Origin of the sequence: Corynebacterium gottingense (genome assembly GCF_007559235.1) — a bacterium.
Lineage (GTDB): Bacteria > Actinomycetota > Actinomycetes > Mycobacteriales > Mycobacteriaceae > Corynebacterium > Corynebacterium gottingense.
Genome location: NZ_VMHH01000005.1, coordinates 1 through 57671 on the forward strand (window position 1 = coordinate 1; position 57671 = coordinate 57671).

Annotated in this window: 51 protein-coding genes and 1 pseudogene (1 of these 52 running past the window's edge); 19 read left to right on the top strand and 33 right to left on the bottom strand. The window is 64.8% G+C overall.

Annotated elements, in window-relative coordinates:
• The 3 genes from FPH17_RS06925 to FPH17_RS06935 all read right to left on the bottom strand — a co-directional run.
• On the bottom strand, window positions 1–2573 hold a 2573-nt coding region (locus FPH17_RS06925; RefSeq protein WP_425277696.1), incomplete at its 3' end, for a hypothetical protein.
• A gap of 654 nt (window positions 2574–3227) precedes the next feature.
• On the bottom strand, window positions 3228–4307 hold the full coding sequence (locus FPH17_RS06930; RefSeq protein ID WP_095275644.1) for an ATP-grasp domain-containing protein: 1080 nt from the start codon (window positions 4305–4307) through the stop codon (window positions 3228–3230).
• Window positions 4308–4372: 65 nt separating this feature from the next.
• Window positions 4373–5662: an adenylosuccinate synthase gene (locus FPH17_RS06935; RefSeq protein WP_095537527.1), complete on the bottom strand. Its 1290-nt coding sequence runs from the start codon at window positions 5660–5662 to the stop codon at window positions 4373–4375.
• Between the two features lie 51 nt (window positions 5663–5713).
• Between FPH17_RS06935 and FPH17_RS06940 the strand changes: the two genes are divergently transcribed.
• A complete protein-coding gene (locus tag FPH17_RS06940) occupies window positions 5714–6637 on the top strand; it encodes a hypothetical protein (RefSeq protein ID WP_154879392.1) in 924 nt (307 codons plus the stop codon).
• Window positions 6638–7018: 381 nt separating this feature from the next.
• On the top strand, window positions 7019–7897 hold the full coding sequence (locus FPH17_RS06945) for a PRC and DUF2382 domain-containing protein (RefSeq protein ID WP_154879394.1): 879 nt from the start codon (window positions 7019–7021) through the stop codon (window positions 7895–7897).
• Window positions 7898–7989: 92 nt separating this feature from the next.
• On the opposite strand, the gene FPH17_RS06950 is transcribed toward FPH17_RS06945, so the two are convergent.
• The 8 genes from FPH17_RS06950 to FPH17_RS06990 all read right to left on the bottom strand — a co-directional run bounded on the left by FPH17_RS06950 (window position 7990) and on the right by FPH17_RS06990 (window position 15473).
• The gene (locus FPH17_RS06950) at window positions 7990–9183 is read right to left on the bottom strand and encodes an FUSC family protein (RefSeq protein ID WP_154879396.1); all 1194 of its coding nucleotides are present in this window, start codon (window positions 9181–9183) and stop codon (window positions 7990–7992) included.
• A gap of 97 nt (window positions 9184–9280) precedes the next feature.
• Window positions 9281–10315 (bottom strand): class II fructose-bisphosphate aldolase, encoded by a 1035-nt coding sequence (gene fbaA, locus FPH17_RS06955; RefSeq protein ID WP_095275649.1) that lies wholly within the window; start codon window positions 10313–10315, stop codon window positions 9281–9283.
• Between the two features lie 53 nt (window positions 10316–10368).
• Window positions 10369–11559, bottom strand: coding sequence for a glycoside hydrolase family 76 protein (locus FPH17_RS06960; RefSeq protein WP_244288075.1), 1191 nt, complete (start codon window positions 11557–11559; stop codon window positions 10369–10371).
• Between the two features lie 104 nt (window positions 11560–11663).
• A complete protein-coding gene (locus FPH17_RS06965) occupies window positions 11664–12329 on the bottom strand; it encodes a TrmH family RNA methyltransferase (RefSeq protein WP_154879398.1) in 666 nt (221 codons plus the stop codon).
• On the bottom strand, window positions 12322–12855 hold the full coding sequence (pyrE, locus tag FPH17_RS06970) for an orotate phosphoribosyltransferase (RefSeq protein WP_095536078.1): 534 nt from the start codon (window positions 12853–12855) through the stop codon (window positions 12322–12324). Before pyrE ends, FPH17_RS06965 begins: the two co-directional genes overlap by 8 nt.
• Entirely contained in the window at window positions 12848–14110 is a 1263-nt protein-coding gene (locus tag FPH17_RS11915) for a TtfA family protein (protein WP_167496788.1), read from the bottom strand. Before FPH17_RS11915 ends, pyrE begins: the two co-directional genes overlap by 8 nt.
• A gap of 58 nt (window positions 14111–14168) precedes the next feature.
• Entirely contained in the window at window positions 14169–15011 is an 843-nt protein-coding gene (locus tag FPH17_RS06985; RefSeq protein WP_154879404.1) for a sulfurtransferase, read from the bottom strand.
• 48 nt (window positions 15012–15059) lie between these two features.
• On the bottom strand, window positions 15060–15473 hold the full coding sequence (locus tag FPH17_RS06990) for a DUF4265 domain-containing protein (protein ID WP_095546660.1): 414 nt from the start codon (window positions 15471–15473) through the stop codon (window positions 15060–15062).
• 148 nt (window positions 15474–15621) lie between these two features.
• Here FPH17_RS06990 and adhP point away from each other — a divergent pair, with 148 nt between their 5' ends.
• On the top strand, window positions 15622–16653 hold the full coding sequence (gene adhP, locus FPH17_RS06995; RefSeq protein ID WP_095546659.1) for an alcohol dehydrogenase AdhP: 1032 nt from the start codon (window positions 15622–15624) through the stop codon (window positions 16651–16653).
• Between the two features lie 70 nt (window positions 16654–16723).
• Window positions 16724–17545, top strand: coding sequence for a 3-methyl-2-oxobutanoate hydroxymethyltransferase (gene panB / locus FPH17_RS07000; RefSeq protein ID WP_154879406.1), 822 nt, complete (start codon window positions 16724–16726; stop codon window positions 17543–17545).
• Window positions 17546–17548: 3 nt separating this feature from the next.
• Here panB and panC read toward each other — a convergent pair whose 3' ends face one another.
• The 5 genes from panC to FPH17_RS07025 all read right to left on the bottom strand — a co-directional run bounded on the left by panC (window position 17549) and on the right by FPH17_RS07025 (window position 24271).
• Window positions 17549–18346, bottom strand: coding sequence for a pantoate--beta-alanine ligase (panC, locus tag FPH17_RS07005; protein WP_095546657.1), 798 nt, complete (start codon window positions 18344–18346; stop codon window positions 17549–17551).
• 28 nt (window positions 18347–18374) lie between these two features.
• A complete protein-coding gene (locus FPH17_RS07010; RefSeq protein ID WP_144717977.1) occupies window positions 18375–18869 on the bottom strand; it encodes a DUF4411 family protein in 495 nt (164 codons plus the stop codon).
• Window positions 18869–20011, bottom strand: a complete 1143-nt coding sequence (locus tag FPH17_RS07015) for an ImmA/IrrE family metallo-endopeptidase (RefSeq protein WP_244288076.1) — start codon at window positions 20009–20011, stop codon at window positions 18869–18871. The genes FPH17_RS07010 and FPH17_RS07015 overlap by 1 nt, the downstream gene beginning before the upstream one ends.
• Before the next feature lie 257 nt (window positions 20012–20268).
• The gene (clpB, locus tag FPH17_RS07020) at window positions 20269–22824 is read right to left on the bottom strand and encodes an ATP-dependent chaperone ClpB (RefSeq protein ID WP_154879410.1); all 2556 of its coding nucleotides are present in this window, start codon (window positions 22822–22824) and stop codon (window positions 20269–20271) included.
• A 121-nt stretch (window positions 22825–22945) separates the two neighbouring features.
• Entirely contained in the window at window positions 22946–24271 is a 1326-nt protein-coding gene (locus FPH17_RS07025; RefSeq protein ID WP_095536069.1) for a sodium/glutamate symporter, read from the bottom strand.
• 52 nt (window positions 24272–24323) lie between these two features.
• Here FPH17_RS07025 and FPH17_RS07030 point away from each other — a divergent pair, with 52 nt between their 5' ends.
• The gene (locus FPH17_RS07030; protein ID WP_154879412.1) at window positions 24324–25532 is read left to right on the top strand and encodes a ferredoxin reductase domain-containing protein; all 1209 of its coding nucleotides are present in this window, start codon (window positions 24324–24326) and stop codon (window positions 25530–25532) included.
• Here FPH17_RS07030 and FPH17_RS07035 read toward each other — a convergent pair.
• A complete protein-coding gene (locus FPH17_RS07035; RefSeq protein ID WP_167496789.1) occupies window positions 25529–26284 on the bottom strand; it encodes an HNH endonuclease signature motif containing protein in 756 nt (251 codons plus the stop codon). The two genes, FPH17_RS07030 and FPH17_RS07035, sit on opposite strands and share 4 nt — an antisense overlap.
• Before the next feature lie 49 nt (window positions 26285–26333).
• Between FPH17_RS07035 and FPH17_RS12145 the strand changes: the two genes are divergently transcribed.
• Entirely contained in the window at window positions 26334–26462 is a 129-nt protein-coding gene (locus FPH17_RS12145) for a hypothetical protein (protein WP_269150541.1), read from the top strand.
• Window positions 26463–26513: 51 nt separating this feature from the next.
• On the opposite strand, the pseudogene FPH17_RS12230 reads toward FPH17_RS12145, so the two are convergent.
• A pseudogene (locus FPH17_RS12230) lies at window positions 26514–26828 on the bottom strand (hypothetical protein); the annotation flags it as partial.
• A 273-nt stretch (window positions 26829–27101) separates the two neighbouring features.
• The gene (locus FPH17_RS07045; protein ID WP_154879418.1) at window positions 27102–27932 is read right to left on the bottom strand and encodes a carbon-nitrogen hydrolase family protein; all 831 of its coding nucleotides are present in this window, start codon (window positions 27930–27932) and stop codon (window positions 27102–27104) included.
• Window positions 27933–28253: 321 nt separating this feature from the next.
• Between FPH17_RS07045 and FPH17_RS07050 the strand changes: the two genes are divergently transcribed.
• The gene (locus tag FPH17_RS07050; protein WP_154879420.1) at window positions 28254–29417 is read left to right on the top strand and encodes an alpha/beta hydrolase; all 1164 of its coding nucleotides are present in this window, start codon (window positions 28254–28256) and stop codon (window positions 29415–29417) included.
• Window positions 29418–29465: 48 nt separating this feature from the next.
• On the top strand, window positions 29466–31235 hold the full coding sequence (locus FPH17_RS07055) for a pyruvate dehydrogenase (RefSeq protein ID WP_154879422.1): 1770 nt from the start codon (window positions 29466–29468) through the stop codon (window positions 31233–31235).
• A 62-nt stretch (window positions 31236–31297) separates the two neighbouring features.
• Here FPH17_RS07055 and FPH17_RS07060 read toward each other — a convergent pair whose 3' ends face one another.
• The 7 genes from FPH17_RS07060 to FPH17_RS07090 form a co-directional block, all read right to left on the bottom strand.
• Window positions 31298–31708 (bottom strand): heat shock protein transcriptional repressor HspR, encoded by a 411-nt coding sequence (locus FPH17_RS07060; RefSeq protein WP_095275666.1) that lies wholly within the window; start codon window positions 31706–31708, stop codon window positions 31298–31300.
• 15 nt (window positions 31709–31723) lie between these two features.
• Window positions 31724–32908 carry a molecular chaperone DnaJ gene (dnaJ, locus tag FPH17_RS07065; protein ID WP_154879424.1) on the bottom strand — a complete coding sequence of 395 codons (1185 nt, stop codon included), beginning with the start codon at window positions 32906–32908 and terminating at the stop codon, window positions 31724–31726.
• Window positions 32909–33045: 137 nt separating this feature from the next.
• Complete coding sequence (gene grpE / locus FPH17_RS07070) at window positions 33046–33702, bottom strand: nucleotide exchange factor GrpE (protein ID WP_154879426.1); 657 nt, start codon at window positions 33700–33702, stop codon at window positions 33046–33048.
• 18 nt (window positions 33703–33720) lie between these two features.
• A complete protein-coding gene (gene dnaK / locus FPH17_RS07075) occupies window positions 33721–35568 on the bottom strand; it encodes a molecular chaperone DnaK (protein ID WP_095536061.1) in 1848 nt (615 codons plus the stop codon).
• A 191-nt stretch (window positions 35569–35759) separates the two neighbouring features.
• Window positions 35760–36560, bottom strand: a complete 801-nt coding sequence (locus tag FPH17_RS07080) for a hypothetical protein (RefSeq protein WP_154879428.1) — start codon at window positions 36558–36560, stop codon at window positions 35760–35762.
• 87 nt (window positions 36561–36647) lie between these two features.
• A complete protein-coding gene (exaC, locus tag FPH17_RS07085; RefSeq protein WP_154879430.1) occupies window positions 36648–38168 on the bottom strand; it encodes an acetaldehyde dehydrogenase ExaC in 1521 nt (506 codons plus the stop codon).
• Window positions 38169–38270: 102 nt separating this feature from the next.
• Window positions 38271–39998 (bottom strand): DUF5635 domain-containing protein, encoded by a 1728-nt coding sequence (locus FPH17_RS07090; RefSeq protein ID WP_095546647.1) that lies wholly within the window; start codon window positions 39996–39998, stop codon window positions 38271–38273.
• Window positions 39999–40305: 307 nt separating this feature from the next.
• Between FPH17_RS07090 and FPH17_RS07095 the strand changes: the two genes are divergently transcribed.
• Complete coding sequence (locus FPH17_RS07095) at window positions 40306–41604, top strand: AI-2E family transporter (protein WP_154879584.1); 1299 nt, start codon at window positions 40306–40308, stop codon at window positions 41602–41604.
• Window positions 41605–41673: 69 nt separating this feature from the next.
• On the top strand, window positions 41674–42198 hold the full coding sequence (locus FPH17_RS07100; protein ID WP_154879432.1) for a DJ-1/PfpI/YhbO family deglycase/protease: 525 nt from the start codon (window positions 41674–41676) through the stop codon (window positions 42196–42198).
• A gap of 3 nt (window positions 42199–42201) precedes the next feature.
• Here the strand turns inward: FPH17_RS07100 and FPH17_RS07105 are convergent, their stop codons facing one another.
• The 7 genes from FPH17_RS07105 to FPH17_RS07135 are packed head-to-tail and all read right to left on the bottom strand — an operon-like array spanning window position 42202 to window position 48811.
• A complete protein-coding gene (locus tag FPH17_RS07105; protein WP_154879434.1) occupies window positions 42202–43143 on the bottom strand; it encodes a sulfite exporter TauE/SafE family protein in 942 nt (313 codons plus the stop codon).
• The gene (locus tag FPH17_RS07110; RefSeq protein WP_154879435.1) at window positions 43136–43825 is read right to left on the bottom strand and encodes a sirohydrochlorin chelatase; all 690 of its coding nucleotides are present in this window, start codon (window positions 43823–43825) and stop codon (window positions 43136–43138) included. Before FPH17_RS07110 ends, FPH17_RS07105 begins: the two co-directional genes overlap by 8 nt.
• 12 nt (window positions 43826–43837) lie before the next feature.
• On the bottom strand, window positions 43838–45127 hold the full coding sequence (locus tag FPH17_RS07115; RefSeq protein ID WP_154879437.1) for a sulfate adenylyltransferase subunit CysN: 1290 nt from the start codon (window positions 45125–45127) through the stop codon (window positions 43838–43840).
• Window positions 45127–46059, bottom strand: coding sequence for a sulfate adenylyltransferase subunit CysD (gene cysD / locus FPH17_RS07120; RefSeq protein WP_154879439.1), 933 nt, complete (start codon window positions 46057–46059; stop codon window positions 45127–45129). The genes FPH17_RS07115 and cysD overlap by 1 nt, the downstream gene beginning before the upstream one ends.
• A 9-nt stretch (window positions 46060–46068) precedes the next feature.
• Window positions 46069–46878 (bottom strand): phosphoadenylyl-sulfate reductase, encoded by an 810-nt coding sequence (locus FPH17_RS07125; RefSeq protein ID WP_154879441.1) that lies wholly within the window; start codon window positions 46876–46878, stop codon window positions 46069–46071.
• Complete coding sequence (locus tag FPH17_RS07130) at window positions 46875–47141, bottom strand: hypothetical protein (protein WP_154879442.1); 267 nt, start codon at window positions 47139–47141, stop codon at window positions 46875–46877. The genes FPH17_RS07125 and FPH17_RS07130 overlap by 4 nt, the downstream gene beginning before the upstream one ends.
• Window positions 47138–48811, bottom strand: coding sequence for a nitrite/sulfite reductase (locus FPH17_RS07135; RefSeq protein ID WP_154879444.1), 1674 nt, complete (start codon window positions 48809–48811; stop codon window positions 47138–47140). Before FPH17_RS07135 ends, FPH17_RS07130 begins: the two co-directional genes overlap by 4 nt.
• Window positions 48812–49094: 283 nt before the next feature.
• Between FPH17_RS07135 and FPH17_RS07140 the strand changes: the two genes are divergently transcribed.
• The 9 genes from FPH17_RS07140 to FPH17_RS07180 form a co-directional block, all read left to right on the top strand.
• Window positions 49095–50462 (top strand): FAD-dependent oxidoreductase, encoded by a 1368-nt coding sequence (locus tag FPH17_RS07140; protein ID WP_154879446.1) that lies wholly within the window; start codon window positions 49095–49097, stop codon window positions 50460–50462.
• A gap of 58 nt (window positions 50463–50520) precedes the next feature.
• Window positions 50521–50721, top strand: a complete 201-nt coding sequence (locus FPH17_RS07145) for a hypothetical protein (RefSeq protein WP_154879447.1) — start codon at window positions 50521–50523, stop codon at window positions 50719–50721.
• Window positions 50722–50744: 23 nt separating this feature from the next.
• Window positions 50745–51860 carry a sensor histidine kinase gene (locus FPH17_RS07150; RefSeq protein WP_167496790.1) on the top strand — a complete coding sequence of 372 codons (1116 nt, stop codon included), beginning with the start codon at window positions 50745–50747 and terminating at the stop codon, window positions 51858–51860.
• Window positions 51857–52519, top strand: coding sequence for a response regulator (locus FPH17_RS07155; RefSeq protein ID WP_154879451.1), 663 nt, complete (start codon window positions 51857–51859; stop codon window positions 52517–52519). The genes FPH17_RS07150 and FPH17_RS07155 overlap by 4 nt, the downstream gene beginning before the upstream one ends.
• Window positions 52520–52601: 82 nt before the next feature.
• Window positions 52602–53453, top strand: a complete 852-nt coding sequence (locus tag FPH17_RS07160; RefSeq protein ID WP_154879453.1) for an ATP-binding cassette domain-containing protein — start codon at window positions 52602–52604, stop codon at window positions 53451–53453.
• Window positions 53454–53471: 18 nt separating this feature from the next.
• Window positions 53472–54167: a hypothetical protein gene (locus FPH17_RS07165; protein ID WP_154879455.1), complete on the top strand. Its 696-nt coding sequence runs from the start codon at window positions 53472–53474 to the stop codon at window positions 54165–54167.
• Window positions 54168–54223: 56 nt separating this feature from the next.
• Window positions 54224–55402, top strand: coding sequence for a DUF418 domain-containing protein (locus tag FPH17_RS07170; RefSeq protein ID WP_167496791.1), 1179 nt, complete (start codon window positions 54224–54226; stop codon window positions 55400–55402).
• A 112-nt stretch (window positions 55403–55514) separates the two neighbouring features.
• Window positions 55515–57221, top strand: coding sequence for an ABC transporter ATP-binding protein (locus tag FPH17_RS07175; protein ID WP_154879459.1), 1707 nt, complete (start codon window positions 55515–55517; stop codon window positions 57219–57221).
• Window positions 57218–57671, top strand: partial view of an ABC transporter ATP-binding protein gene (locus FPH17_RS07180; RefSeq protein ID WP_154879461.1) — the 5' end (the start) only. It continues 1502 nt past the right edge of the window; the window shows 454 of its 1956 coding nt (coding positions 1–454); its start codon is at window positions 57218–57220; its stop codon lies off the right edge, out of view. Before FPH17_RS07175 ends, FPH17_RS07180 begins: the two co-directional genes overlap by 4 nt.

Here is a 57671-nt window from a genome sequence, read left to right on the forward strand (position 1 = left end):
TCGTCCTCGTCGGTCGCAGTCACCGTAGTGCCCTCAGGATTATTCACCTTGACACCAGTCGACTGCTCCTCATCAGTCGGCTTCACCTCAGACGGATTCTCGACACCCTCAACCGAAGTCGTCGGCGTCTCATCCTTCGGCTTGGTGATCTTCACATCAATCGGATCACCAACCGGCTTGCCGTCCTTGTCCTTGACAACAACCGTGCCATCCTGCGACGCAGTACCCTCCGGCACCGACACCTTGATCTCACCGGTGTCCGGATCAACCGTGACCGTCGCATCCTTAATCGGGTTACCGTCCTTATCCAGGACATCACCAGTCATGCCATCAGTCGGATCCTTAACCTTGTCATCCAAGGCCTTCTCCGAACCATCAGCCACAACCTCATCGGTCTCAGAACCGTCGGTAATCGACGGCGCAGGCGTCTCATCCTTCGGCTTGGTGATCTTCACATCAATCGGATCACCAACCGGCTTGCCGTCCTTGTCCTTGACAACAACCGTGCCATCCTGCGACGCAGTACCCTCCGGCACCGACACCTTGATCTCACCGGTGTCCGGATCAACCGTGACCGTCGCATCCTTAATCGGGTTACCGTCCTTATCCAGGACATCACCAGTCATGCCATCAGTCGGATCCTTAACCTTGTCATCCAAGGCCTTCTCCGAACCATCAGCCACAACCTCATCGGTCGCAGAACCGTCGGTAATCGACGGAGCAGGCGTCTCAGTCGGAGCATCGGTCGCTTTGAAAGCGCCACCCTTGGTGCGCTCACCATTTGGAGACTCTGCAACGAGGGTGTACTCCGTACCGTCCTCGAGCTTAAGCTTGCCGGATTTGAACTCGCCCTTTTCGATAGCGGCGGCGTCGTCAAGCGACGCAACGGCAATAGCGTCAGCATCCTCATAGTTCAGGTTGCCGTCTTCGTCTTCGCCCAGCTTGCCAGTCGGCACAGCCACAATCTTGACCGGTGCGGCGTCAGCATTCGTGACATCAAGCAGCGGGATGTCCTTGCCCTGAGTGTCCTTATCCTGCTCACGCTTAATGGTGCCCGACAAAGATTCGATCGACGGGAGGACCTGATCCGAAGCCGGCTTCGGAGCAGCAGGCTTGAAGGACTTCGCGTCTACCGGATCGGTGTCATCGGTAAGGACCTCGACATCGTCGCGAATACCATCGCCGTCAGTGTCTACAGCCGACGAGTCGGTACCAAGTTCACGTTCGTAGTCGTTAGTGAGCCCATCCCCATCGGAATCCGCAATGTTGAGGAAGTCGGACTTGAGCGTGCTCCTCAGCAGCGTCGGCTTAGCACCGCCATCTTGCTTTTCGTCGTTCGGCAGGGCCTTAGGCCACTTGTCCGTAAAGTCAACCGAGATCCAGGAGGTGGTGTCGATGCGCTTGCCGTACGGGGAATTGGCGAGGTTTTCAGCCCCCTCCTCAAGCTGGTACTCGATGGTAAAGCTGCCGGTGGCGTTAGCTGGGATTCCCACGATGCTGTCCATATTGACCCACACTTGGTCCTTGGTCTTTGGGTCAATGTCGGTCCCGTGTGGGACGTAGGACAGTTCGGGGCGAGTTGCGGTAGTAGCGAACCCTGTCTCCTTGTCGAAGTCCATCTTCCACTTCTTCGCACCCTTAACTGGATTGCCTTCCATATCAGACTTGTACACCGTGACGTCGGTGATGTGCTTCGCTACATCAGGGCTGATGTACTCGTTAAGAATCCAGTTCCAGTAGCTGTTGCCACCAAAGTTCCTAATTGCCATCGTGGCGGTGGTAGTGGATTTGATGGAGCCCTTCTCTTGGTCATACTTCAGCTGCTTGGAGATACCGTCTTGGTACACATTCTTGCCGGTGCCCTCGAAGGTGTTTGAAGGAACCCCGTCTACTTGTGCAAGCTGATTCTTGCCAACGATGTTGACATGCTGAACAGAGTTATTGAAGATTCGACCATCCTTGCGAACCCAGTAGTAGTCAACCTGCGAACCCTCTGCCGGAAGGCCAAGATCCTCAATCTTCTTGCCATTCTTCAAGAAGATCTGAATATAGGACGCATACGGGGCACCAGATGCGCCAGGAAAGTTCCTAGTATTTTCGAACTTCAGTCCCCATTCAGAACCCTTTGGGTCACGCTTGGTAAATGAACCCTGTGCGTCACCCTCAGTACCAACCAACTCGATGCGAGCGATCTGGGAGTAGAGGGCCTCATCACGGAATCGGATGTACTGGCCGTTCGCATCCGTATCCCCCTTCGGGGTCTTACCAGTATTCCAAATCGCCTTCCTTAGATGCGGAACCTTGAAGACGTACTGCGGGTTGTTTTGCTGTGCATCGGTAAACTCGGGCACAAGACCGGCATAGAGAAGGCCGTCCTCCTCACCGTTGTCATTGATTCGCCCGGAAGCCGCCGGAATGTAGTTACCGTCGGCGTCGGTAATTTCAGCCGCTTGCGCCATCTGAACGGTAGTCGGTGCAGCGACCGGCTGCGCAAATGGAGCGACAAGCGCAAGCGAAAGCGCTGCTGCCGCAATCGACGTCCCGCGGCGGCGGGCAACATTGTGCTTCTTCATGCTATGAAATCTCCCTTCCACGAAGATGTTCTGAACAACGAGAAAGCCAGAGAGCGCGTAGACCAAACGGCCGCGTCAGCTGACAGCGGAAAACGCCACGCAGACTTTCACACCTGTCAATCTAGTAAAAAACACCCGCGCTAGGTCTAAACGTGCCCCACCGGACGCCCGGACTCTAAGGTAAAACTATTTGCACGTTCATTTACCTATAAAGGGGCAACAACCGTCATTGAACTGCACCTTTAAGACGAGGAAGCGGATTTGACAATGGTCCACGAACAAGTTCCTCACGGCCATCACCAAAGTCGAGACCCCACAAAAATTCTCAGCAAGCCACTCAGCAAGCATTGCAACATTGTTCGACTGTGAAAACCCTATCGTTTACGAGAGGGAAAAATATAGTCCGCCTTGACATTCTCCACACCCCCAGCTCAACCTCCATCTTCGCCCACCACGACGGTCCGCCCCAGCCTTCATGGATACACAAATGTAGCGAACATATTTTTTCTGCACGAACGTTCAACTTGCGGAAACTGGTCGAACTTAAATGTTGCCAATAATTGTCGATTCAGCCGCTGGTGATACCCCCTAGGGGGGAGCAACGAGAGAATCGAGTGCCACTGCTTCTCGCGCAACACTCCGAAAAGGCGCGAGTTACCGCTCCGCTTCTAACTGCTTCGCCGCCTCTGCGGCGCGCGCTTGGGCCTCGTCGATTGTGTCCGCGGTGGCCAGCACCATCACGGTGTCTTCGTGAACCTCGACCGTCACCTCGTCGACGGCCATTGCTTGCGCGATCTGTGCGGTGGAGGGGTTCACGCCGTGGAGGAAGGCGGCGGCGCCGGGGGAGGTTAAGGTGGCGTCGATAGGCAATCCTGCGGTGGCGCGCGCGTGCAGATCGAACTGGTTGACGCGCTGGGTCACGCGCGTGAGCAGGCCGTCCGCGTCAGGGCGGGGCGTGGCCTGGGAGAAGTAGACCTCGTCGCCGTCGACAAAGAGCTCGATGGAGTACACGCCGCGCCCTGCGATCGCACCGCTGATACGCGCTGCAATCGAGCGGGCGTTGTCGGCCGCGGCCTGCGACAGCGCCGCTGGCTGCCAGGTTTCCACGAGCTTGCCGTCTTCGTGGCGGGTGCCAATCGGCTCGCAGAACCAGGTGGCCAACTCCCCCGTCGCCGGGTCGATGGAACGGGCGGTGAGAATGGTGACCTCGTAATCAAAGTCAATGTACTGCTCCACCGCCACCGGCTCGGAGGCGCCCTCGGAACCGCAGGCCGTCTGCGCCTTGGCAAACGCCCCGCGCAGCTCGGAGGCCTCGCGCACCACGGACTGGCCCTCGCCGGCGGTGGAACGGCCCGGCTTGACCACCAGCGGGTAGCCCACCTGCTCCGCGCACGCCTCGAGCTCTTCCACGGTGTCGACGAACTTGTACGCCATCGTCGGCAAGCCAAGCTCCTCGGCCGCGGTGCGGCGCACGCCCTCGCGGTTGCGGGTCATGCGGCAGGCCTCCACCGTCGGGAAAAGCTCGCAGCCCGAGGTATCCACCAGCTCACGCAGCTTGGTCAGGTCCGTGCCCTCCCCCGCCACGGTGATGCCCGGGGTCATCGCACCCGGCGCGCCCTGCTCAAACGTGCCCACCTGCACTTCGTAGCCTAAACGGCGGAAAGAGGTTGCAAGCTCCTCCTCTACCGCAGACGTGCCAAGGATGAGCACCTTCGAGCGCTTCGCCGTATTCATAGGCGCCTACTTTATGTCCCGGCACTGCCCTGGGCAAACAGGCGCGCTGGGGAAACGGTGACGAGTTACCGCTCCATGACGTCGTTACGCACGATCGTCTGGTCGCGGCCCGGACCAACACCGATGTAGCTCATCGGCGCGCCGGACAGCTCCTCGAGGCGCAGCACGTAATCCTTCGCCTTCTGCGGCAGCTCGTCGAACGTGGTGCAGCCGGTGATGTCCTCGTCCCAGGCGGGCATCGTTTCAAAGATCGGCTCCGCGTGGTGGAACTGGGACTGGGTCAGCGGCATCTCGTCGAAGCGCTCACCGTCAACGTCGTAGGCCACGCAGATCGGGATCTCGCCGATGCCGGTGAGCACGTCCAGCTTGGTGAGGAAGAAGTCCGTGAAGCCGTTGACGCGGGCGGCGTAGCGGGCCACCACCGAGTCGTACCAGCCGCAACGGCGCTTGCGCCCCGTGTTCACACCGACCTCACCGCCGACTTCCTGCAGGTAGTCGCCCCACTTGTCAAACAGCTCCGTGGGGAACGGGCCCGCACCCACACGGGTGGTGTACGCCTTCACAATGCCCAGCGACGCCGTGATCTTGGTCGGGCCGATGCCCGCACCCACACACGCGCCGCCGGCAGTGGGGTTGGAGGAGGTGACGAACGGGTAGGTGCCGTGGTCCACATCCAGCATGGTGGCCTGGCCGCCCTCCATGAGCACGTGCTTGCCCTCGTCCAGTGCCTTGTTCAGGGTGTACTCGGCGTCAATCACCATCGGCTTAAGGCGCTCGGCGTAGGACATGAAGTACTCAAAGATCTCGTCCGCCTCGATGGCCTTGCGGTTATACATCTTCACCAGCATCTGGTTTTTCACATCCAGCGCGGACTCGATCTTCTGGCGCAGGATCGACTCATCAAAGATGTCCTGCACGCGCAGGCCTACGCGCGCCACCTTGTCGGCGTAGGTGGGGCCGATGCCGCGGCCGGTGGTGCCGATGGCGCGCTTGCCTAAAAAGCGCTCCTGCACGCGGTCCAGCGTCTGGTGGTACGGCGCGACCATGTGGGCGTTTCCGGAGATTCGCAGGCGCGAGGCGTTGGCTCCGCGGGCCTCCAAGCCGTCGATCTCCTCAAACAGCGCCTGGAGGTTGACCACCACGCCGTTGCCCAGGATCGGGGTGGCGTTCTCGCTCAGCACGCCGGCCGGCAGCAGCTTCAACTCGTACTTCTCGCCGCCGACGACGACGGTGTGCCCGGCGTTGTTGCCGCCGTTTGGCTTGACCACGTAGTCAACCTTGCCGCCGAGAATGTCGGTGGCCTTCCCCTTGCCCTCGTCGCCCCACTGGGCGCCCACAATGACGATGGCGGACATGCTCACTCCTTATATCAGGCAGTAATCCGCGCTTATTGTAGCGTGAGCCCTATGCGTCTTATTCATTGCGCGTGCGCTACCAACCTCACTGTGCCGGGTGCTCAGCACCACCAACTCCCCGCCGTACCGACGCGCAAGGACCTGCGCTTCCTCGACGCTGCGGCGAAGCAGTGCCTGCCGGAGGACCCCACTCCGTCGCTCACGGAGATCCAGGCCTCCCCCAACGTCGCGCACCTTGGCCAGCCGGCGCCTGCGCCGCAGCAACCTGACGAGCGCCTGCGCATCGTCGTCTCCGGCACCGACAAGGCGCTCGCCGCCGTCCTCACCCGGATGATGCGTGGCGACTACCTGTGGGCGGAGGTCGCTTACCTCCCCGTCGATCCCTCCTCGCCCGCAGCGGTGTTGTGGGGATTGAGCGGGCTCGACCGCGACTCCCTCATCTCTCTTGCCACCTCTGGGCCCGTCGTGCCGTCGCCGTGCGTGCGCACCGACACCGGCGAGGTGGTCGCGGGGGCAGCCGCGATCTACCACGCCGACGGCGCAAGCGAGTACGTCGGCGAGATCGTCATCGACTCGGAGCGGCTCCTCTACCGCAGCGGCTCCGAGCCCTCGGCGCGCTTCCACGGACAATTTGGCGCGCGCCTGGTACCTACCCCCGGCGCCCCGGGAATTGCATCCTCCGCCCTGACAACTCCGCTGGTGCCCACCGGGCCTGTCTCCAGGCGCTCACCGGCGCAGCTGGAGCGGTTGCACCGCCTCCCCCTCCTCCGCGGACTCACCCGCAACGCGGGCGTTGCGCCCGGTCAGACGGATTCCTCGCGTGTACTCACCGGCCGCGCCCTGCAGTCCGGCGGCGATGCCATCACCGTCGAGCTCGACGGGGTAGTACGCCCCCGAACGGTGGAGCGGGTGACCTTTTATCGGCACCTCCGCGACATCCAGAGCGTCAAAATGGGGGCAGATTCTGGAATGTGATGCATCTCACATCGGCGATTTCTTTACGCCCATACCGAGGTGGCCGTTACCACTTTGAGACGTTCACCCAGCGCGCACACAGCATCCAAAGTCATCCAAACGTCACGTTCTTGCAGGTCACCGCTGGCAGCCCGGTGATTGTACCGACGGTCCGCGAATCCGTCATTAGTTCATTTGTTCGATATACCCTATTCGGGCCGCGCTGCGACGGCCGTTCAAGCGAAAATCTCAGATCCGCCCTACATTCGTTCTTGTTCGCAACGCAGCGAAGCTCGAGCCAGGTGCTCGCAGGCTTCGTCGCTAAGCGAGACAGTCCGCACGATGGGCTGAGTTAGATAGACCCCTGAACGAACTCGAATCACGAAGGAGCTTTTCAGCACCATGGCTAACACCAACCGCATCGAAGATCTGGCAAACGCCACCGCATACGACGTTGACGGCGACAAGATCGGCGGCGTCAAGGACGTCTACGTCAACGACACCTCCGGCCAGCCGGACTTCGTGTCCGTGAACCACGGCCTGTTCGGCGCCGGCACCTCCATCGTCCCGCTGCGCGGCCACACCCTGCGTGACGGCGAGCTGCACCTCGCATTCCCGAAGGGCCGCATCGAGGACGCTCCGGATCTGGACGAGAACGGCCACCTCACCACCGAGGACCAGGACGCGTTCTACCGCCACTACGGCCTGACCGACACCCAGGACGTCACCACCTACGACACCGGCCGCCACGCTGCTGCTGGCACCGGTGCCGCTGCTGGTGCTGCAGGCGTCGCAGGCGCCGGCGCTGCCGCTGGTGAGCGCGAGGTGACCACCGACGAGACCGCTCACGCAAACGCTGCTGCCGGCACCCGCGAGAACGTCGCTGCCACCGACAAGGATGCGATCATCCGCTCCGAGGAGCAGCTGAACGTGCAGAAGGACCGCGTTGAGTCCGGCCAGGTCCGCCTGCGCAAGTACGTCGTGAACGAGACCGAGACCGTCGAGGTCCCGGTTGAGCGTGAAGAGGTTCGCGTTGTCCGCGAGCCGATCACCGACGCTGACCGCGCCAACTTCGACGGCAAGATCGGCGAGCAGGAAGCTTCCGTCACCCTGCACGAGGAGCGCGTCAACGTCTCCAAGGAGTCCGTCCCGGTGGAGAAGGTTTCCCTGGAGAAGGACACCGTTCAGGACACCGAGCGCGTCTCCGAGGAGCTGCGCAAGGAGCGCTTCGACACCGACGGTGTCGAGGGCGTCGTCGACGGCAAGAACACCAAGAAGTAAGCCCCTCCGCCGGTAGGTAACCGGCACACCCTTTCACGAGAGCCCGGTGGGTACCACTCCCCACCGGGCTCTCGCACGTCTTCGGGTGGACGCTATTCGTCGTAAAGCTCAGGCGGATACTTGGGCGAGGAGGACGTCGGCGCGAGCACCGACGCCGCGGACTCGTGAGACATGCCGCTGACTTCGAGCAGATCGACGATGAGCGAGCGAGTCTGCGCCAGGATGGCGTACGCCGAGAGCACCGCATCCTCCGGCACCGCGTCCATCGACGCGCGCTGGCCCGCCACGCGCAGCTCGTTGACGATGCGGGGGATGGCAATCGCCTGCGCGCGGCGCGAGTCAACCCCGTACACCTCGGAGAACTCCAGGCAGATGTGCGAGAGCGTATCGAGGAGCTCCACCTGCTGCTCCGTCACCGCATCCCCGTCCTCGCACAGCACGTGCGCGCGGCGCGCCAGCACGCGAGTCGTGCGGACCGCGTTATCCACCGGCGGGATGACCAGCGAGAGCGAATTGATATAGCGGCGCACGCTCCACAGGAACGGGGAAATGCGGATCGATTCCTTGCCGGACTTCACCGCCGATGCCATCTGGTCAATGCCCGTCTGCGAGCTACGGATGGCCTCGAGGGCTTCGTCGATGATCTCGGGATCGCGCTCGCGCAGCCCATTCGCAACGTCGTTCAGCACCGAGCACAAAATGCCCATCACCTTCGAGATCTCCGACCTCGCGCTCTGCATCGGCGCCTGCGGAAGCAGCGCGAGCGTCACCATCGAGACCACGACGCCAACGATCGCGTCGAGCGTCCTATCAATACCGGTGACCTCCGCGCCCGGCGGCATGATCGTGGCGATAAGGACCGAACCGATCGCGACCTGGTTAATTGCCAGCTGCGACTTGGTAAAAAACGCCGCGATCGCGAGCGATCCGGAGACGATCAGCGCGATCTGCCAACCGCCCTCGCCCAGCCGGTAGAAGAGGAGGTCCCCCACCAGCACGCCAATCGTGCCGCCGATAGCCAGGTCCCACGCCTTGGAGAGGCGCTCTCCGCCCGTCATGCCGATCATGATGATCACGGAGATCGGGGCGAAGAACGGGCGCTGGTGGCCGAGCAGGTCCTTGGCAATCCAGTACGCGAGGCCCGACGCGATGCCGATCTGCAGGATGGGCAGTAGGCGCTTCCGCACGCGCAGCAGGCGCGACTGCACCGACTGATCGACCTGTTTCAGCCGTTCCTTCGTAGTCAGCCGGTGCTTCGTGCTTCCGGCGTCCTTCTGTTCCTCCATGGTGCCTACATTAGCCACCGGGCGGGCGCGCGCACGAGAAAACGCCGCCCCACCGCGACGAATCAGCGGGGGACGGCGCTACTGGCCTGCGAAAGCCTTACTTGGACACGGTGTGGCCCACGGAGCGCAGGTCCTGGCAAGCCTCGATGACGCGCTGGGTCATCGCAGCTTCTGCCTTCTTCATGTAGGAGCGCGGGTCGTAGACCTTCTTGTTGCCCACCTCGCCGTCGATCTTCAGGACGCCGTCGTAGTTCTCAAACATGTGCGACGCGACCGGGCGGGTGAACGCGTACTGGGTGTCGGTGTCAACGTTCATCTTCACAACGCCGTAGCCGAGCGCCTGCTCGATCTTCTCCTTCTCGGAGCCGGAGCCACCGTGGAAGACGAAGTCGAACGGCTTGGAGCCAGCGTCCTGGCCCAGCTTCTTCGCGGCAACCTTCTGGCCCTCGTCCAGGACCTCGGGGCGCAGCTCGACGTTGCCCGGCTTGTACACGCCGTGGACGTTGCCAAAGGTAGCGGCCAGCAGGTAGCGGCCCTTCTCGCCGGTGCCAAGGGCATCGATGGTCTTCTCAAAGTCCTCCGGGGAGGTGTAGAGGTTCGCGCCGTGCTTTGCCTGCACGCCGTCCTCCTCGCCGCCGACGACGCCGATCTCCACCTCGAGGATGATGTTGGCGTTGTGTGCCTTCTCCAGCAGCTCCTGCGCGATCTCCAGGTTCTCATCAATCGGGATGGCGGAGCCGTCCCACATGTGGGACTGGAACAGCGGCAGCTCGCCGCGGTCAACGCGCTCCTGCGAGATGGCAATCAGCGGACGCACGTACTCGTCCAGCACTTCCTTCTGGCAGTGGTCAGTGTGCAGCGCGATGTTCACGTCGTAGTGCTTCGCAATCTCGTATGCGAATGCTGCCAGCGCCTGCGCACCCGCGACCTTGTTCTTCACGCCCAGACCGGAGCCGAACTCAGCACCGCCGGTGGAGAACTGGATGATGCCGTCGGACTCAGCCTCGGCAAAACCCTTGATGGCTGCGTTGATGGTCTCGGAGGAGGTGCAGTTGATGGCCGGGAATGCGTACCCGCCCTTCTTGGCACCGTCCAGCATCTGGTTGTAGATCTCGGGGGTTGCGATTGGCATGGGGAATGTCCTCCCTTGTTGCTCTTGGTAGTACGTAGCCCAGTATGCACCTTTTACAGTCCGGTTGCACGAGAAATTCTCGCAGCCGCCTCGAGCAGCATCCATCCCGACAGTTGCACGGAGAGATCGCGTTCGTCGATACGCACTAAGCCCACGGCCTCGCTTATCGACGCCGGCCCAAACCCATAGTTATGCGGCAGCAGCGCATCCTCTGTCCACTCCGCAGCGAACACGGGCAGGCCATCGACTTCCAACCGGTGCTGCCACAGCGATTCCGCCGAAGCGCGGACCAGACGCGCGGCGATCTTCCTCGTCGCAATGTTCTCCCGGCTGTCCCGCGGCAGGCGCACCGCCACCTCCGCCAGGTAGCGGGCGAGAATCCCCTTGAACAGGCCGCCGTCGCCGTCGCCCGACTCGTACTTCGGGCTGATGATCACGCCCTGCGGGGTGGCCAGGTGCAGGGCGATGGCCTGCACGATCGCGCGGATGTGCGTGATGTAGAACACGGAGGCGTCGGCGCGCTCCGAGTTGGCAAAGGAGTCGATCGGTTCGTCGTGGTCCAGCCCCACATCGTCGCGAAGCGCAAGGGCGACCTCGAGGCTGGCACCGAGCACCGTGCCCTGGTTATAGGTGTAGATTTTCTCCACGACCTCGGGGCCGTGCATGCGCATACGGATCCCGTCTTCAAGCAGGCCGTTCTCGCGCACCAAGTTGTCAAAGATCCAGTCCAGGATCTCCCGCGACTTGTCCAGCCGGCCGGTGCGCGCGAACAGGATCGCTGCCGGGCCGTTGGACGGCACGTTGTAGAAGGTCTCGGCGCGGCGCCACGGCAGGACACCGGTGACGGGGTCGATGCCCTCGAGCAGGTCGAACTCGAGCTTGTCCAGCGCCTTCGACCGGTGAATGCCGTCGAGCTGGAGCGCGCGGTTCCAAGCGAGGGCCAGCCACGCCTTGTCGTCGTAGTACTTGTTGGCGGTGAGCCGCCACACCGAGCGCACGCCCATCGCGCGCAGCGTGTCCTGCAGGCGGTGGCGGCGCTCCAGCGACGGCTGGCGCAGCGCCGCATCAACCTGGCAGTCGATGTAGTGTGCCTGCCACCAGAAGTGCCAGTGCCAGTACAGGCGGTCCTTCACTCCCGGCGGCCAAGTCACGACGGCGAGGTTGGTGCCGGGCATGCCCCACAGCTTCTGCGAGTGGCGCCTGTGAATGGCCTGCTCCGCCAGGTCGGCCCGATGTGGCCACACTGACCCGGATTCTGACACCTACTGCTCCAATCACGCGCGACTAGCTCGTACTCCCTATATATTGCCAGAGCACCCAGAAGCGTTTCAGGAGAATCGGAGAATACCTACCACGCCTGGCTCAGGTCCGCGTGCTGGCGCACCCACGCGTGCATCGCGATGCCCGCGGCGACGCCCGCATTGATGGAGCGCGTCGAGCCAAACTGCGCAATCGAGCAGGTCATGCTGGCCGCGTGCGCCGTCTCCTCCGTAATGCCGGGGCCTTCCTGTCCGAAGACGAGGACGCAGCGCTCGGGCAGCTCCGCCGTTTCCAGCGGGACGCATCCGGGGGTGTTGTCGATCGCCACGACCGGGATGTCCTCCGCGCGCGCCCACACGGCAAAGTCCTCCACCGTCGCGTGGTGGTGGATGTGCTGGTAGCGGTCCGTCACCATCGCGCCGCGGCGGTTCCAGCGCTTGCGGCCAATGATGTGCACCTCCTTAGCCAGGAAGGCGTTCGCGGTGCGCACCACGGTGCCGATGTTCATGTCGTTCTCGAAGTTCTCGATCGCCACGTGAAACGGGTGCCGCTTGCGGTCGAGGTCCGCGACGATCGCCTCCATGGACCAGTAGCGGTAGGCGTCGACCACGTTGCGGCGGTCACCATTGGCCAGGAACTCTGGGTCCAGGCGGGCGTTCTCAGGCACGGGCCCCTCCCACGGCCCGACGCCGTGGCGGCCCTCATTCCACTCGGTGGGTCCCTTCGCGGGCTCCGTGTCCGCGGGATCAGGCAAGGCCGAGGTCCTCGAGGCCGAGGAGGAAGCGGTACTCCAGGCCGGCTTCCTTGAGCACGGCGTCCGCGCCCGTCGCGCGGTCCACCACGGTGGCGACAGCGACGACCTCGGCGCCCTCCTCGCGGCAGGCCTGCACCGCGGTGAGCGGGGAATTGCCAGTGGTGGTCGTGTCCTCGACCACAAGCACCTTCTTGCCCACGATGCTCGGGCCCTCAATGCGGCGCTGCATACCGTGCTTCTTCGCCTCCTTGCGCACCACGAAGGCGTCGATGTCGCGCCCGTCCGCGTGCATGATGGCGGTGGCGACCGGGTCCGCGCCCAGGGTGAGGCCACCGACGGCGTCGAACTCCAGGTCCTTGGTCAGCTCGCGCAGCTGCGCGCCGATGAGGCGGGACGCCTCGTGGTGCAGGGTCGCGCGGCGCAAGTCCACGTAGTAGTCGGCCTCCTTGCCGGAGGACAGCGTCACTTTGCCGTGGACGACGGCCAGTTCCTTGACCAGTTCTGCCAGCCTTGCTTTGTCACTCATCAGTGTTCCTTTCCATGTGCTGTTCAGGGTCTGTGTCCGGCCTGGTGCTCGGGCGCGAGTCGTCGAAGATGGACGGCGGCCGCTGCTCGCGACGCACCCGAGTCAGGTCCGCCGGCGCGTCGCCCTCGGCGGGGTGGCCGTCGGCGATGGGCGCGACCTCATCGCCGCCCAGGTCGCTGTAGTCAATGTGGCCGCGGCGTGCCCCGGTGATGCGGGTGGGCATCTCCAGCGGCTCGTCCGGCCGCTGCACGGTCTCCGTGCTCGGCGACGCCTCCTCCACCAGCGCCGGAGCGGGAGCCGGCATCTCGCGGGTGGGGTAGCCGAAGCTGAGGGGTTCGGCGGATTCGGGCGGGAGGGTGCGGGCGGCGTCGGCAAGCAGCGCGAGCGGAGCGAGCGTCTCGTCCCACTCGTGGGCCGCGGAGGCGCGATCCATCTCCGCGAGCACCCAATCCGACTCGAACCAGGCGGCGGTGACGCTCTGCGGCAGCTTGGACAGCGCCGTGCGCACGCGGACGTCCATGAACCGCTCGACCGGGCCCTCGTGGGTGCCCAGCACCGTAAAGCCCTCGGCGTGTGTCACTTCCACCAGGTCAGCGGAGGAATCCGCGTGGAAGCCTTCGCGGCGCATGTCCACTACGACGTCGCTGACGCGACCGGTGTCCATCGCGATAACGGTCACACCGCCCAGGTCCATGACGTGCACGGTGTGGCCGTAGATCGCACCTGAGGCGATGTCCTTGGGCACCGCACCTGCCGACGCCGCACCACGCTGCCACTCCCCCGCCAGCTCGTCAGAATGCTTGGCAAAGTCGAAGCCGTGCCCCTCGGCCCACGCGCGGCGCTCGCGCCTCGACGCCCCGGGGAACTGCAGGCCAGACTTCCGGTGCGCCCGGCGCGCGGGCTGCGGTGCGGGCTCGGGTTCAGGCGCTGGTGCTGGTTCGGGCTCAGGCGCGGGCTCCGGTTCCGGTGCCGGTGCGGGTTCTGGCTCTGGTGCTGGCTCGGGCTCCGGCGCGGGCTCGGGTTCCTCGCGCGATTCTTCCTCGTGGAGCGGAACCCAGCGCTCCGAGGCGGGCTCGGCCCGCTCCGCGGGCTCCGCTGGCTCAGCGGGTTCCGCCGGTTCGGGGCGTTCGTGCGCGGGAGCCGGGGCGGGTGCTGCGGCGCTTCCGCGATCGCTGGAATCGCGGGAGTCAGCGAACATGAGGTAGCCGCCGGCTGCGAGCGCGATCAACGCGAGAACAAAAAGTAAAGGTGCCATCGCGTCACGATATTACTGCGTCGGCCCAACATCCGGGCGGTTGAGGGGACGGCGCGGCCTACAGGTCCGTGGCCACCGGATTGGTCTTGTTAGCGCTCCACTGCGACCAGCCGCCGACGTAGTGGGTGACCACCGGCAGACCCACGTGCTCCATCACGGCGAGCAGGAGGGCCGAGTGGTTGCCGGAACCGGAGTAGGCGATGACCTGCGCAGGGTCCGTGTTCTGGGTCAGGCCCACCTGCGCGAAACGATCGCGGATCTGGTCCTCCGGCAGCAGCGTCTGCGACTCCTTGTCAAAGAGGTCGTAGACGGGCAGATTGATGGCACCCGGGATGTGGCCGGCGCGGAGGTCCAGGATCTCCCTGCGGCCGTCGAAGCGGTCGGCCCCGCGGGCGTCGATAAGCATGCCCTCGAAATCGCGGACTTCCTGCATGGACGCGGTGGGAAGGTTGCCCGGCTGGACTGCCTTACTGCGCTTGACCACGGGGCTGCCCGGGCCGGCGAGCGAGTCGAAGCCGTTGCGGTCCCAGGCAGCGAACCCACCGTCGACGATATGGACGTCCTCGACACCCATCCAGCGCAGGATCCACCAGGCGCGGGCTGCGTAGAGGCCAATGCCCTGGTCGTAGATGAAGACGGGGCGGCCGTCCTCGATGCCCCAGCTGTGGATCGCGTGCTCCGCCACTTCCGGCTTGGGCAGTGGGTTGCGGCCGACGCGGCTGCCCGGCATGCCCGCGAGCTGCGCAGCCGGGTCGCAAAACTGTGAGGTCGGGATGTGCTCGGAGAAGTACTTCGACAGCGCCTTCCCCTCCTGTGGTTCCCACAAGGACGCCAAGATGGTGTACTTCTTGCCGGTCTGGATTCGTTGCCGAAGGTCGTCGGCGGAGACAAATACGCTCATGGGCGCCAGTGTAGCGCCGGGACGCGAGGCACACAGCGCGTAAGCGCGTTAGGCCATGTAGCCCGGCGCTTGTTGGATCGCGCCCTCCGCCTCGAGCCCGTCGAGCCACTCGCGGATCCCCTCGCGCGGGCAGTCCGGGCCGATGCTCGCGGCGAGCATGCCGCCGGGGCCAAGTTCGACGCGGCACCCAAACGCGAGCAGCGTCTCCGCAATCTCGTGCGGCTGCTGGGTCTCGGGCAGGATGCGCATTGTCGACGCCCCACCGCGCACCAGCACGCGGTCCACGTGCCAATTGCCACCCACTCGAACGCACTCAACAATGTCGCCCACCGCCAGCGACGTATCCACAAACGGCACACTCGCCACAACGAAGTGGTTCCCGCCCAAACTGTGCGCGGCCAACTGCTCGTTTTCCACACCCGGCATGGCAACGCGGGCGAGGATCTTCGTTGGATACTGCATGTCTCGCAGCCTACCGTCCGCGTCAAATGCGTGAGTACGTTTTGGAACGAGCGGGCACCGGGGGGGCAAACCGTTACCCCCGACACATATTTATCCGTACAATGGTTCGCGTCACATCCATTCCCCAATCCTGAGGAGGCAGACCCTCATGACAACCGCCACTTCCATGCGCGCCGCCGTGGTCAAGGAATTTGGCCCCAAGTTGCACGTAGAAGACGTCGCCCTTCCCACCCCGGGCCCCTTCCAAGCACTGGTGAAACTGCACGCCTCTGGCATCTGCCACACCGACCTGCACGCAGCGGAAGGCGACTGGCCGGTGAAGCCCGCGCCGCCGTTCGTCCCCGGCCACGAAGGCGTCGGCGAGGTTGTCGAGCTCGGACCGGGCGAGCACCCCGTCCAAGTCGGTGACATGGTCGGCAACGCTTGGCTCTGGTCTTCGTGCGGGGAGTGCGAATTCTGCCGCACCGGACGTGAAACCTACTGCGCCAAAGCCGAATACGGCGGCTACACCGTCGACGGCTCCTTCGGCCAGTACATGCTGGTAGACACCCGCTACGCCCCGCGCATCCCCGACGGCGCAGACCCCGTCGAAGTCGCGCCGATCCTGTGCGCGGGTGTGACCGTCTACAAGGCGCTCAAGGTCACTGAGACCAAGCCCGGCCAGTTCGTGGTGATCTCCGGCATCGGCGGACTCGGCCACGTTGCAGTGCAGTACGCCGCCGCGATGGGCATGCGCGTGATCGCTGTCGACATTGCCGACGACAAACTGGAGCTAGCAAAGAAGCTGGGCGCAGAGTTTGCGGTCAACGCGAAGGAGCAAGACCCCGCCGAAGCGGTGCAGGCATACACCGAAGGTGGCTCGCACGGGATCGTGGTGACCGCCGTCCACCCGGCCGCCTTCGGTCAGGCCATCGGCATGTGCCGCTCCGGCGGCACCATCGTCTTCAACGGCCTGCCGCCGGGAGACTTCCCCGCCCCCATCTTCGACATCGTGCTGCGCGGCATCACGATCCGCGGCTCCCTGGTTGGCACCCGCCAGGATATGGCCGAGGCGCTGGACTTCTACGCGCGCGGCAAGGTGGCGCCGCATGTGACCGCCTGCGAGCTTGACGACGTCAACGATGTCTTCGAGCACATGCGCCAGGGCAAGATCGACGGGCGCATGGCGATTAAGTACTAGGTGCGCCGCTGGCTGAGGCCCTACGGGGCTTCAGCCAGTAACTAAGTGTCACTCACTTAGACTCGAGCCCGTGACTGGTTATCTTGCTCCCACGAAAAAGGTCTGGGTCGCCGACCTTGCGCAGAAGAAGGCGTCCGGCGAGAAGTGGGCGATGCCCACCGCCTACGACTACTCCACCGCCCGCGCGTTCGCCCAGGCCGGCATTGAGTGTTTCCTGGTCGGCGACTCAGCCGCGAACGTGGTGTACGGCTACGACACCACCAACCAGATCAGCGTTGACGAGATGGTCCACCTCGGCGCCGCAGTGGTGCGCGGGGCGGGCAACGCGCTCGTCGTGCTCGACCTGCCCTTCGGCACCTACGAGGCGAGCGACGAACAGTGCGTGCGCACCGCCACCGACATGGTGCGCCGCACCGGCGCGCACGTAGTCAAGCTCGAGGGTGGCGTGCGCATCGCCCCGCGCATCCGCGCGCTCAAAAACGCGGGCCTCGCGGTATGCGCACACGTCGGATTCACCCCGCAATCCGTCGACAGCCTCAGCGGCTTCAAGGTTCAGGGTCGCGATGCGGGGGCGGAGCTTTTGCTTGACGACGTCCGCGCAATCGTCGACGCAGGCGCCGACCTCGTCGTCTTCGAAATGGTTCCCGCCGCACTCGCTGCTCGCATCACGCGCGAGTGTCCGATCCCCACCGTCGGCATCGGGGCCGGCCCGGACACGGATGCGCAGGTTCTGGTCTGGCACGACATGGCCGATCTGCCCGCAGGCGATCACCGGGCCCGCTTCGTCCGTCGCTTCGGCACGATCGGCGCCGACCTCACGGACGCGGCCGCTGAGTACAAGCGCGCGGTACACACCGGCGAGTTCCCCGCCGAGGAGCACACCTTCGAGTAGCTGTTAGCCGATCTGGATCGGCGCGTTGTCGAGCAGGCGCGTCGAGCCGACCTTGGCCGCGATCAGCAGGCGGGCCTCGCCGGTAAATCCGGCCGGGAGCTCGGCGAGGTCTGGCGTGGTGGCGACGAGGTAGTCGAGGTGGAGGTCGGGCGTGGCGTCGAGAAGCGAGCGAGCGGCATCGACGCTGCCGGTGGCGATTGCCCTGGGGATGGTGAGGGCGACCTCGCGCTCGGCGGCGCTGAGGTAACGGTTGCGCGACGACAGGGCGAGACCATCGGCATCGCGCACAATCGGACATCCGTGGACGCGGACCGGGAGATGCAGATCATCCACCATCTGGCGGATCAGCGCGAGCTGCTGGTAATCCTTCTCGCCGAAGAACGCGTCGCTAGCTCCCGTGAGCGCGAACAGCTTCGCCACCACCGTGAGCACGCCCGCGAAGTGTGTCGGGCGGGTCGCGCCCTCCAGCACCTCGCCGAGGGGACCCGGCTGGATCGTCGTGCGCGGGCCGTGGGGGTACATCGTCTCAGCCGAAGGCGCGAACACCGCCTCGACGCCCTCCGCCTCCAGCTTGGCCACATCCTCGGCGAGCGTGCGCGGGTACGCGTCCAGGTCCTCGCCCGGCGCGAACTGCAGCGGGTTGACAAAGATGCTCACCACGACAGGGTTGCCCAGCGTTTTTGCTTGCCTGACCAGAGCGAGGTGGCCATCGTGGAGCGCACCCATCGTGGGGACCAGGGAAACGGGGCCGTGGCCGATGGCGTCGGTGAGGGACTCAGGGGTGTGAACGAGGTGTGTCATGGTACTGTTTATGGAACGTGCCAAGCAATTACGGGGATTTCTGCAGGTGCAAGGTGACGCCCGTCTCGCGCATCATCTCAAATGTGTCTGCTGTATCGACACCCATCGCCAAACAGGCATCCGGAATAAGAATCCTTTTCCGTGAGTGCGGTTGTGAGCGCTCATGGGTTACGACCGTATGTTGATGCTCACGAGCGTAAGCAACGAGAAGATAATCGGCGTGATTTCCTACAAAAGCGTTGATGGCTTCCTCCCGGTACGCTCCTGAAACAGCCCACTGAGAAAGCGGCTGGAAGTGCTTCGTCGTTGGCTGATCAATCGCCCTGAACAAACCAGGATTTGCACGCGTCCACTCAGCGAGCTCATCATTGCCCTGTAGGAGTTCATCCTGGACGGCTTCGATACTGCACACCAAATCTTGCCGATACGCGCCTTCGAGCCAATCCCAGAATCCCGGCGCGAGGTCGAAAGCGTAATACCGGTTCTTCGCCTCAATGAGGATGTTGGCGTCGATCAGGAACATCAGGCAACCCCCAATTCTTCCGCAAGATTCTCAAACGTTGCGTGTTTTTTCGTACCAAGTAACTGGTACGCTTCCCGGTACGCAGTGGAGCCTTCCAAAGCGCTCGCTATCACCGCTCGAGAGAAACTGCGACTGAGGCGCAGTGGCTGGGTGTAGTAATAGTTGCCGCCGCCATCGCTGCGTCGCGTATCAAAAAAAGACATGACACGCCGCTTCTCCACTTCATACGCCTTGGTGTATTCATTCCAAGGAAGAACCTTGGCATCATAAAGACGTTTAAGGATCACCAGCGTACTGCCGCGATAGGTCCTAGCAAGGCGTTCCAACTCCTCTACGTTCGCGACGCCCTGAAATTCCTCAACCAAAGCATGCATCGGCACAAGCACCTCTGCAGCGACTTGGTTGCACCAGAGCTCAGCCTTAGGACCATCCTTAGCTGTCATGGCGGCTTCCGAGAGTGCGCTGCCACCTAACCAAATGTGTGCCAGCTCGTGAATCAGCGTAAAGATTTGGGCTGCTTTGGTGTCCGCTCCGTTGACAAAGATCAGTGGGGCGAGGGAGTCCGCCAAAGCAAATCCTCGGAACTCACTAGGATCCAGTCTCCGGTGCGGATCGGAACCAACGACACCACTTACCATGACCAAGACGCCGACTCCCTCGATCCGGTCAATCAGCTGACGCAAAGCCTGTTCCCAATTGGGGAAGGTGGCGCGTGCATCAAGACCAAAATCTAACGCGTTCCGAATCTGGCTCGCGACTTTTTCAACTGGCGAATTCAACGTGGCAGCACCAACAAAGGAGACTTCGTCGAAATCGTTCATCAAGGCATGTTCGCGATACCAGTCTTGACGCTGCTGACACTGGTAGATCGTGTCAAGGAGATCTGCCGAGGGTTGCTGAACCCCAAAGTTGCCCAACGTCCTCATATCCGGGATTGGAATCGCCTCTACCGGCGGTTCCGGAAGAAAAAGCAAACCCAAAGGCGTATGCGTAGCGTTTGCAAACTTCTTTAATTGTTTGAGTGTGGGGCGTTCTTCTTGAGAGAGCCATAAGTCAAGCTTCGGAGCACGACGAACAGTAGTGTCCTCATCCCAACCACTCCGCCGAACAGCCCAACGAAGAACCTCTGGGGCAACATCCACCCTCACTACCATTCCACTCACCTCCACCGACTTTGTGGATCGACTACGTAGGCATCATCATACGTTTCTTTGACGTCCGCACAGGGGCCGCAGGCTCCTAAATGGAGCTAGCTCCATTTGGCCGACCAGCCAAACCGCGACCTGCGGTTTTACACTGGCGCAGCATGCAAATGGAGCTAGCTCCTTGTAGACGACAGACGGACTACCGCCCGCAACTACGGCCCGGAGGTCTGCTCGGCCCCGCCGCCAACACCGACTTACGCAGCGTCCACGGTGAGGTGCTCCCCGCCCTCGGCGACGTCCACGTTGACGGTGTCGCCGTCGCGGACGTAGCCGGCGAGCAGCGCCTTCGCCAGGCGGTCGCCGATGGCCTGCTGGATCAGGCGGCGCAGCGGGCGGGCACCGTAGGCCGGGTCGTAGCCGCGCTCGGCGAGCCATGCCTTCGCGGCGTCGGAGACGTTGAGCGTGAGGCGCCTGGAAGCGAGACGCTCCGCCAGCGAGCCGAGCTGGATGTCCACGATGCCGACGAGCTGCTCGGACGACAGGGCGTCGAAGACGACGACATCGTCAAGGCGGTTGATGAACTCGGGCTTGAAGTGGTGCTTCACCGCGTCCATGATCTGGTCGTGGCTGCCGCCCGCGCCCAGGTTGGAGGTGAGGATGACCACCGTGTTGCGGAAGTCCACCGTGCGCCCCTGGCCGTCGGTGAGGCGGCCCTCGTCGAGAACCTGCAGGAGGATGTCGAAGACGTCCTGGTGGGCCTTCTCCACCTCGTCGAAAAGCACGAGCGAGTACGGGCGGCGACGAACAGCCTCGGTGAGCTGGCCGCCGGCGTCGTAGCCGACGTACCCCGGAGGGGCGCCGACCAGGCGGGAGACGGAGTGCTTCTCGCCGTACTCGGACATGTCGATGCGGACCATCGCCGAGTCGTCGTCGAAGAGAAACTCAGCCAGCGCCTTCGCCAGCTCGGTCTTGCCCACGCCGGTGGGGCCGAGGAAGAGGAAGGAACCGATCGGGCGGTTCGGGTCAGCCACGCCTGCGCGCGAACGGCGCACCGCGTCGGACACCGCGTTGACCGCGTCCTTCTGGCCGACGACGCGGCCGGCAAGCAGCTCCTCCATGTGCAGGAGCTTCTCGGTCTCGCCCTGCATCATCTTGCCCGCCGGGATGCCGGTCCAGGAGGACACGACCTCCGCGATCACGTCCGGGGTGACCTCCTCGGTGAGCATCGTCTTCTGGGTCTCGCTGGCGCTCGCTTCCGCGTCCGCGAGCTGCTTCTCCAGCTCGGGGATGCGGCCGTAGCGTAGCTCGGAGACCTTGGCGTAGTCGCCGTCGCGCTCCGCAATCTCGGACTCGTTGCGCAGCCGCTCCAGCTCCTCCTTCGCGGACTGGACCGAGTCGATCTCCGCCTTCTCGTTGGACCAGCGAGTTTTCAGCTCGTTCAGCTTTTCACGCTGGTCAGCGAGCTCCTGGCGCAGGTCCACCAGGCGCTGCTGGGACGCCGCGTCGGACTCCTTCTGCAGCGCGATCTCCTCGATCTCCAGGCGGCGGACCACGCGCTCGAGCTCGTCGATCTCCTGCGGCGAGGAGTCGATCTCCATGCGCAGGCGCGAACCAGCCTCATCCACCAGGTCGATCGCCTTGTCCGGCAGGAAACGGTTGGTGATGTAGCGGTTGGACAGCTCGGCGGCCGAGACCAGCGCGGAGTCCTGGATGCGCACGCCGTGGTGCACCTCGTAACGCTCCTTCAGCCCACGCAGGATGCCAATCGTGTCCTCCACGGTCGGCTCGCCCACGTACACCTGCTGGAAGCGGCGCTCCAGGGCGGCGTCCTTCTCAATGTGCTGGCGGTACTCGTTCAGCGTGGTCGCGCCGACGAGTCGCAGCTCGCCGCGGGCCAGCATCGGCTTAATCATGTTGCCCGCGTCCATGGCGCCCTCGCCGCTCGCGCCGGCGCCGACGATGGTGTGCAGCTCGTCGATAAAGGTGATGATTTCACCGTCTGCCGACGTGATCTCGTCCAGCACGGCCTTCAGCCGCTCCTCGAACTCGCCGCGGTACTTCGCGCCCGCGACCATGGAGCCGAGGTCGAGGGAAATCAGCGTCTTGCCCTTCAGCGACTCCGGGACGTCGCCCGCGACGATGCGGCGGGCTAGGCCCTCCACGATCGCGGTCTTGCCCACGCCGGGTTCGCCAATCAGGACCGGGTTATTCTTCGTGCGGCGGCTCAGTACCTGGACCACGCGGCGGATCTCCGAATCGCGGCCGATCACCGGGTCAATCTTGCCCTCACGGGCGCGTGCGGTCAGGTCGGTGGAGTACTTTTCCAGCGCTTGGAACTGGTCCTCCGGCGTCTCGGTCGTGACCTTCTTGTTGCCGCGGACGGACTGGAACGCAGACTTAATCGCATCGTACGTGGCGCCGCGCTTGGTCAGCAGCTCCGCGGCCTCATCGGTGCCGCGGGCGATGCCGGCGAGGAGTACCTCGGTGGACACGTATTCGTCGCCAAGCTCCCCGGCGAGCTCTTGCGACGCATTAAGCGCGTTGAGCGCATCGCGGTTGAAGTTGGGGTTGGCCATGTTCTGGCCCTCCGCCTTGGGGTAACCGGCGACCAGCTCGCCCGCCTCGCGCGCGACCGTCGCGGGGTCAACGCCCGTGGCTTTGAGGACGGGGGCGGCGATGCCGTCTTCCTGCGTAAGAATTGCCTGCAGCAGGTGCGCCGGGCGAATATCTGGATTCCCTGCCGCGGAGGCCTTCTGCAGCGCCTGCTGGATGGCCTCCTGCGTCTTTGTTGTGGGGGTAAAGGATGCCATGGTCAACATCGTCCTTTCCGTGTGCGTTTATGTTCGTCGTGTTTTATCTCCCGTTTTACTCGGGTCACTTCCTATAACGCACCGGAAGTTGAGTCTGTTCCACTCAACCCTGTTTTGTTGTTTACTCCCGCTTTGCCGGGACCCACTTCGAAGCAAAGGACAGAATCACCACGCCCACGGCCACCGCGAAGGCGATCCAGCCTAAGCCCGTGACAAAGCCGGCGATCACCGCGATGGGCGCGAGGATGGTCATGCCGATCTCAAACGGGGCGAAGCCGACGTACGCCACGCCGTACTCGTTGAGCGTGCCGGACTTCAGCTTCGGGTCGACCATCTTGAGCAGTGCGATACCGGTGGCCACTGCCGCGGTCGCCCAACCCCAGCCGAACAGGCCACGCTCGAGCCAGTTGGTGCCAAAGAACAGCGGGCCCGCCCACAGCATCCACACCACGCAGAACACGGTGCCCAGGACGAACAGGAGCAGGAGCGCCTGCCAGTACCCGGCGAGCGCCGCGGGCACGATCGACGCGATACCGAAAGCAATCATGTAGTCGGTCGCTGCGCCGGAGATGGAGCTAATGGTGTCGCGGTCCAGGTAGTTCGGCCGCCCGACAGCCTTCAGCAGGCCGCGGCCAATCAGGCCCACCACGCACGCCATCGCGAACAGGGGGATGGACACGTTTTCCCACTGCGACTTCACCAGCTGGTTCAGCATGTACGCGATGAGCACGGTAAACACCACGAAACCACCGTGCAGCGCCAGCGGCTCGATGGAGGACGGGTTGGTAGTCGCCTTGCCGATGGAGGGGCGCTCAGATTCGTCGTCAATATAGCCAGTGCGCAGCTCGCGGGGCAGGTCGCCGCTCAGCTCAGCCGCCTTGCCCTTGCGGATGCCCCAGTTTGCCACGATCACGCCGCCAACGATGGCCACCAGTGTGCCCACGGTCGCGGACGTAAAGCCGATGGACGAGGCGTTTTCCACCCCGACCCCCTCCAGCGCGGAACCGACCGCCGCCGCGGTGCCGAACCCGCCGACGAAGCCGACCGGCAGCATCATACCGAACCAGGGCTCCGTGCCAAACAGCGGCGCAAACAGGTACAGGCCCAGCAGGATGAACAGACCCCACTGCCCCATGAACATCGAGGTCGTATACGCCCACATGTTGCGCGCACCCGCGGCCACGGAGCCGCCGAGCTCCATCGAGTACGCCATTGACGCGAACACCACGGCGATCAAAAGTGTCGTGTATGTGCCCACGCTGTCGGACCAGCTGATCACCCCGAGCACTTCCTGCCCGAGGACAAGACCGATCAGCCCCGCCGTGATCGGCGCAGGCAGCAGCAACGCCTGTAATACTTTCAGCCGGTTGCGGAGTACGTTGCCAATGATCAGAAGCACCGAGATCCAGCCAATATCAGTCAGCATTGTGTACGGCGTAAATTCCATTGCTGCCACCTACCTTTCCCATTGTTTTAGATGTCACATTACCCTGTAACGCATGAGCTCTTTCCGCACCGCCTCCCGCGAAGCAGCCCAAGTTTTGCTTAACGACGAATCGCTGTCCCGGTCCACACTCTGGACCTACTTCGTTGCTGAATTCCCTGAGGCAACCGGTCTTCTCCCGGCCGGCGTGACGGAAGCAACGCACTCCATGGTGTGCGTGCCGGGGAAGGCGCTGCTGCGCGTCGCCGACACCGCGCCGGACGACGAGTCGGTGGACCCCGCCGCGCTCAACCCAGCCGTCGAGGCGGGTCTGCGGGATTGGGCCTTGCACATGCGCAGGACCGGCTTTCCCTCCGCCGAGTACCCGCGCGCGGCAAAGCTGTACCAGGACCTGATCGCTTCCATGCTCGGCCACGAGCTCGACGAGCGAGTCGCCCGGACGCTGGAGGAGTTCGGTGAGGTCATGCGCAGCGCGGCCGAGCAGGCTGACCAGAAAGGTATTCCGGCGGCCTCCGCCGCCCAGGTCACCTCGGTCATCGAGGCCTCGTCCTTCGAGGGCGCCCCCGCCGCAGCGCGCACCCGCATCGTGCGCCTGGAAACCAGCACGCCCATTCCGTACGAGCCCGGGCAAGTGGTGCCGGTGCTGCAGGCAAACCGCCAGGGCGTGTGGCACGACCTGGCGCCGGCGTTGCCGTACAACGAGCTGGGCCAGCTGGAGTTCCACGTCCGCGAGGAGTTGGACGTGGAAGTGGGCGACTACGTCACGCTGGGCGCAGCTTACGGGACTGCTCCGCTGCGTGGCGTCGATAAGCGCCCTGACCACGGGCTCCTCATTGTCGCCGACGGCACGGGCCTGGCGGCGGCGAAGGCGATGGTATTCGACCTGATGGAGCGCGACGAGCGCCCCGAGGTTGAGCTGATGATCGGCGTGGAGCACGAGGACGAGTTCTATGACCTGCACACGTTTGCTTCGCTGACCTCGAGCTCCGAGGTGCACGATTGGCTCACCATCACCTGTGTTGCGGAGCAGGTGATGGCCCCGGAGGACCCGGAGTCGCCCGCGATTGTGGAGGGGCTGCGCCGCGTGTGGATCGGCGTCGAACGGCTCGCATCGGCGACGGGCACTTGGTGGGGCCGCGACGTCGTGGTCTGCGGCAGCGTCGCCCGTTGCACCCTGATCACGGACGCCATGAAGGAAGCTGGCGCGCCAGCACCGACCGTGGTTGCCATGGACGAGGAAGCCGATTGGTTTAACGAGCACTAGCCGAGCCTCTCGTATTCCTCAATCCACAGGTCCTCGTACTCCCTCATCGTCATCGCGTTGTCGTCGCGGTACGGCCGCTGGTACGAGGGCGAGATAAACCGCGTGCCGTCCGGGAAGACGAAGTGAATGTCGTCGGCGTCTTTGATAATCCGCGTGTGCCCTTCCGTCACCAGCGAATGACACGCAGAGCACAGCGGCAACAGGTTTTCCATCGTCGTTTCGCCGCCCAGCGCCCAGTCCTCCACGTGGTGAACCTCGATGAACCTGGTATGGGTGCACCCCGGCACCGCGCATTCGCTGCCCCACATTGTCATGAGCGCGTTGAGCTGCGCGTCGTTGGCAAGCCGCGCCGACTTCGACGTGTTGATGATCAGCCCCTGGTCATTCACCTCGTTCACCCGCACGATGGCGTTCGACACGGCGTGGGCAATGCTTATCGACGCCTCTCCCACCCCATTCGGCATATAGGCCCGCCCATCCGTCGTCGTCACGAGATTCACGTGCGCTCCCGGCGCGCGCAGTGGGTTCTTCGGCTTGCTGCGCACCACATTCACCATGCCCATAAACGCCGCGAGCATGGCTTTCCCCACCGGCAGTCCGAAGCCGGATTGGTTAGTCATCTCCTTCAGGGCCTCGTCGACGCCGTCCTGTTCCACCACCTCCGCGAGGTCGACGTCGTAGTAGGACAGTTCGCCGATCTTGAGGGCCGCGGCGACCTTCGCGCCTTCCAGCGGGCTGAGGTCCGCCCACAACCCGAATCTGCCGTTCTTCCGCTCCGCAATGCGGACATACGAGGAGGGTTTGCTCTCTCCCCCCCTCGCCCTCACGCTGGCGCCACGCGAGCTCGGCTTCAAGCTCGTGGTAGCCGAGCTTGATGGCCAACTCGACGAGCTCGGCCTCATCATTGTGCTTGAGATACGGCAGGAGTAGCCGCACTTTGGAGTAGTTCACGTCTCCCTCGTTGAACGCCTCCGCGAGGAGCGAGTAGCACATGAGATCACGCGCGATGGAGACGTATTCGTGCGCGGTGGATTTTGAAATACCTAGCCGCCGAATGAGCCACTGAGCCGTCGTTGTTGCGCCGAGGCGACGCGCGAGTCGCAGCTTGTCAAAGATGCCGATGTCGCGCAGTAGCGCCGCCTTCTGCCGAGTCATTCGCCCGAAGGTCGATGCAATCCGGTCTGCTAATTGCGTGATTGCGCAGGAGCCAGTAGGTGGATCCTGTTCGACAGCACCATCATCAGCGATAGCATTTTCGATATTTTCAGGGCTGGGATGCTTTGGTGATTCGGTCATGATGCGTGGCTCCGTTCATGGGTTGTCGGGGTGTTGGCAATGAAGATAGCACCCCCACCGAACATCGACCTGACCTGCCCTTTTATCAAGTTAAGTACGTTAACAACGTTGACGTTCGCTAGCGCGTTGAGTCGCGGTAACCAACGACTGAAGGAAGTCTGCATTGCGGACTTTTCTCAGCATTCCTCGTTCGAACAACATGGATTTCGCGCACACCCATTCCAACGTGACTGAACGGAGTCCGCATTGCGGACTTTTCTCAGACGGCGGGCTCTACGACATTCGCGTCGATGCCTCAATATCCACCACCGGAAGCGCGCGGCGGGTTGCGCCAACGGCATCGAGATCAATGTCCGCGACGAGAATTTCCGGTCCGTATCCCGCCTCCTCAACCACGACGCCATCCGGCGCGACGACCACCGAGTGCCCGATCCCGGTCGGCCCCGACTCCTGCCCAGCCTCTCGCTCGAAGTTGGGACGGGCCTGTCCCGCCGCGGCGAGGAATACGCCCGAATCAAGTGCGCGCGCACGGGTGAGCAAGCGCCACTGCTCAAGCTTACCGCCCCCATCCGCCCAGCTCGTTGGCACGACGATCACCTCGGCACCGCGGCGGGCCAGCTCGCGGAACTGCTCCGGGAAACGAATATCAAAGCAGATAGCTACCCCTACACGTACGCCATCGCAATCGAAAGTCACGAGCCGCTCCCCCGCTTTGACGGTGTCAGATTCGCGATAGTCGAACGCGTCGTAGGTATGAATCTTGTCGTAACCCAGGTGCACACCTGCACCCGTAATGAGCGCCGTGTTGTAAACCCGATTGATCGTCTTCCCGTTCACCTCGCGGGAATCCGCGGGCCGAAACATCCCCGCCACAATGGTTACCCCAGCGTCCGCCGCGAGCTGCCGGAGTGCGGTGGCGAACTCACCATCCAGCCCCTCAGCCTGCACATCCAAGCGCCCCTGCCCGAAGGCCTGGCTCGTCGCTTCCGGCAACACAATCAAGCTCGCCCCCTGCTCGGCCGCGTTTCGAATGAGCGGCGACACCTTAGCCAGGTTTTCGCGCACGTCAGGGCCGGTGGTGGTTTGAATGCAAGCAAGTTTCATGCACCCTATGCTAAACATTTTCAAATTTGTTTGCCGCACCCATTGATTCGTTTATTACGATGATATAGGGTTGCACCATGACCTTTTTACACCTTACGCAATCCACAGCTTCCACCGCCCGCGCTCACACCCCGCCGGACCTCACTCATTATGACCCACGCCTTTCCCCATCATCCACCGCAACCGCGTTATCCACAGTATATTCGCACCACACGTTAGCCATGCAGCACACCACCGGCGGGATCCACACACACCTCGACCAGGTTGCCCGCTTTGCCGACCGCGTCTGCGACCTCGACAGCACCATCGCGGGGAGGCTCGATGCGCACCGATAGCGCCGTCTACCAGCCCACACTCTTCCCCGACGAGTTGCGCCGGGCGGCGGATGAGGTGTGGGAGGGGCTGTGTGACGTCGAGAGGCAACTGCTCAATGCGCGCCAGGCCAGCGAAGCTTTGGTTCGATCCGGCTTCGAAGGCCCTGCGGCGAACGCATCGAATGCGACCCTCAACGCGTACGCGGCCGAGCTGGAAACGCAACGGGCGGACCTCGAGCGGGTTCGTGCAATTCTGCAGGTTGCCGCGTTGGCACACGCCTGCTTGGACGCGGTGGCGGAGGTGGCAATTCGGGCGGGGCACCACCACCTCATCCAGTGGCTCAACCGCCGCTCCCAGGCGCTCGACCGCGAAACCGCGGATGCGCTGCGCACGAACGTGCCGCTCCATACTATTGACGGACTTTTTGCCCACCCCGACGACTCACTCGAGCAGGTCCACGCGCGGCACGCCGCAACCGTCCCCGCCGCGACACTGCAGACCGTCGAAGCCAGCGGCGGCACCATCTTGGAAGCCGGTCCGGCGAGCACCACCGTGATGATTGGTAACACCGTCGCGCCCGAGCGGGTGATCACCATGGTCGCCGGCACGCACACCGGCAAGCCGGAGGACTTGGGCGGCGAGCTCGACAAGGCACAACGCATCGCCGCGCGCACCGGCGCGTCCGTCGTCGTCTGGCAGGGCTACGGCCCGCCCGCCAACATCCCCGACGCGGGCGCGCAGATCAACGCCGTGCGCGGCGCGGACAACCTCGCGCAGTTCCAAGCCGCCCTCGAATCTCGCTTCCCCAGCGCCCAAAAGACGATCGTCGCGCATAGCTACGGCACGCTCGTCCCCACACTTGCCGCCGCCGAGCATGGATTGCTTGTCGACGACCTGTGGCTCCTCGGCAGCGCCGGGGTCGCTGGCGACAGCGTGGACGACTTGGCACTCGCGGGGCCGGACTCCGCCGTGTTCGTTGTGGACTCGCCGGATGACATCATCCTCACCCTGCGTTCGGGTCCGGATGCTGTGCTGGGGGCCTCGCCGTCGTCGGCAAGCTATGGCGCCACCCCTATCGAGGGCGTGACCGGGAGCCATACGGACTATTTCACAGACCCGGCGTTCCTGTCTGCCTTAGCACAAGAAGGCGGACAATACGGGCGTTTTTAGGTATCATGTTTTGCGTTTAGTGATTCATCACCCAATAGGAGGGAATCCATGGCACAAAACTTTGCAGAAAACGTCGTAGCTAAGCTCGAAGAACTCGGCATCAAGCGCATCTACGGGCTGGTCGGCGACTCGCTAAATCCGCTGTCGGATGCAGTGCGCCAGAGCGACATCGAATGGGTCCACGTCCGCAACGAGGAGGCCGCCGCATTCGCCGCTGGCGCTGACTCGCTCGCCGCCGATGAGCTCGCCGTCTGCGGCGCATCCTGCGGCCCGGGCAACACCCACTTCGTGCAGGGCCTGTACGAGTCGCACCGCAACGGCTCCAAGGTCCTGGCAATCGCTTCCCACATCCCGACCATGGAGATCGGCTCCTCCTTCTTCCAGGAGACCCACCCCGAGCTGCTCTTCCAGGAGTGCTCCTCCTACTGCGAGGTCGTACACAACCCGGACCAGGGCATGCGCGTGTTCCACAACGCAGTACAGAACACCCTGGCCGGCAACGGCGTGTCCGTGATGGTCGTGCCCGGCGACGTCTTCGCCGCCGACGTCACCGACGGCCCGCACACCGCGGACTCCGTCTACGCCACCGGCGCCAAGAAGCGCGTGTTCCCGGATCCGCACGAGGCCGCTCGCCTCGTCGAGGCCATCAACAACGCCGAGAAGGTCACTATCTTCGCCGGCTGGGGCGCTCGTGACGCCCGCGACGAAGTCTTCGCGCTGGCGGAGAAGATCAAGGCGCCGATCGGCCACTCCTTCCGCGGCAAGATGTACTTCGAGCACGACAACCCGTACGACGTCGGCATGTCCGGTCTGCTCGGTTACGGCGCGTGCCTGGACGCCATGGACGAGTCCGACCTGTTCATCATGGTCGGCACCGACTTCCCGTACTCCGACTGGCTGCCGGACGAGAACGTCGCGCAGATTGACATCGACGGCAGCCACATCGGCCGCCGCACCAAGGTCGAATACCCGGTCGTCGGTGACGTGAAGAGCGTCATTGAAAACATTCTCCCGCACATCGAGGAGAACAAGGACCGCAAGTTCCTGGACAAGATGCTCAAGCGCCACTACCAGCTGCTCGAGAACGTGGTGAACAACTACACCAAGAAGGCAGCCGAGTCCACGAAGCCGATCCACCCGGAGCTGGCAGCCTCCGTGCTGGACGAGCTGGCTGATGACGACGCCTACTTCACCGTCGACACCGGCATGTGCAACGTCTGGTCCTCGCGCTACCTCACCCCGAACGGCAAGCGCGACGAGGCCGCGTCCTTCCTCCACGGCACCATGGCCAACGCACTGCCGATGGCCATCGGCGTGCAGGCAGCCTTCCCGGACCGCCAGGTCATCTCCTGGTCCGGCGACGGCGGCCTGGGCATGCTCATGGGCGAGCTGCTCACCATCAAGCTGCACCAGCTGCCGGTGAAGGTCATGTGCTTCAACAACTCCTCCCTCGGCATGGTCAAGCTCGAGATGATGGTTCAGGGCATGCCGTACTTCGGCACCGACCACGAGGAAGCCAACTACGCCGAAATTGCCAAGGGCGTTGGCATCAAGTCCTTCCGTGTGGAGGACCCGGACGACCTCAAGCCGGTGATCAAGGAGGCCCTGGAGTACGACGGCCCGGCCCTCGTTGACATTGTCACGGACCCGAACGCGCTCTCCCTGCCGCCGGGGATTACCTGGGACATGATGAAGGGCTTCACCAAGTCCGGCGCCCGCACCGCCTTCCTCGAGGGCGGCGTCGGCCGACTGTTTGACCTGGCCAAGTCCAACCTGCGCCACATCGGCGGCGCAGCGGCCATCGAGTTCGGCGGCTAGTCCGGACGCACGAAAGAAGGGGACGCAGTCAGATCGACTGCGTCCCCTTTTTGCTGTCGCGGTTAGGGTTGTGCGCGGCGGCGTCGAGAAGCTGCGGGCTCCCACGTCACCACCGCTGTCGAGCGCGGCACGTGCACGAGCTCACCGCCGCGGGCGGGGCGGGACTCGAGGCGCTTGCGCAGCTGGGTGTTCTCCTCGTGCTTCGCGGCCAGCTCTTCCTGCAACTCATCGATCTGCTCGGTGAGCTGGATAATCGTCTTGATGCCGGCCAGATTCACGCCGTCCTCCTGGGACAGCTGCTGGATCCGGCGCAGCAACGAGATGTCGCGGCGCGAGTAGCGGCGCCCGCCGCCGCGCGTGCGCATCGGGGTGACCAGGCCCATCCTGTCGTAGGTGCGCAGCGTCTGGGCGTGCATGCCGGTGAGCTCCGCGGCAACGGAGATCACGAAGTACTGCTCTGTTTCCTTCGACACGTGGCTCACCTCCTACTACGCGCCGGCCCACCCGGCGCGCGGGTCGAACCCAGCATCCCGCTCCGCCTGGTGGTAGGCGCGCAAGGCACTCGTCGCGGCCGCATCCAGGTCGTCGGGCACCTTCACCTCGACGGTGACCAGTAGGTCGCCGGCCTTGCCGGACTTCTTCGGCACGCCGCGGCCCTTCACGCGCAGGGTGCGCCCATTCGGGGTACCTGCGGGGATCTTCACGCGGACGCGCTTCTCCAGCGTCGGCACCGTCACGGTGCCGCCGAGGGCGAGCTCGCCGAAGGACACCGGAACCGTGACTTCAAGGTCGTCGCCGGAGCGGGTGAAGACGGCGTCGTCACGCACGTGCACGCTGACAAACAGGTCGCCCGCTGGCGTGCCGTTCGGCCCGGCCTCGCCCTGGCCGGCCAGGCGCACCTTCTGCCCGTCGACCACGCCGGCGGGGATCCGCACCGTGATCGTGCGGGCGCGACGCACGGTGCCAGTGCCGCGGCAGGTGGGGCAGGGATCCTCGATGATCTCGCCCGTGCCCTGGCACTCCGGGCACGGGCGGGCCATGCCGAACGCGCCGTTGTTCTCCCGGATGTAGCCCGAGCCGGAGCAGTGGCTGCACCGGTGGGTTTTGCCGTCCTTTGAGCCGGAGCCGTGGCAGGTGGTGCACGGCGCGTCGCCAGTCAACTCGACGGGGAAGGTGGTGCCCTTCGCCGCCTCGCGGAAGTCGAGCGTTATTTCCGTTTCGACGTCGGCCCCCCGCGACGGCCGAGCGTTCCTGCCAGCACCGCCGCCGCGGTTAAAGAGGCCACCGAAGAGATCACCAATGCCGCCGTCTCCAGCTTGTCCAGCACCGGCGTTTCCGAAGATGTCTGAGAATCCGGAGTAGTCCGAGAAGTCCGTCTGCGTCGTGCGAAACCCGCCGGGAAACCCGGTACCACCTCCCCCGAAGCGCCCAGCACCCATCATGGACTTGAACTGATCGTATTCCTTGCGTCGCGCCTCGTCACCGAGGACGTCGTACGCCTCCGCCACGCGCTTGAACTTCTCCTCCGCAGCTTTGTCGCCGGGGTGAGAATCCGGGTGGTTTTCGCGTGCGAGTTTGCGGTACGCCTTCTTAATGTCTGCAGCCGAGGCGCTTGAGGAGACCCCGAGGTCACCGTAGTAGTCCTTGCCTGCCCATTCCTGTTGCATTGCCATCTCGCACCCTCCTTTCACGCAATGTTAATGCGTTGCTCTCGAGTCATTCTGTTGTTCTACGAAAAGGGCCGGGGAAGAGTCCGCTTCGTTGTCGCTTCCTCGTTCCCCGGCCTCAAGCCGTTGGGCCGATCGTGGCCCTAGGCGTTATCTGCTGCGTTGTCTGCTGCGTCGCCCTCAGCGTTGTCCGCAGGGTCCGCGATGATCACCATCGCGTTGCGGATCAGGCGTTCGCCGACGCGGTAGCCCTTGCGCAGCACCGTCCCGACGACCTGCTCGCCGCCGGAGGACAAGTCCTGCACCGCCTCGTGGATCTCTGGGTTGAAGGGCTCGCCCTCCGCGCCGAAGGCCTCGACCTTTTGGTTGGCCAGCACGCCGCGGAACTTGTCGGCGAAGGACTTCAGCGGCCCTTCTTTCAGGTCGCCGTGCTGGTCGGCCAGGTCAAGGTCGTCCAGCAGCGGCAGCAGCTCGCTGGCAAACTTCGCCTTCGCGTGGTCCGCGATCTGGCCGCGCTCGCGATCGGTCCGGCGGCGGTAGTTCGCGTACTCGGCGCTCACTCGCTGCAGGTCCTCGGTGCGCTCGGCCAGTTGCTTTTCGACGGAGTCGCCCTCCTCGACAACCTCCTCGGCGGCTTCGCCGTCGAGGCTGGCCTCAATGTCGGCGAGTTCCTCGTCGACGCTCTGGGCGCCCGCGGCTTCTTCCGCGGCCGCTTCAGCCTCGTCGGGGGTGACGAACTGCTCGTCGGTGTTCTCCGGTGCGCCCGGATCTTCCGGCATCTGCGGGTTCGGGTTCGTCATAACCTGACCACTCCTGACTTACTTGTTGTCGGAGTCGTTGGACTCCTCAGCGTCGTCCTCAACAACCTCGGCGTCAACAACGTTGTCGTCGCCTGCGGCGGCGTCGGCCTGGGTTGCGCCCTCGTTGGCCTGTGCCTCGTAGAGGACCTTGCCCAGCTCCTGGGACTCGGTGTTCAGCTTCTCCACGGCGGACTTCACGGCCTCGAGGTCGTCGCCCTTGAGCGCCTCGTCCACGGCATCCGCAGCCTCGGTGACGCGGGTCTTCAGGTCCTCCGGCAGCTTGTCGGAGTTCTCATCCATAAACTTGCGCGTCTGGTAAGCGGCGGTCTCCGCGTTGTTGCGGGTCTCCTGCTCCTCGCGACGCTTCTTGTCCTCCTCCGCGTGCTGCTCGGCGTCCTTGACCATGCGGTCGATCTCCTCCTGGGACAGACCGGAGCCGTCCTGGATCTTGATCGTGTTCTCCTTGCCGGTGGCCTTGTCCTTCGCGGACACGGAGACGATGCCGTTTGCGTCGATGTCGAAGGTAACCTCGATCTGCGGCACACCGCGCGGCGCCGGAGCGATGCCTGCCAGCTCGAAGGAGCCGAGCAGCTTGTTCGCAGACGCCATCTCGCGCTCGCCCTGGAAGACCTGGATCTGCACGCTGGGCTGGTTGTCCTCAGCGGTGGTGAAGGTCTCGGAACGCTTCGTCGGGATGGTGGTGTTGCGCTCGATCAGCTTGGTCATCACGCCGCCCTTGGTCTCGATACCGAGGGAGAGCGGGGTGACGTCGAGAAGCAGCACGTCCTTGACGTCGCCACGGAGCACGCCAGCCTGCAGGGCTGCGCCGAGGGCCACAACCTCGTCCGGGTTCACGGACTTGTTCGGGTCCTTGCCGGTCAGCTCCTTGACCAGGTCGGTCACGGCCGGCATACGGGTGGAGCCACCGACCAGGACGACGTGGTTGATGTCGCCGACCGAGAGGCCAGCGTCCTTGATCACCTGGTTGAACGGGGACTTGGTGCGATCCAGCAGGTCAGAGGTGATCTTCTGGAACTCGGTGCGGGTCAGGGTCTCGTCCAGGAAGAGCGGGTTCTTCTCGGAGTCAACGGTGATGTACGGCAGGTTGATGGAGGCCTGCTGGGAGGAGGACAGCTCGATCTTTGCCTTCTCCGCAGCCTCGCGCAGACGCTGCATTGCCATCTTGTCCTTGGACAGGTCCACGCCCTGTGCGGACTTGAACTTGTCTACCAGCCACTCGACGATGCGGTTGTCCCAGTCATCGCCGCCCAGCTCGTTGTCGCCGGCGGTAGCGAGGACCTCAACGACGCCGTCGCCGATCTCCAGCAGGGAGACGTCGAAGGTGCCGCCGCCCAGGTCGAAGACCAGGATGGTCTGCTCGGAGTCGTTCTTCTCCAGGCCGTACGCCAGCGCAGCCGCAGTCGGCTCGTTGACAATACGCAGGACGTTCAGGCCCGCAATCTGGCCGGCCTCCTTGGTGGCCTGGCGCTGTGCGTCCTCGAAGTATGCCGGGACAGTAATAACCGCGTCAGTCACCTCGTCGCCCAGGTACGCCTCCGCGTCGCGCTTCAGCTTCATCAGCGTACGAGCGGAAATCTCCTGCGGGGTGTAGTCCTTATCATCAATGTTGATGGTCCAGTCATCGCCCATGTGGCGCTTGACGGAGCGGATCGTACGGTCAACGTTGGTCACCGCCTGGTTCTTTGCGGACTGACCAACCAGCACCTCGCCGTTCTTCGCAAACGCGACAACGGACGGGGTGGTGCGGGAACCCTCGGCGTTCGCGATAACGACCGGCTCGCCGCCCTCCAGGACGGAGACGACCGAGTTCGTGGTGCCAAGGTCAATACCTACTGCGCGTGCCATGTTGCATTCCTCCTGTAAACGTGGGGTTTATCAATAAGTTGATGTGCTGTGACTCAACTTCACGGCAACCACTGTAACAGATGATCTGCCGCCCTTGAGTCCGTCGCACTCAATCCTTACAACGGCACGCGGTATAAAGTTGTTCCCACCCGACTCAACTTTTTATATTGTAGCAGCTCAGGGGACGTTTCTCACGGCTGGAATTGCGCCAAGGCGTCGTCAACAAACGGTCGCGCCGCGTAGCCCAGGCCGACGAGCGCGAACAGGCCGAGCACGACGCCCGCGATGCCGAGCCCGGTGGTCTGGCTCGACGTCATGGAGCTTGCTGGCAGGACCGAGCTGCCGCGTGTCTTGCCGTCGGCGCAGTCCGAAAACGCCTGACTGTAGGACAGGATCGGCGCGGCGAACTCGGGCGCGTGAGTCTTGGCGGCGTCGATGATTCCGTCGCGGATGTCCACAAGGCTCGTGCCAAACAGGATGCCGCCGACGGTCCCGCCGACCACGGGACCGAAGTCCACGCCGTGGAGCGGCCCCTCCTCGCGCGCCTTGGCCGGAGTGATCGTGATCGTTTGGTCCGTAATCACGTCCTTCTTGGCGGCGTTGAGGAATCCGACCATGCGCCAGTACTTATCCTTTTGCGTCCCCAGCGCGAGCGCCGCCTGCGCGTCGGAGACCTTCTTGTCCGCGGGGACGGGCAGGTCGCTGGCGCTTGCCACGCCCTTCCGCGAGCCGTACTCCCAGACGATTTCGGCTTGCGCCCGGGCGTCGTCACCCTCAACACTGTCGCGGACCTGCTCGCCCAGCCGGGTGAACAGCGCGGAGTAGGCGCCGTTGACGCGCTCGGTGTCCGTGTCCGTAAAAGTGATGGCGCACTGGCCTTTGTCGGAATCGTAGGTGGTTTCGTAGGCGTTCGCGTGCGGGGCGACGAGCGCCGAGGCAGAAAGCGCAGCGGCGAGGGCGGCGCCGGCGCAGCGCCTGGTGGTGTAGTTCACGTAGAGTGCTCTTTTCTTGAATGCAGGTTGGCCCCGCGGTCCGCGCATGGGGAGCGGGACGGCGGGGCGTCGATAAGCGAGGGGCTCTTAGAACAGCCCAGTCTCGTTCTCGTCGTAGGAGACGAGCAAGTTCTTGGTCTGCTGGTAGTGGCCCAGCATCATGAGGTGGTTCTCGCGGCCGATGCCGGACTGCTTGTAGCCGCCGAACGCCGCGTGGGCCGGGTAGGAGTGGTACTGGTTCACCCACACGCGACCAGCCTGGATAGCGCGGCCGGCACGGTAGATCGTGTTCTGGCTGCGGGACCACACGCCGGCGCCAAGACCGTAGATCGTGTCGTTGGCAATGCGGATCGCCTCGTCGTAGTCCTTGAAGGTGGTCACGGACATCACCGGGCCGAAGATCTCGTCCTGGAAGATCTTCATGTCGTTGGTGCCCTTGAACACGGTCGGCTCAATGTAGAAGCCGTTCTCCAGCCCCTCGAGCTTGTTCACGTGGCCGCCGGTGAGCGTCTCCGCGCCCTCCTTCGGGCCGAGCTCAAGGTAGCTGGTGATCTTGTCCATCTGCTCCTGCGACGCCTGGGCACCCATCTGCACGTCCGTATCCAGCGGGTTGCCCACCTTGATCTGCTTCACGCGCTGCACGCCGAGCTCGAGGAACTCGTCCGCGATGGACTCGTGGATCAGAGCGCGCGACGGACAGGTGCAGACCTCGCCCTGGTTCAGGGCGAACATGGCGAAGCCCTCGATGGCCTTCTGCTTGAAGCTGTCGTCGCGCGCGAGCACGTCCTCAAAGAACAGGGACGGGGACTTGCCGCCCAGCTCCAGGGTGACCGGGATGATCTTGTCCGCGGCCGCCTTGTTGATGATCTTGCCCACCTGGGTCGAGCCGGTGAACGCGATCTTGGCAATGCGGTCGGAGCCGCTCAGCGCCGCACCTGCCTCGTCGCCGTAGCCGTTGACCACATTGACCACGCCAGCCGGGATGAGGTCACCGATCAGGTCCATCAGGTAGAGGATGGAGGCCGGGGTCTGCTCCGCCGGCTTCATCACCACTGCGTTACCCGCGGCCAGCGCCGGGGCGAGCTTCCACACCGCCATGAGCAGCGGGAAGTTCCACGGGATGATCTGGCCGACCACGCCGAGAGGCTCGTTGAAGTGGTAGGCGACCATGTTGTCGTCGATCTGGCTGAGGCGACCCTCCTGGGCGCGGATCGCGCCCGCGAAGTAGCGGAAGTGGTCAATCGCCAGCGGGATGTCGGCGGCGAGCGTTTCGCGCACGGCCTTGCCGTTATCCCAGGTCTCGGCCACCGCGATGCCCTCGAGATGCTCCTCCATGCGGTCCGCGATGCGGTGCAGCATGAGCGCACGCTCCGCTACCGAGGTCTTCCCGAACGCGGGTGCCGCCTTGTGCGCGGCGTCCAGCGCCAGGTTGATGTCCGCCTCCTTGCCACGCGCGACGCGGCAGAAGGTCTCGCCGGTGACCGGGGTGACGTTGTCAAAGTACTCGCCGTCCACCGGCGCGACCCAGTCGCCGCCAATGTAGTTGTCGTACTGCTCGCGGAACTTCACGCTGGAGCCGGCGGTGCCGGGGTTGGGGTAGACAGTCACGGTCTGTTTCCTTTCGCGGTTTAGGGATGGAATGTGACCCACCCTACACCACAGGACAGACGAGAGCTAGGGCATAGCGCCTATCGATGCCCCGCCAACCCCTCACACCTGCTCAAAACGGGATGCACGCCCCTGCCCCTTCGGGACTATGTCGCCCCTGTCCGCTATCCCATCCAAGAGGCGCTTCGACGTCCCCCGAGCGACGCCGGTAAGACGCATAAAATCACCAGTAGTGATCGCTTCGTGGACGCTCAGCCAACGCTCGACAGTGCACGTCGCCTCCAACGGGTCAGTGGTTCGGTACGGCAGCAACTCGCGCACCGGATCTTCGTTGCGATGCCGCTCAATTCGGTCCACCGTGGTCTCCCCGAGCACCCACACATCGTTGTACTTGGCAACGATCGGGGTGGCGTCGACAAGCGTCTGCTTCGCCACATCGAGCGCTGCCTGTGCAGACTCCACAGAAGCCTGGAGCTGCTCTGCGAGCTGAGACGGAGTGATAAACGGGTGATAAAGAAGGTGGTAAAGCAAAATGCTCAGGCGATAATCCTCCTTGCGCTCCGCAGGCCGCAAAGCGTTCATAACCTCCAGCACGGGTGTGGAAGGCATGCCGCCACGCAACGTGACTTCAACGGAAACACCACTTACCTCTTCAATCTGCGGCGGGTTGTGCCCGAGCGCGATCATCGCCCGGTACATACGGTCAATGCCGACCCCCTGCTTATCCACAAGCCCGGTCGCGCGGAACAAGTCCGCAAGCGCCGGGTACCTCGCTTCACGCTGCGTGAGAATGTTTGACGCATTTACATGTCCTACGAATCCGCCCGGACTGTGGACTTCCAGCATCGCGTCCGAATCAGTCCACCGCACCTCCGTCGGCCCGGACCTGTTCCAATCTCGGTGAATAACACCGTTGAGGACCGCTTCACGCACCGCACTGCGCGGTAACTGCCGGATCGGCACGTGGCTAAAACCGTGTTCCACCGTGACCTGAGAGTTGAGCACATCCAGTGCGGTTTCTACTTGATAGATTTGCTCCGCCAACGACTGTTCCGGCACCGGCGCCACTCGGTTGCGCACGCTTCCACTTGGGACATCGAACTGCGTGAGCTCTAGGCCAACGGTTCCCAGGCTAGTTACCAACATCGCTGCAGCAGCAGAAAGTCGACCATCACTGCGGAGCGCCCCAAGAGAGCGGAGGAGCTCCTCATCGGTCTGCTCCCATGGTTCTGCCTGTCGCCACTTTCGCAGGATCGAAAGCGCCTCTGGTCGTGCGTCGGCAGCAGTGCGCTCGGAAGCAATTGCCGTTAGGTCGAAAGACTGCATCGACGCACGATGCTGCCACCACTCCGAGCGATCAACCGGCTGACACGAATCACCTACACGCCAGCGCAAACGATCAGACGTATCCTCAACAGGTGCCGGAGCCTGGCTGACAAGGATAACCAACAACCGAAACCCCTCGACTTGACGCGCCGAAATATCCGGAGCCACCCCGACCCGTGAGTTAATCTCCTGCCTCAGCCAATCAATGCTCAGCTCTGTGCCGAGTAAGCGCCCTGTGCCGTCTTCCACACCTACGATCAGGGCACCACCGCCGGGAGAATTCGCCATGCACGCCACTTCATCGGCAAGCTTGGTGGCAGCATCCGGATTCTCAGGCCGCCCCGGCAACAGCTCGCGCCCCTGCCTACGTCCAGCTTCTTCCTTAAAATCGATCGCCTGGGTTTCTTTTGTCCCCCTGAGACAGCCATCTTCTACCGAATCGAGAATCTGGGCAACCTCACGCAGCAAGAATGCGCGGTGTTCCATTCCGCCGATCACTGCCATGTCCATCCTCCTCGTGTGCGAATCTCACAACAATCGCCAAAATAGCAAAAGATTGATAGATTAGACACCCCCTTAATCTGTCAATAGTTCGCCAAATGACAAAACACTGACAGATTAGGCACCCCCTTAATCTCACAATGAATCGTCATTCCAAGAGACTCCGGATGATTCTGCGTTCAACTCGACGCCGCGCCCACCCCGGCCGACTCATGCGTTTCCGCGTATATCTGGCAGAATCAACGGGGTGAACAAGAAGAATTCCCACGACTTCGTCGGCGCGCTCGATACAGAGGCCCACGACGTCGACATGAAGCCCACCCCGGCCGACGCCGCCCAGGAGCTCTCCAAGGAGCCCACCGACCGCGGCGAGGTCATCGCCGCAGATGGTCGCACCGCCGCCGCATGGGCGCTGCGCTTCATCATCATCGTCGCCGCCACCGCACTGGTGCTCTACCTGCTCAAGTTCGTGTGGATGGGCCTGCTGCCCATCTTCCTCGCCCTCATCGTGTCCACGGTCCTCTGGCCGCCGGTGCGCTGGCTGCGCTCCAAGAAGTTCCCCGCGGCCCTCGCCACCTTCACGGTGATCATCGGCTTCTTCGGCATCATCGGCGGCATCTTCGCTGCGATGGGCCCGACCGTGAAGAAGCAGGGCACGCAGCTCTACGACCAGGCCGGACAGGGCGTCTACCAGATCATCGCCTGGGTCAACGAGCGCGTCGACCCCTCCATCATTGACCCGAACAAGATCCGCGAGCAGATCTCGCAGGTGACCGACGCGCTGCGCGGGCAGGCGTCGAATATCGCTTCCGGCGTCTTCTCCGGCATCGGCGCGATCGCCTCGGTGGGCACCACCCTGGTGCTCACGCTGATCCTCACCTTCTTCTTCCTCAAAGACGGCGACGGCTTCCTACCGTGGCTGCGCAAGTACGTCGGCGTGAAGGCCGGCTGGCACCTCACCGAGGTCTGCATGCGCTCGTGGAACACGCTCTCCGGGTTCATCCGCACGCAGGCAATCGTCTCGGGCGTGGACGCCGTCTTCATCGGCATCGGCCTCCTCGTCCTGGGCGTGCCGCTGTGGCCGGTCCTCGCCGTGGTCACCTTCTTCGCCGGCTTCATCCCGATCGTCGGTGCGTTTACCGCTGGCGCCTTGGCCGTGATCATCGCGCTTGTGTCCAACGGGTTCATGAACGCCGTGTTCGTGCTCATCCTCATCATCGCCGTGCAGCAGATCGAGGGCAACGTCCTCCAGCCGATCCTGCAATCTCAGGCGATGGGCCTGCACGCCGCGATCGTACTGCTCGCTGTCGCACTCGGCGGCACCATCTTCGGCATCGTCGGCGCGTTCCTCGCCGTCCCCGTCGCGGCGGTCGTCGCCGTGTGGTTCCGCTACTGGGCCGAGATGGTCTCGCTGAGGACCGGCGAGATCACGGCGGACGACATTCAAATATCCACCGCGCAGAGCGAGAGCCTGGATTCTAGGGAGGCGTTCCTGGCCGTCCGCAAGCGCATGGCAAGCATGGCCAAGCTGCAGAAACCAGGCCAGAAGGCAACCTTGGGCTCGACGAAGGTGCCGCTTGACGACGCCGCACCCAAGGATTCCGACTAAAAGGTGGACAGATCACGCATCGGTGCTTACCCTGCGCGCCGTACTGATACCGACGAACGAAGGAGCATCGTGGCTGACCTGAACGGTAAGAAGATCGCAATCATCTCCACCAACGGTTTCGAGGATTCCGAGCTGACCTCCCCGAAGGAGGCCGTTGAGGCCGCGGGCGCTGCCACCGCCGTCATCGCTCCGGAGACCGGCGAGATCACCGGCAAGAACGGAACGGCCGTGAAGGTGGACCTCACCACCGCGGATGCCAACGCCGCTGATTACGACGCGCTCATCCTCCCCGGCGGTACCGGCAACGCCGACGCCATCCGCGTCGATGCCCCGGCCGTCGCACTGGTCAAGGAATTCAAGGCTGCGGACAAGGCCATCGGCGTCATCTGCCACGGTGGCTGGATCCTCACCGACGCCGACCTGCTCAAGGGCGTCAAGCTCACCTCGGTGGCGAACGTGAAGACCGACCTGGTCAACGCCGGCGCCAACTGGGTCGACGAGGAGGTCGTGGTCGACTCCGGCTTCATCTCGTCGCGCACCCCGGCCGACCTCGAGGCCTTCAACGCCGCGCTGGTTGAGGAGTTTGCCAAGTAAACCTTAGGCCGCGTGCACGGTAGCGGGCGCTGCCGGTTTCTCAACGGGAACCGGCGCGCCCGCTTCCGCTTTTTTCGCTTCTCGCGCCTTGCGCACGCCGCGCCAGGACAACGCCGCCCCCACCACAAGCACGGCGGCGCGTGCGGCCCACAGCCCCCAGTCGGGCGCGTAGAATGCGGCGAGCACCTTCGGCAAGTTCAACACCACGATGAGCGTGCCCACGACGCCGCCGAGCAGGATGGGGTTCAGCCGCGAGACAAGCCACGCCCCGATCGGGGCGGCGATCACGCCGCCGATCAGCAGCGCAACCACGGCAGCCAGGTTGGCCACCAGGTCGTGCCACATCCCGATAGCAAAGCCGGCGGTCGCGGCGGCGGTGACCAGGAACTCCGCGGTGTTCACGGTGCCCACGATGCGGCGCGGTTCGCTCCGGCCCGCGGCCAGCAGCGTGGAGGTGGTCACCGGGCCCCAGCCGCCGCCACCGGTCGCGTCCACGAACCCGCCGAACACGCCCAGCCCGCCGAGGAACGGCACCGAGTGCGGTTTCGCGGAAAGCTTTCGCTGCGTGATCCCGCGGGAGAAGCGGATCATCAGGTTCAGGCCGATGAGCGCCAGGATGAGCGACATCACCGGCTGCGCGGCGTTGGCGGACAGGTTGGAGAGCACGGTCGCGCCGATGAACGCGCCGACCGCGCCCGGCACGCCGATCGACGCCACGACCTTCCAGTCCACGTTGCCAAAGCGCCAGTGCGCCACGCCCGCCGCCAGGGTGGTCCCCAGCTCTGCGGTGTGCACCACCGCGGACGCGCCGGCGGGCCCGAGCCCGGCCAGCATGACCAGCATGGTGGTGGAGGTCGCGCCGAAGCCCATGCCCAGGCCGCCGTCTACAAGCTGCGCCGCCAGGCCGGCGACCGCGATGAGCAGCAGCGTGCTGAATTTATACATGGGGTTCTCCTTCCAGCGCCGCGCGGTAGCGGTCGGCCACAATGTCCGCAAGCGCCGTGGTTAGGGGCTGCGAGGCCGTGGCCTCGGGGAACGGGTGCAGGGCGGCCCGCGCCTGGTCCAGGAGCAGGCCGTCCGAGACGAAGAGCGGGAGTAGGTGGATGGGGGTCTGCGCCGCGCGCTCAGCCAGGATGTCCGGCCCGCCGCGCGTCGCGGCGATGAGGGCCGTTGGGCGCCCAGTTCGCTTTTCGACGCCACCGCGCACCCCCTCGTACCGCGCCGCCTGCTCCGCGTCGGACGTGCCGACTGGGTAGATGACGAGGTGGGCGTGGGGAGGGGCGTCGGCAAGCGCTTGCTCGGCGAGCACCCCGACGAGGTCCTCCCCCAACCCGATGCTGGAAGCGCGGGTGAGCGGAAGAGCCTCGGCGGCGGCCCGCATGTGCGCGGGGACGTCGTTGCGGGCGTGGAAGGCGTCGGTGAACAGGAGCGGGACCACGATGGCGCGGTCCTGACCAAGCGACGCGAGGTGCCGCGCGGCGCCCTCCAGGTCGGGCTCGTCGAACTCTAGGTGAGCGTCCGCACCGGTGACGCCGAGCCGGTCGGCGGCCGCCGTGGTCAGCGCGCGCACACCGTCGCGGGCCCGCGGGTGGCGAGAACCGTGCGAGAGCGTGAGCAGGGCGACCATGGCGACACCGATCTAGCGCAGGCGCGCGCCCACCAGGCCGGCGGCGAGCGTGTTGCCGGAGGACTGGTCGACGAGCAGGAAGTTGCCCACCGCGCCGCGGGCGGCGTAGTCCTCCACCGGGAGCTCGGCGGCGGTCTGGATGGTCACGTGCGCGATGTCGTTGAGGCGCACCGCGTCCGGGTTGAGGACATCCTTGTCCGCGGAGTCCAGGTCCAGCGCGCGGTCCACGCTGACCACGCGGGCGCGCTCGAGGGCCGTGCCGTAGCGCAGCTTCACGGCCTTGCCCGGGGTGACGTCCTTCTCCGAGAGGCCGACCACGGTGGCGGTGAACTCGCGCACCGGTTCCGGGCGCGTCCCGGCGGCGAGGAGGTCGCCGCGGACCAGGTCAATCTCGTCGGTAAGCCGCAGCGCGACGGACTCGCCCGCGCGGGCGGACTCCACCTCGCCGTCGGCGGTGTCGATGCCCGCGACGGTGGTGGTGCGGCCCTGCGGCGCGGTCACCGTGTCGCCGACGTGGATGGTGCCGGCGTTAATGCGGCCTGCGTACGCGCGGTAGTCGCTGGCGTGCTCGCGCAGCACGTACTGGATGTTGAAGCGGAAGTCCAGGTCAAGGGCGCGTCCGGAGTTCACCGGCACGTCCTCGAGCACCTCGAGGACCGTCGGGCCGGTGTACCAGTCCATGTTGGTGGAGCGCTCGGCCACGTTGTCGCCCTTGAGCGCGGAGATCGGCACCACAATGGGCTGCTCGATGCCCAGCTCGTGCGCCTTCGCTTCGAAGGTGTCCTTGATCTGGGTGAACGTGTCCTCGGAGTAGTCGACCAGGTCGATCTTGTTCACCGCGAGGATCACGGTGCGCACACCCAGGAGCTTGGCCACGGTGAGGTGGCGAATCGTCTGCTCGACGACGCCGTTGCGGGCGTCGACAAGCAGGACGACCACCTGGGAGGTGGACATGCCGGTCACCGTGTTGCGGGTGTACTGCACATGCCCCGGGGTGTCGGCGAGGATGAAGGTGCGCTTGTCGGTGGCGAAGTAGCGGTAGGCCACGTCGATGGTGATGCCCTGCTCACGCTCGGCGCGGAGGCCGTCCACGAGCAGGCTCAGGTCCAGGCCCTCGAAGCCGCGGTCCGCTGAGCTCTGCTCAACGGAGGCGAGCTGGTCGGCGAGCACGGACTTCGTGTCGTGCAGGAGGCGGCCGACGAAGGTGGACTTGCCGTCGTCGACGGAGCCGGCCGTGCACAGGCGGAGCGTCTGGCGCGAGGCCAGAAGGTCGGTGGCGGTGGTCGGGGTTGCGGCAGTCATCAGAAGTAACCTTCCTTCTTGCGGTCCTCCATGGCGGACTCGGACAGGCGGTCATCGGCACGCGTTGCGCCGCGCTCGGTGAGGGTGGAGTTGGCGATCTCGGCGAGGACCTCGTCGATCGTGGTTGCGTCGGAGTCAACGGCGCCGGTGCAGCTCATGTCGCCGACGGTGCGGTAGCGCACGCGGCGCGTCTCAAGCTCCTCGCCCTCGCGGGGCCCGCCCCACTCGCCGGCAGTGAGCCACATGCCGTCGCGGTTGAACACCTCGCGGTCGTGGGCGAAGTAGATCGGCGGCAGCTCGATGCCACGCGCGCCGATGTACTCCCACACGTCCGCCTCGGTCCAGTTGGAGATGGGGAACACGCGCACGTTTTCGCCGGGCAGGGTTGCGCCGTTGTACAGGTCCCACAGCTCGGGGCGCTGGCGGCGCGGGTCCCAGCCGCCGAAGGAGTCGCGCACGGAGAAGACGCGCTCCTTCGCGCGGGCGCGCTCCTCGTCGCGGCGCGCGCCGCCGAGCACGGCGTTGTAGCCCACCTCGGCGATCGTCTCTACCAGCGGCACGGTCTGCAGCGGGTTGCGCGTCCCGTCGGGGCGCTCCTGCAGGTCACCGCGGTCGATCCAGTCCTGCACCTTGGCCACGCGCAGGCGGAGCCCATGCTTTTCGACGACCCTGTCACGGAACTCCAGCACCTCCGGGAAGTTGTGTCCCGTGTCCACGTGCAGCAGCTCGATCGGCGCCGTCGCCGGCGCGAAGGCGCGCAGCGCCAGCTCCAGGACGACGCAGGAGTCCTTGCCGCCGGAGAACAGCAGGCCAACCTTGTCGAATTGGCCAGCGACCTCCCGCAGGATGTGGATCGACTCGTCTTCCAGCTCTTTCAGGTGCGGCGAGAGCGCACCGCTGCCGGCGCGCTCCCCGTTCGTTGCAACAGTCATGTGGTCCTTCTACTCCTTGTCCCAGGTTCCAGCGATCTCATCGGTGTGCAGGCCGCACTCGGTCTTCTGCGCAAACGCCCAGCGTCCCGAGCGGGGGTCCTCGCCCTCGGCCACCGGGAGCGTACAGGTCTCGCAGCCGATCGAGGGGTAGCCCTGAGTGGTCAGCGGGTGGACAATCAGGTCATTGTCCGCGATGTAGGCGTCGGTGTCCTCCAGCGTCCAGGTCACCAGCGGCGAAATCTTCAGCCGGCCCGTCTTGTCCAGGCTCAGCGCGGGCGCCTCGGCGCGGGTCGGGCCGTCGTCGCGGCGCACGCCGGTGATCCAGCCGACGTAGGGGCTCATGTGCACCGCCAGCGGCTCCACCTTGCGCATCCGGCAGCAGGCGGTGGGGTTCCGGCGGTACAGGTTCGGCCCGTACACCTCGTCCTGCTCGGCGCGGCTCAGCTGCGCGGTCGCACGGACCAGGCGGTTGTCCGGGTAGCGCTGCTCCACCTTGTCCGCCACCTCGAGGGTCTCCGCGAAGTGGTACTCGGTGTCCAGGAAGAGGAAGTCGGCGCCCGGCAGGAACTGCTTGGACAGCTCCGCCAGGACCGTGTTTTCCATGGACAGCGTGACCACGAGGGGGCCCGGCGCGTGCTCGTGGGCCCAGGTGAGGATGTCGGCCGCGGTGGCGTCGTAAAGCGATGCGGCGTACTTGTCCACGAGCTCGGCGTTGCGTGCGGCGGTGGCCTCGTCGAGCGGCGCGGTAGTGGTCGGGCCGTCGGGGCTGACCTCGGGGTCTTTGTACTGCGAGCTGTCGCCCTGCAAAAGGTTGATCATTTCTTGCCTCCAGAGTTGCGCGCCACCGCGGTGTGCCCGTGGCGAGCGAGTGAATCTTGCAGTGCCTGCGGGGTGGACGGCGCGGGCGCGGGGACGTGGTCCGGGTCGTCCTGCCCGTAGAACTTCACCTCGAAGATACGCAGGCAGGCATCGCACTTCCATGCGAACTCGGTCTCCTCATCCGGCCACAGCCCCTCGCCCGAGCAGTATGGGCAGAAGGTCGGGTGGTTGCGGTTCGGGTTCGGCTGGCGGCGAAAGCTCATCGCAGCTGCTCCTCGTCGGCCCGTAGCAGGTACTCGCGGAAGAGTTCGCCCTCTTCGCGGTTGTCCACGTAGTTCTGCACGACGCGGGTGACGTACTCGGTGAGCTCGGTCGAGGCGACCTTGTGGCCGCGCAGCTTGCGGCCGAAGTTGGCGCCCTCGCCGACGGTGCCGCCCAGGTGCACCTGGAAGCCCTCGACGCGCTCGCCGTCCGCGTTGGTCACCGTCTGGCCCTTCAGGCCGATGTCGGAGACGTGGTGGCGGGCGCAGGCGTTGGGGCAGCCGTTGAGCGAGATGGTGATCGGGCTATCCAGGTCGCCGAAGCGCTCCTCCAGCTCGTCTGCAAGCTCGATGGCGCGGGACTTGGTGGTCACGTGCGCGAGCTTGCAGTACTCCAGCCCGGTGCAGGAGAGCAGGCCGCGGCGGAACTCGCTGGGCTTGGAGTACAGGCCCAGGTTCTCCAGGTCCGCCTGCAGCGCCTCGACGCGCGCCGGGTCGATGTTGAGCACGAGCAGCTCCTTGAACGGGGTGAAGCGCATGGAGGTGGAGCCGTAGCGCTCGACCAGCTCGGCGACCTCGATGAGCTGCTCGCCGGACATGTGGCCCAGGGTGGGCTTGACGCCGACGTAGACGTTGCCGTCGCGCTGCTCGTGCACGCCGATGTGGTCGCGGTCGATGAGGTTGGTGGGCGCCTTCGGCCCGTCGGGAAGCGCGTAGCCCAGGTACTCGTTCTCCAGGACCTCGCGGAACTTGGACACGCCCCACTTGGCCACCAGGAACTTCAGGCGGGCGCGGTTGCGGAGGCGTCGGTAGCCGTAATCACGGAAGATTCGAACCACGCCGGCCCACACCTCGGGGACCTGCTCGAGGGCGACAAAGGCGCCGAGGGACTGCGCGAGCATCGGGTTGGTGGACAGGCCGCCGCCGACGTAGCACTCGAAGCCGGGGCCGAGCTCCGGGTGCTCGACGCCGATGAAGGCGAGGTCGTTGATCTCATGGACGACGTCCTGGCGCGCGTTGCCGGAGATGGCGGTCTTGAACTTGCGCGGGAGGTTCTGGAACTCCTCGTTGGTGACGATCTCCTGGATCTTGCGGATCGCCGGGGTGGCGTCGATGATCTCGTCCTTGGCAATGCCCGCGACCGGCGAGCCCAGGACCACGCGCGGCACGTCGCCGCAGGCGTCCCACGTGTTCAGTCCAACGGACTCGAGCTTCTCCCAGATAGTCGGCACATCCTCGATGCGCACCCAGTGCAGCTGGATGTTCTGCCGATCGGTGAGGTCCACGGTGGAGCGCGCGTAATCGCGCGAGATCTCGCCGACCACGCGGGCCTGCTCGGTGGAGCAGATGCCGCCGTCGAAGCGGATGCGCATCATGAAGTACTTGTCCTCCAGCACCGAGTTGTCCTCGCCGGTGTGCTCGCCGCCGAGGTTCTGCTTGCGCTGCGTGTACAGGCCGAGCCACTTGAAGCGCGGGTACAGATCCTCGCGGTCGATCGAGTCAAACCCGCCCTTGGCGTAGGTGTCAATGACGCGCTGCTTGACCTCCAGGACTGGTTCGCGCTGCTTGAGCTCCTCGTCGTGGTTGAGGGGCTCGGTGCCGTCGATAAGCCACTGCCCCTCTGGCTTCTTCGCGCGCTCCTTCACGGCGCGGGTCGCCGTCGATGCTGGCATGCCTTCCTCCTTACTACACAGACCGAACGGTCTATGGCGTGCGGCACTAAATTTCCGTGCGGTCGAGTTTGCCGTACTGAGCGGTCTACGGCAAGTACTATATCCTTTCCCCAGCTCATCCAGCGGTTTTTGCCTGAATGTTTTCCAAATCGCACCGAGCGGTTCGCTTATCGACGCCACGTCGACCCCGCACCCCTTGACACCAAGCCATTTTTAGACCAAGCTGTCTGTACGCTATATTGGTCCAATATTAACGGTTCCCTACCTTGAAAGGACACCCTCAATGAGTTTGCGCGTCGCCGTCGTCGGCGCCGGCCCCGCCGGCATTTACGCCTCCGACCTCCTCCTCCGCAACGATGAGCACGACATCCACGTCGACCTCTTCGAGCAGATGCCCGCCCCCTTCGGGCTGATCCGTTACGGCGTCGCGCCCGACCACCCGCGTATCAAGGGCATTGTGAAGTCCCTGCACAAGGTGCTGGACAAGCCGCACCTGCGCCTGCTGGGCAACATCACCATCGGCCGCGACATCACCATTGATGAGCTGCGCGACTACTACGACGCCGTCGTGATCTCCACCGGCGCCGTGCGCGACCGCGAGCTGCGCATCCCGGGCGGCGAGAAGTCCATCGGCGCCGGCGAGTTCGTCGGCTTCTACGACGGCAACCCCCGCTTCGAGCGCGACTGGAACCTGGACGCCCGCGAGGTCGCCGTCATCGGCGTGGGCAACGTCGCACTCGACATCTCCCGCATCCTGGCCAAGACCGGCGACGAGCTCCTGGTCACCGAGATCCCGGACAACGTGTACGAGTCCCTGAAGAACAACAAGGCGGAGACGGTCCACATGTTCGGCCGCCGTGGCCCCGCGCAGGCCAAGTTCACCCCGAAGGAGCTGCGCGAGATGGACCTCTCCGACACCATCCAGGTGCTCGTCGACCCGGAGGACATTGATTACGACGCCACCAGCGAAGAAGTCCGCCGCGCCGACAAGTCCGTCGACCTGAACTGCCAGGTCCTGGAGCAGTACGCCATGCGCGAGCCGGATGATGCGCCGCACAAGATCTACATCCACTTCTTCGAGGAGCCGGTCGAGGTGCTTACCGACGACTCCGGCGCCATCACCGGCCTCCGCACCGAGCGCCAGGAGCTGGACGGCAATGGCGGCATCACGGGCACCGGCAAGTTCACCGACTGGCCGGTCCAGCAGGTCTACCACGCGGTGGGCTACCGTTCCGAGCCCGTCGACGGCGTGCCCTTCGACGTGGAGCGCAACGTCATCCCGAACGACGGCGGCCACGTCCTGGAGACCATCGAGGACGGCGCCGGCTTTGAGGACAAGCTCTACGTCACCGGCTGGATCAAGCGCGGCCCGATCGGCCTGATCGGCAACACCAAGTCCGACGCGAAGGAAACCACCGACATGCTCATCGCCGACGCCGCCGCCGGCAAGCTCGCCACCCCGTCGCACACCGGCCCGGACGAGATCCTCGAGCTGCTCGACGAGCGCAACATCCCCTACACCACCTGGGACGGCTGGTACCGATTGGACGAGGCCGAACGCAAGCTGGGCGAGCAGTCTGCCCTGCCGCGCGAGCGCAAGAAGATCGTCGAGTGGGAGGAAATGGTCGAGCACGCCCGCGCCGGCCAGTAAGCGGATTAGTCCCAGTCTGCCGCCGCCGGTCCGCCCGGCAGGAGCTATCCTGGTCTGCATGCAATGGCTGGCCCGGATCTGCTCGCTTCCGCTCGCGCTGCTGGCACTCGCGGCGGCTACTGCGCACGGCATCGCCTTGACAGAGCAGGTCCGCGGGCACGCGGACCACGCTTCGGCGCTGAGCGCCCACGGGGTGTGGAACCAGAACCTGCTGGCCACGATGCAGCGCTTCTTCGCCGAGAACGGGGCGAACGCATGAACATAACCTGGCAGCGAGCGACCGTGCTCATAGTCGTCGCGATCCTGACCTTGCTCTTCGCTTTCGACTGGGCCACAGTCCAGTCCCCCTACGGTGCGGCCGGTACCGCCGCCGGCGCCGCCCTCATCGCCGTGTGCGGCACCTGCTGCGCGGCGTACCACGTCCGCCCCGCCGCAGCTGTCGCCGGGATCGCCGCGTGCGCCAGCTTCGCGCTGTGCCTCGTTGCGCTGAGCGTCCCGCTCTACTGGGAACCAGCGCTCGCCTTCGGTGCGGTCGTCACCTCATCCCGGGTCCCCCGGCGCGACCGCGCCTGGTTGACCGTCTGGCTCCTCGCGATACCCACCGTCGCACTTTTCACCCACAGCATGTTCACACCGGACTGGCCGGGCGGCCAGTCTGCGTGGCGTGCCGCCGCCGTCGCACTCCGCACGGTGGCGCTGTCGTGGGTGTTTCTAGGGTTCTTTTTCCTTCTCGGCGCTCAGCTTCGCAACCGGCGGGAAAAGATCTCCGAGTTGGAGCAGCAGATCGAATTCGCTCACGTCCGCGAGCGCACCCAGATCGCACGAGAGATGCACGACATCGTCGCCCACACTCTCGCCGGGATCACCACCCTGGCGGACGGTGCGCGATACGCATCCAAACACAACCCAGAAGTGGCCAGGGACGCCCTTGAAACTATCAGCGCCGAATCACGCACCGCGCTGTCGCAGATGCGCGGACTGCTCAGCGTGTTACGCGACGACGAAGCCACGGCACCCACCGGCGCTGCCCCGGGCCGACGCGACTTCACCGCGCTGTTCAACGACGCCCGCGCCCGTGGCCTCGACTTAACCGTCGCGGGCTTCGACGAGCTCCCGGAGGATGTGCCGCCACTCATGCTCTTCACCCTCTACCGTGTCTGCCAGGAGGCCATCACTAATATGCTGCGCCACGCGCCCGCACCGGAAGGTGCGCTCACCTTTTCCGCCGACGCGAAGTCGGTGCGTGTGGAGGCGGTCAACGCTGCGCCGAAAAGTAAGCACGGCCCCGACGGTTTCGGGCTTGTGGGCATCCGCGAGCGAGTCGTGGCGCACGGCGGGCACGTGAGCGTGACCGACGACGGCGGCGAGTTTATCCTGACTGCGGAGGTACCACGATGATCAATGTCGCGCTTGTGGACGATCAGCCGCTCGTGCGCGCCGGCTTCTCCCTGCTCGTCACCTCCCAGGACGATATGGACGTGGTCTGGCAGGCGGGCGACGGCGCGGGGGTGACCGGGCAGCCGGCGGCGGACATTGTGCTCATGGACATCCAGATGCCCGGCACGGACGGCATCGAGGCCTGTCGCGCGTTGCTCGCCGAGCACCCGGACACCCGCGTGATCATGCTGACCACCTTTGACGAACGCGACCTCGTCCTCGGCGCGCTCGACGCCGGGGCCTCTGGGTTCCTGCTCAAAGACGCCGACCCTGACGAGCTGCTCGACGCGGTGCGCACCGTCAACGGCGGCGACGCGGTGCTCGCGCCGAAGGTGACGCGCCACGTCATCGGCGCCGCGCAAGCCCCCGAGCAGCGGGAGGCGGCACGCAACGAGGCGATGCTCGAGCGCCTCACTCCGCGCGAGGTGGAGGTCCTTCGCTTGGTGGCGCTCGGCTACTCAAACGAAGAGATCGCCGAGGCCGAGACGCTCTCCCCCGCGACGGTGAAGACCCACGTGCATCGCATTCTGTTCAAGACCGAGTCCCGCGACCGCGTCCACGCCGTCCTCTTCGCGTTCCGCGCGGGCCTGGTGAGCACCGGCGAGTTGCTGGGCCATTAGCCGCGTACACCCCAGGGTGTACACGCCGATTTACACCCGCGGGCGGACGATTTCACCCGCGCCGCGCGCGATTGTGGGAACCATGATCGAAGTTCACAACCTGACCAAACGATATTCAAGCTCCACCGCCGTAGACGCGCTGTCGTTCACGGCGCCGGACGGTGCCGTCACCGGTTTCTTGGGCCCGAACGGCTCCGGCAAGTCCACGACCATGCGCATGATCGTCGGACTAGAAACCCCAAACGAGGGCGAGGCGCTTATCGACGGCTCCGCTTTCCGATCCCTCGACCAACCCGCACGCGTCGTCGGGGCGCTGCTCAACCCGGAATGGATCGCCCCGCACATGACTGGGCGCGGCCACCTGAAGATGGTCGCTGACTACGCCGGCGTGCCGGAATCCCGCGCCGACGAGGCGCTCGAGGCGTTCGGGCTCGCGGAGGCGGCAAAACGGGAAGTGAAAAACTACTCCCTCGGCATGCGCCAGCGCCTCGGCGTGGCCAGCGCGCTGATCGCGGACCCAACCAACGTCATCTTGGACGAGCCGGTCAACGGCCTCGACCCGCAGGGCGTGGCCTGGATGCGAGGGCGCATCCGCGAGATGGCCGCCGAGGGCCGTGCAGTAGTCGTCTCTTCGCACCTGATGAGCGAGATGCAGCTCACTGCGGACCGCCTTGTGGTGATCAACCGCGGCCGCCTCGCCGGCGAGGGCCCGCTCGAGGACTTCCTGGGCTCCAACCGGGTTGAGGCGACCTGCAGCGACCCAGCGCGGCTGGCTGAGGCCGTCGGCGGTCAGGTCATTGGCGACTCCGTTGTCGTCGACGACGCCACCGCCCGAGACGTCGGCGAGGCCGCCCAGCGCGCCGGGGTGACTGTTTACTCCCTCCAGGAATCCCGCCGCAGCCTCGAAGAAGTGTTCCTGGAATCGACGAAATAGGACGTAGGAGGTTTTTCCATGCATACGTTGAAAGCAACCCTGCGGGAGGTCTTCTCCCGCCCCGCGACGCGCATCCTGCTCGCATTCGTCGCGGTCGCTCTCATTCTCGGTCCCATAACCGTAGCGATGCTCATCGGCCCCAACGGAACAAACGTCGCAGACCCGGCGATGCTGCTCATCCCCGCCAGCTTGATGCTCCCCGTGGCGCTCGCCGCGGGCGCCTTCCCCGCCGGCGGCGCACACTCGCGCGGCACGATCGGCTACGCCTACCTAGCGTCGAATCACCGCGGCTGGGAGCTTGCCTGCCGCGTTGGCGTCGCAGCTCTCGCCTGCACACTGACGGCGTTTGCTGCCTCGGCGATCGGGCTCGGCGGCGCGCACGCGTTCGTCGACAGCGTCGCGCTGGACGGTGCCGACAGCGCGGGTATGGTGCTCGGCCAGGCCGAGCTGTGGATCGCCTATCCACTGCTTGCGGCCCTGACAGCCGTGCTGCTCGGCTCGGGCACCGCGTCCTTCTTCGTCTGGGTCGTAGAGTCGCTCATTGTGGAGACTGCCCTCAGTGCGATCAACCAGCCGTGGGCCGCAGCCCTGGAGAAGATCCTGCCGGGCGGCGCGGCCGGGAACGGCACGGCCGGCGTGGTCACTCTCGCGGTCTGGGTCGCGGCCCTTGCCGCCGCCGCGTACGCTTCCGTGCAGCGGAGGGCCGTGAAATGAGCCTAAGAGAGAGCACAAGACATGCCGGTGAGCGCACCACCGCCCGTCGGCGGTTCGTGGCCCCCGACCTCGCCCGCGGTTTCGCTCTCGTCGGCATCGCGATGGCCAACATAGTCACCGACTGGGACCCGGCGGAGGGCGTCGACCACGCGGCGGGCCTCGGCGGCTACAACGGCGACGGCACCGCGTGGGAAAGGCTACTCGTCTTCGTAGAGACGCTCTTCGTGCATGTGCGCGGCCTACCCATGTTTGCCACTCTCCTCGGTGTTGGCATGGGCATGATCTTTGTCAGCCTCGAACGGCGCGGCTACCCGCTGCGCGCCCGGCGCGGGGTGCTCGCGCGCCGCTACGGGTTCCTGCTTCTGTTCGGTCTGGTGCATAAGACGCTGTTTTTTACCAACGACATCATGACAGCCTACGGCATCGCGGCACTTATCCTGTGCTTGTTCATCGGATGGAGCGACAAGGCCCTCTACGCCCTCGCAGGTGCTGCGTTCGCCCTACACACGGCGCTTCGGGCACCTGGCGTATTCGCCGCGTTTTCGTCGACAGCGGAACCGATAGACGGCAGCCCCGCGCGCATCGTCGACCTCAGCGACCGCATGAGCGCGGGCCTGGCCAACTTCTGGGTGTACCCGGCAATGGGCGTGATCGAGATGCTCGCCTTCTTCCCGCTTGTCGTGGTCGGGTTCGTCTGGGGCCGCCGCGGTATCTTCGGCGACGTTAACGGCAACTCCCGGATGCTCCGCGGGTGGGCGATTCTTGCAGCCGTAGTTATCGCGGCCGTCGGCATCCCGTGGGGCTGTGCGGAAATCGGCGCGCTCGAACCCAGGTGGGCTACAGGGCTCAATGCCACCAACGGGCTCGTCGGCATGCTCACCGGCCCCGGCATCCTCGCTGCCATCTCCCTCGCGTGCCGGCCGTTGCAATCGCATATCAACGCCTCCAGCTCCCTCCCACACCTAGCCCAACCGCTAGTGGCGCTGGGGAAACGTTCCATGAGCGGCTACCTTGCGCAAACGGTCCTGTTCACCCTGACCACCCAGCCCGCGTTCTGGTGGGCGACCCGCGACGCAGCAATCTCCGGAAAGCTTGGCTGGGCGGTGCTTATCTGGCTGGTTACGGTGGCTGGTGCGTGGGCGCTCGAGTGGGCCGGCAAGCCGGGTCCGTTCGAGTGGCTGCACCGTCGTCTGTCGTACGGCAAAGACGGCCTGCCCGAGCACTACCCCGGCTAGGCCGCCCGGAGCAGACGCAGCCGGAGTTCGCACTGCGCCTGCGCACCCCTTCGGCCCGTTGTTGCTCCCCCACCGGTCTAAAATTGCCTCGGACAAAAAGAGAGGGGCACTCATGGATCTCATCCGCCTCACCGCACGCTTTGGCAAGCGGTACAGCGGCAAGATCGCGCTGGTCATCGTGCTGCAGCTGGTCACTACCCTGGCCACGCTGTACTTGCCGGACTTGAACGCGGACATCATCAACAACGGCGTCGCCCAAGCGGACGTGCCGTACATCTGGCGCACCGGCCGCACCATGCTGGTGGTGGCGCTGGTGCAGATCGCTGCGGCGATCGCGGCGGTGTGGTTCGCCTCCCAGGTGGCCATGAACACCGGCCGGGACATCAGGGCCGCCGTGTACGACCGGGTGTCCGATTTCGACAGCGAGGAGATGGCGCATTTCGGCGCAGCCACACTGGTCACGCGCGGCACGAACGACGTCCAGCAGGTGCAGATGACGTTCCTGCTGTTCATGAACTTTATGGTCGCGGCACCCATCATGGCTATCGGCGGCATCATCATGGCGCTGCGCCAGGACGCGGGCATGTCGTGGCTGGTGGTCACGGCGGTGCTCGTCCTGGCCGTCGTGGTGGGAATCACCGCCGCGGCCCTGATGCCGCTGTTCAAACGCATGCAGAAAAAGCTGGACGCGATCAACGGCCTGTTGCGCGAGCAGATCGCGGGTATCCGCGTGGTGCGCGCGTTCGGCCGTGAGGACCACGAGGCCGAGCGTTTCACGGAGGCGAACCACGACATCACCAGGCTGAGCCTGAACATCGGCCGGGTGTTCGTGACCATGTTTCCGGTGATCATGCTGATTTTGAACCTGGCCACGGCCGCGGTGCTGTGGTTCGGTGGCCACCGCGTGGACGAGGGACTGGTGGAGGTCGGCTCACTCACCGCGTTCATGCAGTACCTGATGCAGATCCTCATGGCGGTGATGATGGGCGTGTTCATGCTGATGATGCTGCCGCGCGCCATCGTCTGCGCCGACCGCATCGAGGAGGTGCTTGGGCATGAGGTGAAGGCGTCGGCGACCGGAGGTGCGTCGATAGGCGAAGGCTCCGTGCGCTTCGAGGAAGTCTCCTACACCTACCCGGGCGCGGAGAAGCCGGTGCTGGAGCACATCTCGTTCGACGCGGTGCCGGGGACGACGACGGCGATCATCGGCTCGACGGGCAGCGGCAAGACCACGCTCGCGGGGCTTTTGCCCAGGCTGTACTCGCCGACTTCAGGGCGCGTGCTTATCGACGGCCATCCGGTCACCCACATCCCGCGCCAAGACCTGGTGAAGGCCGTCGCGATGGTGCCGCAGAAACCGTGGCTGTTTTCCGGCACGGTGGCGTCGAACCTGCGCATGGGCAACCCCGACGCCACGGATGATGAGCTGTGGGCAGCGCTGCGCGTCGCGCAAGCCGGGTTCGTGGACGATCTGGACATGCCGATTGCCCAGGGCGGCACCAACGTCTCCGGCGGGCAGCGCCAGCGGCTGTGTATCGCGCGGATGTTTGTGGCGGATCCGAAGGTGTACGTCTTCGACGACTCGTTTAGCGCGCTGGACGCGACCACCGAGGCGAACCTCAACGCGGCGATGCGCGAGATCGTGCGGGAGCGCACCGTGATCGTGGTGGCGCAGAAAGTGTCCTCGATCAGGCAGGCGGACCAAATTCTGGTGATGGAAGCCGGGCGCATCGTCGCGCGCGGCACCCACGACGAGCTGCTTGCAACCAGCGGGACGTACCGGGAGATCGCGGCGAGCCAGGCGGAGGTGGACGCATGAGCAACCAGCACGGGTCCGAGCTGACCGACGACCAGCTCGCCGAATACGAAGAGAAGATGGCGGGCGACGACTACTCCAACAAGGCACCGCGCAAGGCCAAGCAGTTCTGGCCGTCCGCAAAACGCCTGCTGGGGCTGCTCGCGCCGTACAAAATGGCGCTGACGGCGGTGTTTGTCATGAACGCCGCGTCCGTGGTGTTGGCCGTGTACGCCCCGCGCGTGATGGGCCGGGCCATGGACGTGATCTTCTCGGGCGTGATGTCCACACACATGCCGCCGGGCACCACGAAGGAGCAAGCGATCGAGGGCTTGCGCGCTGCGGGCCAGGACCGGTTCGCGGACATGGCCTCGGCGATGGAGCTCACTCCCGGTACCGGCATCGACTTCGGCCGGCTTGGCCAGCTCATCATTCTGGTTCTGGTGCTCTACTTCGCAGCGTCGCTGTTGATGT

Bases quoted from the DNA above. Each gene is read 5' to 3' on its own strand.
- FPH17_RS06930 (WP_095275644.1), bottom strand. From the start codon at position 4,307: ATGAATACGGCGAAGCGCTCGAAGGTGCTCATCCTTGGCACGTCTGCG.
- FPH17_RS06935 (WP_095537527.1), bottom strand. From the start codon at position 5,662: ATGTCCGCCATCGTCATTGTGGGCGCCCAGTGGGGCGACGAGGGCAAG.
- FPH17_RS06940 (WP_154879392.1), top strand. From the start codon at position 5,714: ATGCGTCTTATTCATTGCGCGTGCGCTACCAACCTCACTGTGCCGGGT.
- FPH17_RS06945 (WP_154879394.1), top strand. From the start codon at position 7,019: ATGGCTAACACCAACCGCATCGAAGATCTGGCAAACGCCACCGCATAC.
- FPH17_RS06950 (WP_154879396.1), bottom strand. From the start codon at position 9,183: ATGGAGGAACAGAAGGACGCCGGAAGCACGAAGCACCGGCTGACTACG.
- fbaA (WP_095275649.1), bottom strand. From the start codon at position 10,315: ATGCCAATCGCAACCCCCGAGATCTACAACCAGATGCTGGACGGTGCC.
- pyrE (WP_095536078.1), bottom strand. From the start codon at position 12,855: ATGAGTGACAAAGCAAGGCTGGCAGAACTGGTCAAGGAACTGGCCGTC.
- FPH17_RS11915 (WP_167496788.1), bottom strand. From the start codon at position 14,110: ATGGCACCTTTACTTTTTGTTCTCGCGTTGATCGCGCTCGCAGCCGGC.
- FPH17_RS06985 (WP_154879404.1), bottom strand. From the start codon at position 15,011: ATGAGCGTATTTGTCTCCGCCGACGACCTTCGGCAACGAATCCAGACC.
- FPH17_RS06990 (WP_095546660.1), bottom strand. From the start codon at position 15,473: ATGCAGTATCCAACGAAGATCCTCGCCCGCGTTGCCATGCCGGGTGTG.
- adhP (WP_095546659.1), top strand. From the start codon at position 15,622: ATGACAACCGCCACTTCCATGCGCGCCGCCGTGGTCAAGGAATTTGGC.
- panC (WP_095546657.1), bottom strand. From the start codon at position 18,346: ATGACACACCTCGTTCACACCCCTGAGTCCCTCACCGACGCCATCGGC.
- FPH17_RS07010 (WP_144717977.1), bottom strand. From the start codon at position 18,869: ATGTTCCTGATCGACGCCAACATCCTCATTGAGGCGAAGAACCGGTAT.
- clpB (WP_154879410.1), bottom strand. From the start codon at position 22,824: ATGGCATCCTTTACCCCCACAACAAAGACGCAGGAGGCCATCCAGCAG.
- FPH17_RS07025 (WP_095536069.1), bottom strand. From the start codon at position 24,271: ATGGAATTTACGCCGTACACAATGCTGACTGATATTGGCTGGATCTCG.
- FPH17_RS07030 (WP_154879412.1), top strand. From the start codon at position 24,324: ATGAGCTCTTTCCGCACCGCCTCCCGCGAAGCAGCCCAAGTTTTGCTT.
- FPH17_RS07045 (WP_154879418.1), bottom strand. From the start codon at position 27,932: ATGAAACTTGCTTGCATTCAAACCACCACCGGCCCTGACGTGCGCGAA.
- FPH17_RS07050 (WP_154879420.1), top strand. From the start codon at position 28,254: ATGCGCACCGATAGCGCCGTCTACCAGCCCACACTCTTCCCCGACGAG.
- FPH17_RS07055 (WP_154879422.1), top strand. From the start codon at position 29,466: ATGGCACAAAACTTTGCAGAAAACGTCGTAGCTAAGCTCGAAGAACTC.
- dnaJ (WP_154879424.1), bottom strand. From the start codon at position 32,908: ATGGCAATGCAACAGGAATGGGCAGGCAAGGACTACTACGGTGACCTC.
- grpE (WP_154879426.1), bottom strand. From the start codon at position 33,702: ATGACGAACCCGAACCCGCAGATGCCGGAAGATCCGGGCGCACCGGAG.
- dnaK (WP_095536061.1), bottom strand. From the start codon at position 35,568: ATGGCACGCGCAGTAGGTATTGACCTTGGCACCACGAACTCGGTCGTC.
- FPH17_RS07090 (WP_095546647.1), bottom strand. From the start codon at position 39,998: ATGGCAGTGATCGGCGGAATGGAACACCGCGCATTCTTGCTGCGTGAG.
- FPH17_RS07095 (WP_154879584.1), top strand. From the start codon at position 40,306: ATGAAGCCCACCCCGGCCGACGCCGCCCAGGAGCTCTCCAAGGAGCCC.
- FPH17_RS07105 (WP_154879434.1), bottom strand. From the start codon at position 43,143: ATGTATAAATTCAGCACGCTGCTGCTCATCGCGGTCGCCGGCCTGGCG.
- FPH17_RS07110 (WP_154879435.1), bottom strand. From the start codon at position 43,825: ATGGTCGCCCTGCTCACGCTCTCGCACGGTTCTCGCCACCCGCGGGCC.
- FPH17_RS07115 (WP_154879437.1), bottom strand. From the start codon at position 45,127: ATGACTGCCGCAACCCCGACCACCGCCACCGACCTTCTGGCCTCGCGC.
- cysD (WP_154879439.1), bottom strand. From the start codon at position 46,059: ATGACTGTTGCAACGAACGGGGAGCGCGCCGGCAGCGGTGCGCTCTCG.
- FPH17_RS07125 (WP_154879441.1), bottom strand. From the start codon at position 46,878: ATGATCAACCTTTTGCAGGGCGACAGCTCGCAGTACAAAGACCCCGAG.
- FPH17_RS07130 (WP_154879442.1), bottom strand. From the start codon at position 47,141: ATGAGCTTTCGCCGCCAGCCGAACCCGAACCGCAACCACCCGACCTTC.
- FPH17_RS07135 (WP_154879444.1), bottom strand. From the start codon at position 48,811: ATGCCAGCATCGACGGCGACCCGCGCCGTGAAGGAGCGCGCGAAGAAG.
- FPH17_RS07140 (WP_154879446.1), top strand. From the start codon at position 49,095: ATGAGTTTGCGCGTCGCCGTCGTCGGCGCCGGCCCCGCCGGCATTTAC.
- FPH17_RS07145 (WP_154879447.1), top strand. From the start codon at position 50,521: ATGCAATGGCTGGCCCGGATCTGCTCGCTTCCGCTCGCGCTGCTGGCA.
- FPH17_RS07155 (WP_154879451.1), top strand. From the start codon at position 51,857: ATGATCAATGTCGCGCTTGTGGACGATCAGCCGCTCGTGCGCGCCGGC.
- FPH17_RS07160 (WP_154879453.1), top strand. From the start codon at position 52,602: ATGATCGAAGTTCACAACCTGACCAAACGATATTCAAGCTCCACCGCC.
- FPH17_RS07165 (WP_154879455.1), top strand. From the start codon at position 53,472: ATGCATACGTTGAAAGCAACCCTGCGGGAGGTCTTCTCCCGCCCCGCG.
- FPH17_RS07175 (WP_154879459.1), top strand. From the start codon at position 55,515: ATGGATCTCATCCGCCTCACCGCACGCTTTGGCAAGCGGTACAGCGGC.